The sequence below is a fragment of the Salinactinospora qingdaonensis genome (assembly GCF_039539445.1).
In the GTDB taxonomy this organism is placed as follows: Bacteria; Actinomycetota; Actinomycetes; order Streptosporangiales; family Streptosporangiaceae; genus Salinactinospora; species Salinactinospora qingdaonensis.
On record NZ_BAABDD010000019.1, the window covers coordinates 1 to 54510 of the forward strand.

General features: G+C 68.7%; 60 protein-coding genes (1 of these 60 only partly in view). 39 read left to right on the forward strand and 21 right to left on the reverse strand.

The annotated features are described in order from the left end of the window. Positions 1 to 73 precede the first annotated feature (73 nt). Positions 74 to 1027, forward strand: coding sequence for a threonine ammonia-lyase (locus ABD848_RS17615; protein ID WP_344973364.1), 954 nt, complete (start codon positions 74 to 76; stop codon positions 1025 to 1027). 72 nt (positions 1028 to 1099) lie between these two features. Continuing rightward, positions 1100 to 1981: an oxygenase MpaB family protein gene (locus tag ABD848_RS17620; protein WP_344973367.1), complete on the forward strand. Its 882-nt coding sequence runs from the start codon at positions 1100 to 1102 to the stop codon at positions 1979 to 1981. A 34-nt stretch (positions 1982 to 2015) separates the two neighbouring features. Here ABD848_RS17620 and ABD848_RS17625 read toward each other — a convergent pair whose 3' ends face one another. Beyond that, positions 2016 to 2303, reverse strand: a complete 288-nt coding sequence (locus ABD848_RS17625; protein WP_344973370.1) for a hypothetical protein — start codon at positions 2301 to 2303, stop codon at positions 2016 to 2018. Here ABD848_RS17625 and ABD848_RS25060 point away from each other — a divergent pair. Continuing rightward, a complete protein-coding gene (locus tag ABD848_RS25060; RefSeq protein WP_425567593.1) occupies positions 2253 to 2552 on the forward strand; it encodes a helix-turn-helix domain-containing protein in 300 nt (99 codons plus the stop codon). The two genes, ABD848_RS17625 and ABD848_RS25060, sit on opposite strands and share 51 nt — an antisense overlap. Positions 2553 to 2589: 37 nt before the next feature. Further along, positions 2590 to 3096 (forward strand): GNAT family N-acetyltransferase, encoded by a 507-nt coding sequence (locus ABD848_RS17630; protein ID WP_344973373.1) that lies wholly within the window; start codon positions 2590 to 2592, stop codon positions 3094 to 3096. Here the strand turns inward: ABD848_RS17630 and ABD848_RS17635 are convergent. Beyond that, positions 3048 to 3671 (reverse strand): nitroreductase family protein, encoded by a 624-nt coding sequence (locus ABD848_RS17635; protein WP_344973376.1) that lies wholly within the window; start codon positions 3669 to 3671, stop codon positions 3048 to 3050. The genes ABD848_RS17630 and ABD848_RS17635 overlap by 49 nt on opposite strands. Before the next feature lie 140 nt (positions 3672 to 3811). Here ABD848_RS17635 and ABD848_RS17640 point away from each other — a divergent pair, with 140 nt between their 5' ends. Further along, positions 3812 to 5338, forward strand: coding sequence for an aminopeptidase P family protein (locus ABD848_RS17640; RefSeq protein WP_344973379.1), 1527 nt, complete (start codon positions 3812 to 3814; stop codon positions 5336 to 5338). Between the two features lie 16 nt (positions 5339 to 5354). On the opposite strand, the gene ABD848_RS17645 is transcribed toward ABD848_RS17640, so the two are convergent. After that, the gene (locus ABD848_RS17645) at positions 5355 to 6032 is read right to left on the reverse strand and encodes a lysophospholipid acyltransferase family protein (RefSeq protein ID WP_344973382.1); all 678 of its coding nucleotides are present in this window, start codon (positions 6030 to 6032) and stop codon (positions 5355 to 5357) included. Between the two features lie 111 nt (positions 6033 to 6143). Between ABD848_RS17645 and ABD848_RS17650 the strand changes: the two genes are divergently transcribed. From ABD848_RS17650 to ABD848_RS17660, 4 genes are all read left to right on the forward strand, one after another. After that, a complete protein-coding gene (locus ABD848_RS17650; protein WP_344973385.1) occupies positions 6144 to 6884 on the forward strand; it encodes a potassium channel family protein in 741 nt (246 codons plus the stop codon). A 76-nt stretch (positions 6885 to 6960) separates the two neighbouring features. Then, positions 6961 to 7251, forward strand: coding sequence for a hypothetical protein (locus ABD848_RS17655; protein ID WP_344973387.1), 291 nt, complete (start codon positions 6961 to 6963; stop codon positions 7249 to 7251). Continuing rightward, positions 7248 to 7481 carry a methyltransferase domain-containing protein gene (locus ABD848_RS25065; protein ID WP_425567599.1) on the forward strand — a complete coding sequence of 78 codons (234 nt, stop codon included), beginning with the start codon at positions 7248 to 7250 and terminating at the stop codon, positions 7479 to 7481. The genes ABD848_RS17655 and ABD848_RS25065 overlap by 4 nt, the downstream gene beginning before the upstream one ends. Positions 7482 to 7540: 59 nt before the next feature. Beyond that, positions 7541 to 8047, forward strand: a complete 507-nt coding sequence (locus ABD848_RS17660; RefSeq protein ID WP_344973392.1) for a GNAT family N-acetyltransferase — start codon at positions 7541 to 7543, stop codon at positions 8045 to 8047. A gap of 202 nt (positions 8048 to 8249) precedes the next feature. On the opposite strand, the gene ABD848_RS17665 is transcribed toward ABD848_RS17660, so the two are convergent. Continuing rightward, complete coding sequence (locus ABD848_RS17665; protein ID WP_344973395.1) at positions 8250 to 9191, reverse strand: serine/threonine dehydratase; 942 nt, start codon at positions 9189 to 9191, stop codon at positions 8250 to 8252. A gap of 81 nt (positions 9192 to 9272) precedes the next feature. Here ABD848_RS17665 and ABD848_RS17670 point away from each other — a divergent pair, with 81 nt between their 5' ends. Then, positions 9273 to 10196: a LysR family transcriptional regulator gene (locus ABD848_RS17670; RefSeq protein ID WP_344973400.1), complete on the forward strand. Its 924-nt coding sequence runs from the start codon at positions 9273 to 9275 to the stop codon at positions 10194 to 10196. A 189-nt stretch (positions 10197 to 10385) separates the two neighbouring features. Here the strand turns inward: ABD848_RS17670 and ABD848_RS17675 are convergent, their stop codons facing one another. Continuing rightward, a complete protein-coding gene (locus ABD848_RS17675; protein WP_344973402.1) occupies positions 10386 to 10769 on the reverse strand; it encodes a tail fiber domain-containing protein in 384 nt (127 codons plus the stop codon). A gap of 2 nt (positions 10770 to 10771) precedes the next feature. Next, positions 10772 to 10948 carry a hypothetical protein gene (locus tag ABD848_RS17680; RefSeq protein WP_344973405.1) on the reverse strand — a complete coding sequence of 59 codons (177 nt, stop codon included), beginning with the start codon at positions 10946 to 10948 and terminating at the stop codon, positions 10772 to 10774. 459 nt (positions 10949 to 11407) lie between these two features. Here ABD848_RS17680 and ABD848_RS17685 point away from each other — a divergent pair, with 459 nt between their 5' ends. The 4 genes from ABD848_RS17685 to ABD848_RS17700 all read left to right on the forward strand — a co-directional run bounded on the left by ABD848_RS17685 (position 11408) and on the right by ABD848_RS17700 (position 16690). Further along, on the forward strand, positions 11408 to 12241 hold the full coding sequence (locus ABD848_RS17685; protein WP_344973408.1) for an SAM-dependent methyltransferase: 834 nt from the start codon (positions 11408 to 11410) through the stop codon (positions 12239 to 12241). 145 nt (positions 12242 to 12386) lie between these two features. After that, positions 12387 to 13640, forward strand: coding sequence for a multidrug effflux MFS transporter (locus ABD848_RS17690; RefSeq protein ID WP_344973410.1), 1254 nt, complete (start codon positions 12387 to 12389; stop codon positions 13638 to 13640). A gap of 180 nt (positions 13641 to 13820) precedes the next feature. After that, a complete protein-coding gene (locus ABD848_RS17695; protein WP_344973413.1) occupies positions 13821 to 14606 on the forward strand; it encodes a sporulation protein in 786 nt (261 codons plus the stop codon). 242 nt (positions 14607 to 14848) lie between these two features. Then, entirely contained in the window at positions 14849 to 16690 is a 1842-nt protein-coding gene (locus ABD848_RS17700) for an AMP-dependent synthetase/ligase (protein ID WP_344973416.1), read from the forward strand. Positions 16691 to 17605: 915 nt separating this feature from the next. On the opposite strand, the gene ABD848_RS17705 is transcribed toward ABD848_RS17700, so the two are convergent. Continuing rightward, positions 17606 to 18157 (reverse strand): TetR/AcrR family transcriptional regulator, encoded by a 552-nt coding sequence (locus tag ABD848_RS17705; protein WP_344973419.1) that lies wholly within the window; start codon positions 18155 to 18157, stop codon positions 17606 to 17608. Positions 18158 to 18244: 87 nt separating this feature from the next. On the opposite strand from ABD848_RS17705, the gene ABD848_RS17710 reads away from it, so the two are divergent. Both ABD848_RS17710 and ABD848_RS17715 read left to right on the forward strand, forming a co-directional pair. Then, on the forward strand, positions 18245 to 18706 hold the full coding sequence (locus tag ABD848_RS17710) for a nuclear transport factor 2 family protein (protein ID WP_344973647.1): 462 nt from the start codon (positions 18245 to 18247) through the stop codon (positions 18704 to 18706). 205 nt (positions 18707 to 18911) lie between these two features. Further along, positions 18912 to 19355: an SMI1/KNR4 family protein gene (locus ABD848_RS17715; protein WP_344973650.1), complete on the forward strand. Its 444-nt coding sequence runs from the start codon at positions 18912 to 18914 to the stop codon at positions 19353 to 19355. Positions 19356 to 19381: 26 nt separating this feature from the next. Here ABD848_RS17715 and ABD848_RS17720 read toward each other — a convergent pair whose 3' ends face one another. Further along, on the reverse strand, positions 19382 to 19732 hold the full coding sequence (locus ABD848_RS17720; protein ID WP_344973422.1) for an ArsR/SmtB family transcription factor: 351 nt from the start codon (positions 19730 to 19732) through the stop codon (positions 19382 to 19384). A 318-nt stretch (positions 19733 to 20050) separates the two neighbouring features. On the opposite strand from ABD848_RS17720, the gene def reads away from it, so the two are divergent. After that, positions 20051 to 20758, forward strand: coding sequence for a peptide deformylase (gene def, locus ABD848_RS17725; protein ID WP_344973425.1), 708 nt, complete (start codon positions 20051 to 20053; stop codon positions 20756 to 20758). 548 nt (positions 20759 to 21306) lie between these two features. On the opposite strand, the gene ABD848_RS17730 is transcribed toward def, so the two are convergent. Next, complete coding sequence (locus ABD848_RS17730) at positions 21307 to 22248, reverse strand: saccharopine dehydrogenase family protein (RefSeq protein WP_344973428.1); 942 nt, start codon at positions 22246 to 22248, stop codon at positions 21307 to 21309. 140 nt (positions 22249 to 22388) lie between these two features. On the opposite strand from ABD848_RS17730, the gene ABD848_RS17735 reads away from it, so the two are divergent. Next, on the forward strand, positions 22389 to 23069 hold the full coding sequence (locus ABD848_RS17735) for a TetR/AcrR family transcriptional regulator (RefSeq protein WP_344973431.1): 681 nt from the start codon (positions 22389 to 22391) through the stop codon (positions 23067 to 23069). 40 nt (positions 23070 to 23109) lie between these two features. Here the strand turns inward: ABD848_RS17735 and ABD848_RS17740 are convergent, their stop codons facing one another. The 4 genes from ABD848_RS17740 to ABD848_RS17755 all read right to left on the reverse strand — a co-directional run bounded on the left by ABD848_RS17740 (position 23110) and on the right by ABD848_RS17755 (position 27464). Continuing rightward, entirely contained in the window at positions 23110 to 23787 is a 678-nt protein-coding gene (locus ABD848_RS17740; protein WP_344973434.1) for a DedA family protein, read from the reverse strand. A 280-nt stretch (positions 23788 to 24067) separates the two neighbouring features. Further along, positions 24068 to 24964 carry an SDR family oxidoreductase gene (locus ABD848_RS17745; protein WP_344973437.1) on the reverse strand — a complete coding sequence of 299 codons (897 nt, stop codon included), beginning with the start codon at positions 24962 to 24964 and terminating at the stop codon, positions 24068 to 24070. Next, positions 24961 to 25908, reverse strand: coding sequence for an alpha/beta fold hydrolase (locus tag ABD848_RS17750; protein WP_344973440.1), 948 nt, complete (start codon positions 25906 to 25908; stop codon positions 24961 to 24963). The genes ABD848_RS17745 and ABD848_RS17750 overlap by 4 nt, the downstream gene beginning before the upstream one ends. Further along, the gene (locus ABD848_RS17755; RefSeq protein ID WP_344973443.1) at positions 25905 to 27464 is read right to left on the reverse strand and encodes a flavin-containing monooxygenase; all 1560 of its coding nucleotides are present in this window, start codon (positions 27462 to 27464) and stop codon (positions 25905 to 25907) included. Before ABD848_RS17755 ends, ABD848_RS17750 begins: the two co-directional genes overlap by 4 nt. Positions 27465 to 27573: 109 nt before the next feature. On the opposite strand from ABD848_RS17755, the gene ABD848_RS17760 reads away from it, so the two are divergent. The 3 genes from ABD848_RS17760 (at position 27574) to ABD848_RS17770 (ending at position 29985) form a co-directional block, all read left to right on the forward strand. Then, positions 27574 to 28344 (forward strand): MerR family transcriptional regulator, encoded by a 771-nt coding sequence (locus ABD848_RS17760; RefSeq protein ID WP_344973446.1) that lies wholly within the window; start codon positions 27574 to 27576, stop codon positions 28342 to 28344. Positions 28345 to 28550: 206 nt separating this feature from the next. Beyond that, entirely contained in the window at positions 28551 to 29624 is a 1074-nt protein-coding gene (locus tag ABD848_RS17765) for a hypothetical protein (protein WP_344973449.1), read from the forward strand. A 193-nt stretch (positions 29625 to 29817) separates the two neighbouring features. Then, on the forward strand, positions 29818 to 29985 hold the full coding sequence (locus tag ABD848_RS17770) for a hypothetical protein (protein ID WP_344973452.1): 168 nt from the start codon (positions 29818 to 29820) through the stop codon (positions 29983 to 29985). 244 nt (positions 29986 to 30229) lie between these two features. Here the strand turns inward: ABD848_RS17770 and ABD848_RS17775 are convergent, their stop codons facing one another. Then, on the reverse strand, positions 30230 to 31294 hold the full coding sequence (locus ABD848_RS17775) for an NAD(P)-dependent alcohol dehydrogenase (protein WP_344973455.1): 1065 nt from the start codon (positions 31292 to 31294) through the stop codon (positions 30230 to 30232). Between the two features lie 153 nt (positions 31295 to 31447). On the opposite strand from ABD848_RS17775, the gene ABD848_RS17780 reads away from it, so the two are divergent. Next, positions 31448 to 32113 (forward strand): TetR/AcrR family transcriptional regulator, encoded by a 666-nt coding sequence (locus ABD848_RS17780; RefSeq protein ID WP_344973458.1) that lies wholly within the window; start codon positions 31448 to 31450, stop codon positions 32111 to 32113. Positions 32114 to 32126: 13 nt separating this feature from the next. On the opposite strand, the gene ABD848_RS17785 is transcribed toward ABD848_RS17780, so the two are convergent. Beyond that, positions 32127 to 33140 carry an alpha/beta hydrolase gene (locus tag ABD848_RS17785; protein ID WP_344973461.1) on the reverse strand — a complete coding sequence of 338 codons (1014 nt, stop codon included), beginning with the start codon at positions 33138 to 33140 and terminating at the stop codon, positions 32127 to 32129. Between the two features lie 316 nt (positions 33141 to 33456). Between ABD848_RS17785 and ABD848_RS17790 the strand changes: the two genes are divergently transcribed. The 3 genes from ABD848_RS17790 to ABD848_RS17800 are packed head-to-tail and all read left to right on the forward strand — an operon-like array spanning position 33457 to position 35071. Then, a complete protein-coding gene (locus tag ABD848_RS17790; RefSeq protein WP_344973464.1) occupies positions 33457 to 34056 on the forward strand; it encodes a molybdopterin-dependent oxidoreductase in 600 nt (199 codons plus the stop codon). Between the two features lie 2 nt (positions 34057 to 34058). Beyond that, entirely contained in the window at positions 34059 to 34793 is a 735-nt protein-coding gene (locus ABD848_RS17795; protein ID WP_344973467.1) for a ferredoxin reductase, read from the forward strand. Next, positions 34790 to 35071, forward strand: a complete 282-nt coding sequence (locus tag ABD848_RS17800) for a DUF6510 family protein (RefSeq protein WP_344973470.1) — start codon at positions 34790 to 34792, stop codon at positions 35069 to 35071. Before ABD848_RS17795 ends, ABD848_RS17800 begins: the two co-directional genes overlap by 4 nt. A 114-nt stretch (positions 35072 to 35185) precedes the next feature. On the opposite strand, the gene ABD848_RS17805 is transcribed toward ABD848_RS17800, so the two are convergent. Next, complete coding sequence (locus ABD848_RS17805) at positions 35186 to 35965, reverse strand: TetR/AcrR family transcriptional regulator C-terminal domain-containing protein (protein ID WP_344973473.1); 780 nt, start codon at positions 35963 to 35965, stop codon at positions 35186 to 35188. Between the two features lie 203 nt (positions 35966 to 36168). Between ABD848_RS17805 and ABD848_RS17810 the strand changes: the two genes are divergently transcribed. Genes ABD848_RS17810 through ABD848_RS17820 form a run of 3 tightly spaced genes read left to right on the forward strand, consistent with a single transcriptional unit; the run spans position 36169 to position 36810 of the window. Continuing rightward, entirely contained in the window at positions 36169 to 36363 is a 195-nt protein-coding gene (locus tag ABD848_RS17810) for a hypothetical protein (protein WP_344973476.1), read from the forward strand. A gap of 2 nt (positions 36364 to 36365) precedes the next feature. Further along, positions 36366 to 36497 (forward strand): hypothetical protein, encoded by a 132-nt coding sequence (locus ABD848_RS17815; protein WP_344973479.1) that lies wholly within the window; start codon positions 36366 to 36368, stop codon positions 36495 to 36497. Between the two features lie 13 nt (positions 36498 to 36510). Further along, positions 36511 to 36810 carry a DUF5701 family protein gene (locus ABD848_RS17820; RefSeq protein ID WP_344973653.1) on the forward strand — a complete coding sequence of 100 codons (300 nt, stop codon included), beginning with the start codon at positions 36511 to 36513 and terminating at the stop codon, positions 36808 to 36810. A 78-nt stretch (positions 36811 to 36888) separates the two neighbouring features. Here the strand turns inward: ABD848_RS17820 and ABD848_RS17825 are convergent, their stop codons facing one another. Continuing rightward, a complete protein-coding gene (locus ABD848_RS17825) occupies positions 36889 to 37329 on the reverse strand; it encodes a DoxX family protein (RefSeq protein ID WP_344973482.1) in 441 nt (146 codons plus the stop codon). 74 nt (positions 37330 to 37403) lie between these two features. Next, the gene (locus ABD848_RS17830; protein ID WP_344973485.1) at positions 37404 to 38378 is read right to left on the reverse strand and encodes a hypothetical protein; all 975 of its coding nucleotides are present in this window, start codon (positions 38376 to 38378) and stop codon (positions 37404 to 37406) included. An 841-nt stretch (positions 38379 to 39219) separates the two neighbouring features. Between ABD848_RS17830 and ABD848_RS17835 the strand changes: the two genes are divergently transcribed. Both ABD848_RS17835 and ABD848_RS17840 read left to right on the forward strand, forming a co-directional pair. Beyond that, positions 39220 to 39390, forward strand: coding sequence for a hypothetical protein (locus ABD848_RS17835; protein ID WP_344973488.1), 171 nt, complete (start codon positions 39220 to 39222; stop codon positions 39388 to 39390). Between the two features lie 69 nt (positions 39391 to 39459). After that, positions 39460 to 40899 carry an HAD-IA family hydrolase gene (locus tag ABD848_RS17840; protein WP_344973491.1) on the forward strand — a complete coding sequence of 480 codons (1440 nt, stop codon included), beginning with the start codon at positions 39460 to 39462 and terminating at the stop codon, positions 40897 to 40899. A gap of 30 nt (positions 40900 to 40929) precedes the next feature. On the opposite strand, the gene ABD848_RS17845 is transcribed toward ABD848_RS17840, so the two are convergent. Continuing rightward, positions 40930 to 41388: a MarR family winged helix-turn-helix transcriptional regulator gene (locus ABD848_RS17845; protein ID WP_344973494.1), complete on the reverse strand. Its 459-nt coding sequence runs from the start codon at positions 41386 to 41388 to the stop codon at positions 40930 to 40932. A 205-nt stretch (positions 41389 to 41593) separates the two neighbouring features. Between ABD848_RS17845 and ABD848_RS17850 the strand changes: the two genes are divergently transcribed. The 6 genes from ABD848_RS17850 to pip all read left to right on the forward strand — a co-directional run bounded on the left by ABD848_RS17850 (position 41594) and on the right by pip (position 46207). Further along, a complete protein-coding gene (locus ABD848_RS17850) occupies positions 41594 to 42808 on the forward strand; it encodes an MFS transporter (RefSeq protein WP_344973497.1) in 1215 nt (404 codons plus the stop codon). Continuing rightward, positions 42805 to 43854, forward strand: coding sequence for an LLM class oxidoreductase (locus ABD848_RS17855; RefSeq protein WP_344973500.1), 1050 nt, complete (start codon positions 42805 to 42807; stop codon positions 43852 to 43854). Before ABD848_RS17850 ends, ABD848_RS17855 begins: the two co-directional genes overlap by 4 nt. A gap of 183 nt (positions 43855 to 44037) precedes the next feature. Then, positions 44038 to 44193, forward strand: a complete 156-nt coding sequence (locus ABD848_RS17860; RefSeq protein WP_344973503.1) for a hypothetical protein — start codon at positions 44038 to 44040, stop codon at positions 44191 to 44193. 176 nt (positions 44194 to 44369) lie between these two features. Further along, complete coding sequence (locus ABD848_RS17865; RefSeq protein ID WP_344973656.1) at positions 44370 to 44732, forward strand: aldo/keto reductase; 363 nt, start codon at positions 44370 to 44372, stop codon at positions 44730 to 44732. A gap of 110 nt (positions 44733 to 44842) precedes the next feature. Further along, on the forward strand, positions 44843 to 45034 hold the full coding sequence (locus ABD848_RS17870) for a hypothetical protein (protein ID WP_344973506.1): 192 nt from the start codon (positions 44843 to 44845) through the stop codon (positions 45032 to 45034). A 207-nt stretch (positions 45035 to 45241) separates the two neighbouring features. Then, the gene (pip, locus tag ABD848_RS17875; RefSeq protein ID WP_344973509.1) at positions 45242 to 46207 is read left to right on the forward strand and encodes a prolyl aminopeptidase; all 966 of its coding nucleotides are present in this window, start codon (positions 45242 to 45244) and stop codon (positions 46205 to 46207) included. Positions 46208 to 46726: 519 nt separating this feature from the next. On the opposite strand, the gene ABD848_RS17880 is transcribed toward pip, so the two are convergent. Then, on the reverse strand, positions 46727 to 47716 hold the full coding sequence (locus tag ABD848_RS17880; protein WP_344973659.1) for a helix-turn-helix transcriptional regulator: 990 nt from the start codon (positions 47714 to 47716) through the stop codon (positions 46727 to 46729). Between the two features lie 62 nt (positions 47717 to 47778). Here ABD848_RS17880 and ABD848_RS17885 point away from each other — a divergent pair, with 62 nt between their 5' ends. The 3 genes from ABD848_RS17885 to ABD848_RS17895 are packed head-to-tail and all read left to right on the forward strand — an operon-like array spanning position 47779 to position 49070. After that, positions 47779 to 48366 (forward strand): DinB family protein, encoded by a 588-nt coding sequence (locus ABD848_RS17885; protein WP_344973512.1) that lies wholly within the window; start codon positions 47779 to 47781, stop codon positions 48364 to 48366. Beyond that, positions 48363 to 48824, forward strand: a complete 462-nt coding sequence (locus ABD848_RS17890; RefSeq protein WP_344973515.1) for a VOC family protein — start codon at positions 48363 to 48365, stop codon at positions 48822 to 48824. The genes ABD848_RS17885 and ABD848_RS17890 overlap by 4 nt, the downstream gene beginning before the upstream one ends. Before the next feature lie 42 nt (positions 48825 to 48866). Then, a complete protein-coding gene (locus ABD848_RS17895) occupies positions 48867 to 49070 on the forward strand; it encodes a hypothetical protein (RefSeq protein WP_344973518.1) in 204 nt (67 codons plus the stop codon). Between the two features lie 157 nt (positions 49071 to 49227). On the opposite strand, the gene ABD848_RS17900 is transcribed toward ABD848_RS17895, so the two are convergent. Next, positions 49228 to 54510 carry the 3' portion of an ATP-binding protein gene (locus tag ABD848_RS17900; RefSeq protein ID WP_344973521.1) on the reverse strand. 171 nt of this gene lie beyond the right edge of the window, so only the last 5283 of its 5454 coding nucleotides appear in the window; its start codon lies off the right edge, out of view; it ends in the stop codon at positions 49228 to 49230.

The window sequence follows — 54510 nt, forward strand, 5'->3', positions numbered from 1 at the left end:
GGGGGGGGGGGGGGGGGGGGGGGGGGGGGGGGGGGGGGGGGGGGGGGGGGGGGGGGGGGGGTTGGGGTGGGGTATGGAATTGGTTGGCATTGCTGAGGTGTGGGCTGCGGTGGAGCGGGTGCGGGGGTGGGCGGTGCGGACGCCGTTGGTGCCGTGTCCGTGGGCGCGGGGGCGGTTGTGGGTGAAGCCGGAGGGGTTGCAGCCGGTGGGGGCGTTTAAGGTGCGGGGGGTGGCGAATGCGTTGGCGTGTCGTGAGGTGGCGCGCCGTGGGGTGGGGGTGGTGACGCATTCGTCGGGTAATCATGGGCGGGCGTTGGCGTATGTGGCGCGGGGGCTTGGGGTGGAGTGTGTGGTGGTGGTGCCGCGGGGGGCGCCTGAGGTGAAGGTGGCTGCGGTGCGGGGGTTGGGTGCGCGGGTGGTTGTGGTGGATGCGGGGCGTCGGGAGGAGGTGGCGTGGGAGGTGGCGGCTGCGGAGGGGAAGGTGTTGGTGCCTCCGTTTGATGATCGGGATGTGATTGCTGGTCAGGGGACGGTTGGGGTGGAGGTTGTGGCGGATTTGGCGGAGGTGGAGACGGTGTTGGTGCCGGTGGGTGGTGGGGGGTTGGCTTCGGGGGTGGCGACGGCGGTGAAGGCGTTGCGGCCGGGGGTGCGTGTGGTGGGGGTGGAGCCGGAGTTGGCGGGGGATGCGGCGGAGAGTGTGCGGGAGGGGCGGTTGGTGGTGTGGCCGGTGGAGGAGCGGTCGCGCACGGTTGCTGATGGGGTGCGGGTGGGGTTGTCGGAGTTGACGTTTGCGCATGTGTGGGAGCGGTTGGATGGTGTGGTGACGGTGAGTGAGGAGGAGATTTTGGCGGCGATGGGGGCGTTGGTGTGTGAGGGGCGGATGGTGGCGGAGCCGAGTGGGGCGGTTGCGGTGGCGGCGCAGTTGGCGGGCAAGGCGCCGGGGGGTTCGACGGTGGCGGTGGTGTCGGGGGGTAATGCGGATCGGGGGGTGTTGGCGCGGGTGGTGGGGGAGTATGGGCGGGGGTGAGGGCGCGGGTTAGGCTGAGTGGGCGGGGGTTTGTTGTTGTGTGGGGTTGTGTGAGGGGTGTGGTGAAGAGGTATGGCTCCTACGGTTGTTTCGCCGGAGAGTGTGACGTGGCGGGTGCAGTTGGATCGTGCTATGTGGGTGGCTGGGGTGCGGTCGTTGATGTTGCAGGCGTTGCATCCGGTGGCGATGCAGGGGGTGTGGCAGCGCTCGGATTTCATGTCTGATCCGGTTGGGCGGTTGTTGCGTACGGCTGATTTTGTGGCGACGACGACGTATGGCAGTCCGGGGGAGGCTGCGGAGTTGGGGCGGCGGGTGCGGGCGGTGCATCGGCGGTTGGGGTTTGTTGATCCGGCGACGGGGCGGTGGCATCGGGTGGATGAGCCGGAGTTGTTGGTGTGGGTGCACTGTGCGGAGGTGGTGTCGTATTTGGATGTGGTCAGGCGGGCTGGGGTGGGGTTGAGCGCGGATGAGGCGGATCGGTATGTGGCTGAGCAGCGGCATACGGCGACGTATGTGGGGTTGGCGCGTGAGGATGTGCCGGGTTCGGTGGGGGAGTTGCGGGAGTATTTCGCTGGGATGCGGCCTCGGTTGCGGGCTGGTGTGGAGGCGCGGGCGGCGGTGCGGTTTTTGTTGTGGCCGAAGATGCCGCGGCGGTTGCGGGGGTTGGCGGTGTTTAAGCCGGTGTGGGCGCCGGTGGGGGCGTTGGCCTATTACAGCTTGCCGGGGTGGGCGCGGCGGGAGTATGGGGTGTTGCCGGAGGTGCCGGGTGGGCAGGCGGTGGTGACGGTGGCGTTGCGGGGTGTGCGGGCGGGGTTGGCGGCGATGCCGGCGGTGGTGTATGACCGGCTTTTTGATCCGGCGACGGTGCGGCGGGCGCGTCGTGCGCAGGAGCGGTTGCGGGCGGCGGGGTATGTGTTGGATCGGCGGGGGTGGCCGCGTGGTGGTTGGGGGTGAGTGAGGGGTGGGGTGCCCCACTCTGGCCACCCCGCTAGCCGGGAGTGGCGGTGGATGCCTCGGTGCTGTTCGTTGACAACGGCACGGTGTTGACCTCGGCGGGGGTGGCGGCGGGGCTGGATGTGTGTCTGCACTTGGTGCGGCGGGAGTTGGTGGCGGCTGTGGCGCGGCGGTTGGTGATGGCTCCCCAGCGTGCTGGGGGCAGGCTCAGTTCATTGCCCAGGCTCAGCCGGTGGGGCGGGCGGCGGGGTTGCAGGCGACGCTGGAGTGGATGCAGGCCTGGTTGCATCGGCCGTTGACGTTGGCTGAGATCGCTGCGCATGCCGGTTGTAGTGTGCGTAGCCTCAATCGGCGGTTTCGTTTTGAGGTGGCGACGACGCCGTTGCGGTGGTTGGTGGGGGCGCGGGAGCTGTTGGAGAGCACGGATTGGACGGTGGAGCGGGTGGCGGTGGCGGCGGGTTTTGCTACGGCGGCGACGTTGCGTCACCATTTCACGCGGGTGGTGGGGACTTCGCCGCGGGCCTATCGGGAGATGTTTGGTGGCCGTGGGGGAGTGGGTGGGGGGAAATAGTGGCGTAGGTGTTGGCTGCGAGCGCGAGAGGGTGGATATGGGTTCGGTGTCGCAGGTGCGGGTGCGGCGGGTGGGGTTGGCAGATGCGGTGGTGCGGCCGATGGTGGAGGAGTTGTTGGCGGAGTACACGCGGCGGTATGGGGCTGCGGCGGCGTGGCGGGAGATGGCCGGTGGTGAGGCGGGGGAGTTCGCTGCTCCTGGTGGGGCGGTGTTGGTGGTTGAGGTGGCGGGGGCGGTGGTGGCGGGTGGGGCGTTTCGGCGGGTGGATGGGGTGACGTGTGAGTTCAAGCGGATTTGGACGGCGGCGGGGCAGCGGCGTCGGGGGTGGGGGCGGCGGTTGATGGCGGAGTTGGAGGCGCAGGCGGGGGCGTATGGCTACCGGCGGGTGGTGTTGACGACGGGGCCGAGTCAGCCGGAGGCGGTGGCGATGTATGAGGCGTTGGGCTATGAGTTGGAGGCGGGGGTGGGGGTGGATGCGTCGGGGGTGCGGCGTTATTACCGTTTTGTGAAGTCGTTGCCGGGGGTGGGGTCGTTGGGGTCGTAGGGCAGGGGGTGGCCCCAGTGGCCGTAGTGGATGATTTCGTCGCGGGGGCGGCGGCGGGTGGTGAGGTCGCGGGGGTGGGGTTGAGCGCTGTAGCCGATGGCGATGGCGCCGATGGGGTCGTGGTCGTGGGGGATGTCGAAGGTGGTGTGCAGGAGGGGGCGGTGGTGGGGGGTGAGGGCGAAGAACCAGGCGCCGAGGCCTTCGTCGACGGCGGTTTGCAGGATGAGGAGGGCGGCCATGGCGGTGTCGAGGAGCCAGTAGGGCATGGTCCAGGTGGTTTCGTCGCGGTCGGGGTAGCCCTTGTCGGGGTGGGCGTAGCGGTCGAGGTAGGCGGTTTTGTTGGCGATGGGCACGATGATGAGGGGGGCGTTGCCGGCGGTTTTGCCGGCTTGGTTGAGGAAGCGGCGCAGGTGGGGGCCTTCGAGGACGAGGAAGGCTTGGCCTTGGGAGAAGCCGGCTGAGGGGCCGCGGCGGGCGTGGTCGAGGATGCGGTGGAGGCTGGCGCGCGGGACGGGGCGGTGGGGGTCGAAGCGGCGCACCATGTGGCGGGCGGCGACGAGCTGGCGAAACTCCATTGGGGCATGGTAGCGGGGCTGGTGGGGGGTGGGTGGTGGCCTGTCGTGGGTGGGGTGGGCTCCTACCATGGGTGAGGGAAGGGGCTGGCGGTGCCTGGTGGGGCCGGCCCACGGGGTAGGTCAGGATGGAGCGTTGAGTCGTGAGTGAGCAGCAGCGTCACAGTGAGTCCGGCGACGAGGGTGCGGGGGCGGCTCCGGTGTTCACGCCGCGTAAGAATGGGTTTTATCAGAGTGTTTCTGAGGAGTTGGCGGCGTGGATGCGCACGGGGTGGGCCGATACGGAGCGTCGCGATGTGGAGTTGGTGGAGCAGGCGCCGTATGCGGCTAAGCGGCGGGCGGCGTTGAGTGCGCGGTTTCCCGGTGAGCGGCTGGTGGTGCCGGCGGGGACGTTGAAGACGCGCTCCAACGACACGGAGTATCCGTTTCGGGCTTCGTGTGACTATGCCTATCTCACGGGGGATCAGTCTGAGCAGGGGTGTTTGGTGCTGGAGCCGCGTGCGGGGGGCGGCCATGAGGTGACGGTGTATGTGCGGCCCCGGTCTAACCGGGACAATGGTGAGTTTTGGCTCGATGGTCATGGTGAGTTGTGGGCGGGGCGTCGGGCGAGTCTTGCGGAGGCGTCACGGATGTTGGGGGTGGCCACGCGGGACGTGCGGGAGTTGCCGCAGGTGTTGCGGGAGGCGCCGGCGGTGCCCACGCGGGTGGTGCGGGGCCATGATGCGCAGGTGGAGCAGGTGTTGGCGCAGGTGCGTGGTGGTGAGGAGGGGAGTGGGCAGGAGCGCGGTGAGACGGAGCGGGTGGCTGCCGAGCGTGACGCGCAGTTGGGGATTGCGTTGCATGAGGCGCGGCTGGTCAAGGATGACTGGGAGATCGGGCAGTTGCAGCGCGCGGTTGATGCGACGGTGCGTGGGTTTGTCGATGTGGTGCGGGAGTTGCCGCAGGCGCAGGCCACCTCGGAGCGGTATGTGGAGGGGACGTTCTTTCGGCGGGCGCGGGTCGAGGGCAATGATGTGGGCTATGGCACGATCGCTGCGTGCGGGGCGCATGCGGCCACGTTGCATTGGATGCGCAATGACGGGCCGGTGCGTGCCGGGGATCTGTTGCTGTTGGATGCCGGGGTGGAGATGGACACGCTCTACACCGCTGATGTGACGCGCACGCTGCCGGTGTCGGGGGAGTTCACGCCGGTGCAGCGGCAGGTGTATGAGTTGGTGTATGCCGCGCAGGAGGCGGGGATTGCCGCGGTGGCGCCGGGGCGGGCGTTTCGGGCGTTCCATGAGGCGGCGCAGCGGGTGTTGGCTGAGGGGTTGATCGCGTGGGGGCTGTTGGAGGGTCCGGTGGAGCGGGTGCTGGAGTTGGGGTTGCAGCGCCGGTACACGTTGCATGGCACGGGGCACATGTTGGGGTTGGATGTGCATGACTGTGCCAGTGCGCGTACCGAGTGCCATTTGGAGGCGGATTTGCAGCCGGGCATGGTGTTGACGGTGGAGCCGGGCGTGTATTTTCAGCCTGATGATGTGACGGTGCCGCAGGAGCTGCGGGGTATCGGGGTGCGTATCGAAGACGACGTGGTGGTGACGTCGTCGGGTCGTCGGGTGTTGTCGGCGGCGTTGCCGCGGGAGGCCGATGCGGTGCAGGCGTGGATGGCTGAGGTGATGGCGTCGTAGCGGCGAGGACTGGGGGTTAGGTGGGGTCGTCGGTGGGAGGGTAGGTGTTATAGGCCTCGACTTGTTCTTGGCCGGATAGGGCGGCGATGGCGTCCATGATGTCGTCGGTGACGACGCGGCGGGCTTTGCTGGGTTTGATGTGGTCGTAGCCGGTGGAGAAGTCCATGGCGGGGCCGAAGCGCACCGTGATGGGGCGGATGCGGGGGATGCGGGTGCCGATGGGTTGGAGGTCTTGGGTGCCCAGGAGGGCGACGGGGACGACGGGGGCACCTGAGGTGAGTGCGAGATAGGCCACTCCGGTGCGGCCTCGGTAGAGGCGTCCGTCGCGGGAGCGGGTGCCTTCGGGGTAGACGGCGAAGGCTTCGCCGTGGGCGAGCAGGTCGAGGCCGGTGTGCAGGGAGGTCATGGCGTCGCGGTTGGTGCCGCGTTTGACGGGCACGGCGCCGAGGGCTTCGAAGGTGGCTTTGGAGAGGCGTCCTTTGAGGCCGGGACCGGTGAAGTATTCCGATTTGGCGAGGAAGCGCACGCGGCGTGATACGGCCAGGGGGATCACGATGTGGTCGGAAAACGACAGGTGGTTGCTGGCCAAGATGACGGGTCCGGTGCTGGGGACGTGGTCGCGTCCTTCGATGGTGGGGCGGTAGAGCACTGTTGCAATGACCCCGGCCAGTCGCCGAACCGTGTCGTAGAGCACCCATCCTCCTTGGCTGTCGGGGGCCACCTGCTGTGGCCATGCGCACAAACCGAACATACCGGTCTGAGGTGGGGTTGGTGTTGGGGGCGGTTGCCCCCGACGATGGTGGTCATGATCAACGAGTCAGCTTTGGAGTCGTGGCGTCGCCGGACTGAGTTTCCCCTTGCGGCGGCGGCGCTGATCTTCTTGGGGGCCTGGGCGTGGCCCATCATTGACCCGCACAGTGCCCAGCCGTGGCGGGAGGCGTGTCGGTTTACGACGTGGCTGGTGTGGGCGCTGTTCGCGGTGGACTACACGGTGAGTTTGGTGTTGGCCCAGCAGCGGTGGCGGTTTGTCAAGCAGTACTGGTTCGATCTGCTGATCATCGCGTTGCCGTTGTTGCGGCCGTTGCGGGCGTTGCGGCTGATTCACGTGGTGCAGTTGCTGAACCGGCGGTTCTCGGTGAGCTTGCGTGGCAACGTCAGCATGTATGTGTCGGTGGTGACGGCACTGGTGGTGTTTTGCGCGGCGGTGGCGGTGTTGGACGCTGAGCGGGGCGCGCCGGGGGCCAATATCGACAGTTTGGGGGATGCGTTGTGGTGGGCGGCCACGACGGTGACCACGGTGGGCTATGGCGACTACTATCCGGTGACCGTCTCGGGGCGGCTGGTGGCGATGACGTTGTTCTTGGCCGGGATCGCGCTGTTGGGTGTGGTGACGGGGACGTTGGCCTCGTGGTTCACCGAGCGGGTGCGAGAAACCGAGGAGACGGCCACCGCGACCCAGGACCAGGTGGCCGCGTTGACGGCTGAGGTGCGGGCGCTGCGGCAGCGGCTGGAGGGTGAGCAGCACCGCCGTGATGAGGGGGTGTAGGCCCGCCGGCGGTAGGGTAGCGGGATCGTCTTGTCGTGGATGTGCGTGGTCACAGTGGTACGGCCAGGAGGCGATCATGCGTCGGTTGAGCGACAACGAGATCTCGGTGGCTCTGGCGAGTTTGGTGCATTGGGAGTACGACCACGGGGGACTGGCGCGGGCGGCCCCGCGCGAGTACGGCGATGTGGAGGCCACGGCGGCGCGGGTGGCCGGCGCCGACCGTGACCACGTGTCGACGTCGACCACGTCGGCGGGGCGGGTGCTGCGGGTGGCCTCGCCTCGGGAAGGTGGGGTGACGGTGGTGGATGTGGATTTGGCGGTGCGCATCGAGCAGGAGCTCACCGGTGGGCCGGCGTTAGCGAGATAGCCGGTCGCCAGTCCTTCGTGGACCGCCGGGCAGCCCAGGCGGCACGCCAGTGTCTGGGCGAACAGGTCACGATCGCCACCCCCTCGATGGGGCGGCTTCCATTTCCCGATCGCAGCTTCGACGTGAGCTGGGCCGAGGCGTCGATATACTCGGTTGGCTTCGACACCGTCCAGCGAGCCTGGCGCCGCTTGCTCGCCCCGGCGGTGTCCTTGCCCTCGAGACTGAGATGACCTCCGTCGCCCCCCGTGTCGCGAACGCCATCGTCTCCAGTGGAAACGGGACTACCACGATGACATGGATCACCCGCCCCGAGACCGCCGCTGACATCCCCGCCATCCGCGCCATCCTCCTGGCCGCCTTCCCTACCGCTGAGGAAGCCGACCTCGTCGACGCCCTGCGCGCCGACCCCACGGCGTGGATCGAGGGCCTGTCGATGATCGCCACCACCGGTGACGGTAGTCCGGTCGGGTATGCTCTGCTCACGCGATGCCGGGTCGACGGCGCCCCCGCCCTCGCTCTAGCGCCGTGCGCGGTGCTGCCCTCGCTCCAGCGCACCGGCGCCGGCTCCGCCGCCATCCGCGCCGCCTTGGACGCCGCCCAGGCGAGGGGGGAGAACCTCGTTGTTGTCCTGGGCCATGCTGACTACTATCCGCGGTTTGGCTTCACTGTGGCCTCTCGGTTGGGTATCCACGTTCCCTTCGAGGTGCCCGACGAGGCCATGATGGCCATGGCGCTCGACGACACCCGCCCCATCCCCACCGGCACCATTCGGTATCCTGCCGCGTTCGGCCTGTGACTGCGCCTGTGGCGGCCCGGGGGACAGCCTGGGGAACCGCGGCCCCGTCCTGGCCCTACGGTCGTGGGGTGATATCGGGGGCGGTACTGGCGGGAGGGTGTTGCTTGAGTGATCTGTGTTCTCCGTGGCTTCCGCCGCCAGGAACGCCTCATGGGGCCCGGGCAGCGCCCTGGTGGTCGATTCCCGCGCCAGTAACGAGGCCTTACCCCTCGTGTGGGGTCCAGTCGGCGTTGGCGCCGCAGATCACTAGGCACGGCAGGGCGCCGGGCACGGCGCCGGCGAGCCAGGCCGCCAGCGGTACGGCGGCGGCTGGTTCGACGGCGAGGCGGAACTCCTCCCACAAACGCTGGCGGGCGGCCACGATCTGGTCGTCGTCAACGAGGGTGGGGTGGATGGGGTGGTGGCTGATGACCGTATAAGGCAGGGTTCCCAGGCGGGAGGCGCCCAGCGCCGAAGAGGCCACCGAGTCCACGCTGGTCTCCACGGGAGCGCCGGCGGCCAGGGCGGCGTGCAGGGTGGGGCAGCCGCGGGGTTCGGCGGCGACCACGGTGGTGGCGGGATCTGCCCCCAGCCGCACCCCGGCGGCCAGCCCGCCGCCTCCCACGGCGACGACGATGCTGTCGCAGTCGGGGGCTTGGGCGGCGATCTCGCGGCCGAGGGTGCCTTGGCCGGCGATGACCTGGGCGTCGTCGTAGGCGTGCAGGTAGTGCAGGCCGTCGGTGCGGGCGCGCTGCTGGGCGGTGTCGGCGGCGTGGGCGTAGTGCTGGCCCACGCTGATGAGTTCGGCGCCGGTGCGGGCCAGGCGGCGCGTTTTGGCCTCGGGGGTGGTTTCGGGCAGGTAGACGGTGGCCTGGCGGCCCAACAGGCGGGCGGCGGTGGCCACGCCCAGCCCGTGGTTGCCGCCGGAGGCGGTGATGATGTGGTCGGTGGGTGGGCCGGCCATGAGGGCGTTGAGGGCGCCGCGGAGTTTGAATGCGCCGGTGAGTTGTAGGTGTTCCAGCTTCAGCAGCAGCGGGCGGCCGTTGAGGTGGGCACGCAGGATGGGGGTGTGGCGCGCGTAGCCGGCGATGCGGTCGGCGGCTGCGGCCACGTCGGCGCTGGTGGGGGCGTGGCTGGCGGGTGCTGCTGGGGTGCTGGGTGTCATATTTCCACTGTGCCCACCACAGTCCTTAAGTTAAAGTTGTGGTTGCTTAACGAGGTTAAGCATAGCTTTAGGGGGTGGCGGGTGGGGGTGGATGCTCAGCGGCTGCGGGTGCTGGTTGAGGTTGCCCATGCCGGTTCGCTCACGGCTGCCGCGCAACGCTTGGCGTTTACCGTGCCGGCGGTGTCGCAGCAGTTGAGCAAGCTGGAGCGGGAGGTGGGGTGCGCGCTGGTGGAGCGCGGCCGTGCCGGGGTGACGTTGACGGATACGGGGCAGGTGCTGCTGGCCCACGGCGAGCGGGTGTTGGGGGAGTTGCGCGATGCCGAGGCGGCGGTGCGGGCCCGAGTGGGGGCCCAGCCGCCGTTGGTGCGGCTGGGCGCGTTCCCCAGTGCGGGCAAGATTTTGGTGCCGGCGGCGTTGGCGGCTTTTGGCCAGGCCCATCCGCATGTGCGGTTGGCGTTGTCGGATGTGGAGCCGCCGGGGGGCTATGCCTATGTCACCTCCGGCGATATCGACTTGCTCATTACGCACCGCTATCCCGGGGTGGCGCTACCGGGGCTACAGCGCTCGCGGCTGCGGCGGGAGAAGCTGTTGGTTGATCCGTTGCTGCTGGTGGTGCCGGCCGATCACCCGGCTGCCGCCGGGCCTGAGGTGGGGCTGGCTGAGCTGGCCGACCAGGAGTGGATCTGTGGTGCGCCGGGGGTGCCCAATCGGGTGGCGCTCGACAGTAGCGCCGGCGCTTTGGGGGTCGAGCTCAAGGTGGCCTACGAGACCCGTGACTATGAGGTGGCGCTGGCGTTGATCGGGGCGGGGATCGGTATCGGGCTCATCCCGCGCACCATCGTGGGGGCGGCCCCGGCCGGTGGCTGGGTGGCGCGGTCCTTGGCCGATGTGGCCTTGGCGCGCGATATTTACCTGGTGCACCGGGCGCGGGCTCAGGAGCCGGTGCCGGCGCTGGTGGCGATGCTGCGTCGGTGCGCTCAGCAGGCGCTGGCCGCAGTGCTGTGACGCGGCACGACAGGGGCTCCACTGGTGGTGCTGGGGCCGGCCACCGGATCGCCGGCCTTGCCTGCCCAGAGGCGAGCGCGCTACAGCCGAGGGGCGACAGTGCCGGGCGGCGCCTCCGTCTGCGGCGGCGCCTCACCCGAGGGGGCCGGCGCGGGGCCAGGTGAGGCGCCAACGGAAAGCGGGCACGGATCAGTCGGGCTGGGCGGGGTCGGTCGCTTCGCGGGTGGCGGGGGGTGCGCCGGTGGCGTGGACCTGATCCAGTTGGTGGCGCAGGTGGGCCACCTCCTCGCGGAGGTCGGTGACGAGGCGGTGCAGCGCTTGGACCGCGACCATGACGACGCCGTTGGCGTCCACCATTGGGATCGTCGTGGTGGTCTCGCCCAGTCCGAAGGTGGCGTGGAAGTCCTGGGCCATGGGCCCGAGGTGGCGCACGTGCTCGGGTTCCCAGTCGTAGCGCCATGTGCTCACCGGCAGCGCCGCGAGCTTGGTGAGGACCTCGAAGCCGTTGACCGGGGCGGGGGGTTGGGGGCGGGCCGCCCCGGTGTCGGGGCGGCCCTGGTCGTTGCGACCCACCGCTAGCGGCTCCAGTCGACACCGGTGACGTCGGTTTTGACCCGGCGGTCGCTGAGGATGCCGCTCAGCGGGCCCAGAAGCCCGCCGCTGGCGTGGGCTGAGCTGGCCAGGAAGGCGGCGCCGGCCAGGCTGGCCGAGGTCGTAGCGACGACAGCGGCGATCCGACGGAGGGTAGGCATAACGCTCCTTGTGACGTTGGTTTCATACCAGCGTCGACGACTATACGTGATCACGTGTTTGCTGGCAGCGATATTGCCTAATCAGTGGCCGTAGGGGCGGTGCCGCGTCTGGGAGTCGCCGCCGGCGGGTCCGCCGCAGCCGGCCGCGGGTTCCCGTGGGGCCTGCTCTGGTGGGGGCAGCTCGGGGGAGGTGCTGGAGGTGGGGGCGGCGCCGCTGGGCGAGCATCGGGGAGTCCGTGCTCTTTTCGGTAAAGAGCGGGCGGGAATGGGTCGGGGTGCAGATAGGCGCTGCTTGCCGAAATGGGCGCAGGGCAGCAGGCGCGCCTTGCACCCCAAAACCTTATTCGTGAACCAAAAGAATGGATTTTCACATCACCATCGAATTGGACAAAAAGTGCTTTTGGTGTGGTAGGGGGCGGTGCCTGGAGGTGGCTGTAGGCTTTATGGAAGGATCGCCCCATGAAGAGCATCCCGAGAACATCCGGATCTACGGCGACCTCTCCCCCCGACATCGACATGACCCGCCCTTCGGTCGCACGGTCCTACGACGCCATGATGGGCGGGAAAGACAATTTCCAGGTCGACCGCGACCTGGCCGAACAAGTCCGTGATCTCGTTCCCGAGATGCCGCTGGTGTGCAAAGACAACCGGGAATTCCTGATCCGCGTCACCCGCTATTTCTGCCGGCTGGGAATCGAACAGTTCCTCGACCTGGGCGCGGGCCTTCCCACGATGGAAAACACCCACCAGGCCGCCCAGCGCGTCACCCCCAACGCCCGCGTCGTCTACGTCGACAACGACCCGATCGTGCTGGCCCACGGCCGCGCCATGCTGGAAGAAAACGCCCAGACCGGGGTGGTCGTGGCCGACATCCGCGCCCCCGAGACGGTCTTCGCCGCCGAGCCCACCCAACGCCTGCTGCGCCTAGACGAGCCGGTGGGCCTACTGCTCATCAGCATCATCCACCACCTCGACGACACCGACGAGCCCCACCGGCTGGTCCGCTCCTACCTGGACCGGCTGCCCTCGGGATCGATGATGGCCATCTCCCACTTCTTCAACCCCGGCGGCGCCTTCGCCGAACAGGCCCGCCGTACCGAGCAGGTGTGCCTGCGAGGGCTGGGCAGTGGCCGGTTCCGCAGCCGCGAGGAGATCACCGCCCTGTTCGAGGGCACCGACCTCGTCGAACCCGGCGTGGGGTTCCTGCCGCACTGGTGGCCCGACGGCCCCCCGCCCGAACACCTCCGCAACGACCAACACCTGCTGTTGTGCGGGGTGGCGCGCAAGCCCTAACCCCCGCCGCATCGCCGCAGCTCACGCCTGCGTAACGCACATCACCGCCGGTGGCGGGCATGGTCGACGTCTCAGCGCCGTTGCAGCCACATGGCGCCAATGCGCCGCAGTGACCTCCCCACCTTTTCTTCGCGAGGAGACCTCTGTGAGCACGCAGACCGATGTAGCCGCCCCCACCGCCGCGGACTTACCCCGCACCGGCCGCTCCACGGCGCTGCTGGTGGTGATCCTGGGCATGCTCACCGCGACCGGGCCCCTGGCCACCGACCTCTACCTGCCCGCCCTGCCCCAAATCGCCGCCGACCTCAGCGCCCCCGAATCCCAGATCCAGCTCACCTTGACCGCGATCATGGTCGGCATGGCGCTCGGACAGCTCGTGATCGGCCCTATGAGCGATGCCTGGGGGCGGCGCGTGCCGTTGATCGTCGGGGGGATCGTCTTCACCCTCACCGCCCTGGGCTGCATGTTCGTGCCCTCAGCCGGGGCGTTCGTGGTGCTGCGTTTCATCCAAGGCATCGCCGGCGCCGCCGGAGCGGTCGTCTCGCGCGCCGTCGTGCGCGACCTCTTCGACGGTGACGCCGCCGCCCGCTTCTTCTCCCGGCTCATGCTGGTCATCGGCGTGGCCCCCATGCTGGGGCCCGTGCTGGGCGGCCAACTCCTGCTCGTGGGCCCCTGGCAAGTGTCGTTCGCCGTCATTGGCGCGGTCAGTGCGCTGAGCGTGACGCTGGTGTGGCTGCGCCTGCCCGAGAGCCTGCCGCGGCACCAACGCCGCCCGGTCAGCGCCGCCAGCCTGCTGCGCACGGTGGCAACCCTGCTGAGCCAGGCGCGCTTCATGGGGCCGGCCCTGACCCTGGCGCTGGGCTTTGCCGCCATGTTCACCTACGTCTCGGCGTTTTCCTTCGTCGCCCAAAACGAATTCGGCGCCACCGCCCAACAGTTCAGCCTGATCTTCGCCCTGACCGCGATCGCGCTCGTGGGCAGCACCCAACTCAACGCGGCGTTGATCGGCCGCGTGAGCATCAGAGGGCGCCTGGGCGCGGCGCTGGCCACCCTCCTGGCGGCCATCGCCGCACTGGCCGTGCTCGACCTCACCGGCACCGCCACCCTAGTCACCGTGACGGTGGCGTTCATGGTGATGATGCTGGGGGCCGGCGGCATCATGCCCAACGCCACCTCAGCGGCCATCTCCAGCCAAGAGCCCGCTGTGGCCGGCACCGCCTCAGCACTGGTGGGCACGTTGCAGTTCGCCCTGGGGGGCGGGCTGGCCGCGCTCGCCGGGTTCACCCCCAGCGGCGAGGCGAGCCTGACCAGCATGACCGTGGTGATGGCCGCCACCGCGATCGCCGCCACCGTCGCCTTTTGCACCCTCGGGCGGCGCCCCGCCGGCGTCCCTGCCTAGCGTCACACCGCCGACGCGGCCGGTGAAGCGACGAAACCGCTGCCTACGCTGGGAACCCTGGGCTGACGTGGTACGTCTGTGCATGCATGGGCGGACACGAACAACACCGTAGTCGTGGAACACGACGGCCCGGCTCCTTTTTCCGCCCAGGCGGGGCCGGGCGGAAAAAGGAGCGAGGCTATGGCTTTCAAACGCCTGTTGGCCGGACTGGGATTTGGCGGCGCCTCGGTAGAGACGGTGCTTCGCGACGCCAACGTCGTGCCCGGTTCGGTCGTGGCCGGTGAGGTCCACATCGAAGGCGGCGACGTCGACCAGCAGGTCGACGCGCTCACCGTGGGGCTACAGGCCAAGGTCGAGGTGGAGTCCGGCGACCAGGAGTACCAGCAAGACATCGAATTCCACCGCCAACAGATCGGCGGGGAACTCGACCTGCGTGCCGGTGCGCGCTACACCGTGCCCTTCGAGTTGGGGGTGCCCTGGGAAACACCGGTGACCACCCATCAGGGGGTGCACCTGCACAAGATGAACCTCGGTGTCAACACCCAACTGCGGATAGCCAAGGCGATCGACCCCGGCGACCTGGACCCCGTCGCGGTCCACCCCCTGCCCGCCCAACAGGCGATCCTGGACGCGCTGGGCCGCATCGGATTCCGCTTCAAAAACGCCGACATGGAACGCGGTCACGTACGCGGCACCCGCCAGCGGCTGCCCTTCTACCAAGAAATCGAGTTCTACGCCCCGCCGCACTACCAAGGACTCAACGAGCTGGAGTTGACCTTCATCAGCGACGAGCGCGCCGTCGACGTCGTGTTGGAAATGGACAAAAAGCCCGGCCTGTTGTTCTCCGAGGGCCGCGACACCTTCCACTCCTTCACCGTCGACCACCAGGCGTTCTCCCACACCGACTGGGCCGACTACCTACACCAGTGGATCAGTAGCATCGCCGGGCGCCGTGGCTGGCTCTAAGCCCCGCCCCCTCGGCGCGGCGTGTGCCCCCACTCCCGCCAACGCCTGCGGCCCGGTCCCAGCCAGGACCGGGCCGTGGTCAACCTCGACGCCGGCCCCTCACCGACGGTGTCGAGGCGTCCCCGTATTGCCCTAAGGTGACACACGTGTGCCCTACAGGGGGCACCCTGCTGGCGGAGCAGTGAATGCGCCAGCCTGCATCGTCGCGACGCGGCCATGAAGACACAAGGAGTAACCACGCCATGGGCCAGTCTCGGGCGGAACCGGCGCTGCCGACACCGCGGTTGGAGTCGCTGGGGGAGGTGGCCTACCACAACGCCCAGCACGCCCCCCAAGCTCCACTGCTGCTGCGTCCCACCTCCCAAAGCTGGCAGCCCGTCGAGGCCGCCGCGTTTCAGCGCGAGGTCAGCGCAGTCGCCAAAGGGCTCATCGCCGCCGGGGTCGGCGCCGGCGACCGGGTAGCGCTCGTGTGCGGCCCGCGCTATGAGTGGACGGTGCTCGCCTGCGCCGCCTGGGCCGTGCGCGCGATCGTCGTGCCGCTACACCCGGGCTGGTCGCGGGCGCGCGTATCGAGGTTGCTGCGGCATAGTCGGCCCGCGGCGGTCGTGCTGGAGCCAGGGCGCCACGCCGAGACCGTGGCCGCGCTCCAGCGGGAACTACTCGACCTCGCGCGCGTGTGGCGCCTCGACGACGACCACGGCACCGAACCCATCGCGCGGCTGGGCGCCTACATGGACGCCTCGGCCGTGCGGTTTCGCCGCGAGGAAACCACGCGCGCCGACCCCGCCGCCATCGTCTACCCGATGGGTCATACGCGCCAGGGCGCCGGCGTCGTCCTCAGCCACGCCAACCTGCTCACCAGCGCCCAGCGCAGCATCGGCGTGCTCGCCTCGGGGGGAGCGGGCACGCCGGCCTCTCCCCGCGTGCTGATGCACCTGCCGCCGGCCGACGTGTTCGGACTCACCGCCGTGGTGGCCTGCCTCATGGCGCAGGTCCCAGTGGGGTTTCCCGCCCCTCATGTCCCCCTCGACAGCCAGGCGCGGCTGTTTCGTCCCACGGTGCTGCTGGCCACCCCTGCGCTGCTGGAACGGATCTATGCCGCCCAGCGCTACCAGTCCGGTGGCCGCGACAGCGCCTCGGCCTTTGCCACCGGAGTGGAACTGGCCATCGAAGCCAGTCAACAGCGGCGTTTCGGGCCGTGGCGGCGTGTGACGCGAGCGATGTCGGAATGGCTCTATGCCCGCTTCCGCGACGCCGTGGGTGGCCGGGTCGGCCTCATCGTCTGCGGCGGGGGTGTGGTGCCGCCGTGGCTGGCCCACTTCTACTGCGGCGCGGGCCTGCCCGTGGTGGCCGGTTTCGGGGTGGCCGAGACCGGCGGGGCGTGCACGTTGAGCGACCCCAGCGCCAACCGGGTGGGAACCGTCGGGCGGCCGTTGCCCGGCATGGAGGTGCGCATCGGCCCGCACCGTGAGGTGCTGGTGCGCGGCGAGCCGTCGTTTGTGGGCTACTACCACGGCGGCGGGGACCTCACGGCGCTCACCCCACCGCCGGAATGGGTGGCCACCGGCGCTGTGGGCTCCCTCGACGAGGAGGGACACCTGGTGCTGCACCAGCGTCAGGTGGCGCGCTCTGCTGGGGCGCCGGCGGCCCAGGACACGGGCGGGGGCGAGGCCACTCCGGGGGCGGTCACTGCGGCTGAGGTGGCCCAGTTGGAGCGGGTGCTGGCCGAGCACCCGCTGGTCAGCCAGGTGGTGATCATCAGCGATGGGCGGCCCTGCGTGGGAGCGCTCATCACCGTCTCCCCCGACCAATTGGACTACTGGCGGCTGGTCAACGGGGTGCCGTTGTCGACACCGCCCCAGGAGGTGGCTGGCGACCAGCGGCTGGTGGCCGAAGTCGAGCAGGCGGTGGAGCGGGCCAACGCCGCCGTGGGGCCGGCAGCGGCCATCCAGGTGTTCCAGGTGTTGGGCGAGGAGTTCAGTGTCGCCAACGGGCTGGTGCGGCCCGATGGGCGGTTGCGCCGCGACACGATCCTGCGGGCCTTCGCCGAGGAAATCGACGGGATGTACAACGTGCGCCGCTAACTCCCGCCGGGCGGTGGCCGCCCGGGGTCTTCACCGTCGCCCCTAGGGCGTGCCTGGAGTGGAGGGCTGATAGGAGTGTTCTTCGAGCGCGGGAAAGCCCCCATACTGTCGGTGCTGTCGGCCGAGGGCTGGGCCGGGGCGTATGCGCTTCCGTAGGGGCGGCTGCGCCAGGCCAGGTGATCGGGAAATCCAGGGGGGCGGTGGGTGCGTCAAGCCCACGCATTCGGTCCCCAACGGTGACCGGCCCGCCACCTGCGGGTGGCGGGCCGGTGCGGGTCAAGGGCGGACGGTACGGCGGTCGCCTCACGGCGCGTGGCGCAACGCGGCTCCGAAGGCCGCCCGTGGCCCCACCTCCACGGTGGGGCGGCGGGCGCGGTATTCCGCGAAGGCAGTGGTTGGAGCCCGGGGGACACTTGCTACCGCACCGTCCGCACCCTCCACAACACCACACGGAGGCGGTGAAATTCCAGCCCCACCCCTCCTGTGTCGTGACGTGAGTCACCTCACGAGTCAGAGGTGTATGCGCGGCAGGCGCGAGGCGCGCTCCATCGAGGGGGGAGCGGCTGGGGCGAAGCTGAAGCGGGGGGCGTCGGGGGTGGGCAGCATCCCTCTCCACTCGATCATGCTCCGCAGCGGCTGCGTTGCCACCCCCTGACCGGCGCCATGTGTCGTCTCGACATCGGCCAGGTGGGCCAGGGTCCGCGATCTATCGCCGACAGCGCGTGCAAGGCCCACCATCGCTGCTGTGGCGCTCGTAGGCGCCCTGGGGTGTCCGGGGGTGCCTGGGCGTGGTCGTGGTTCCAGTAGCGCCGGTGGACAACATGCTCCTAGAGCCAGTCACGGTCGAGACGGTCGTCGCATGCGACATCTGTGGGGGTGAGGTCTTTGCCCGGAGGCGGTGGGGCAGCGGCGTAGCTACAGGGGCAGCAGGGTGGCGGCCACGGCGCGGGCTTGCTGGGCGGCGTGGGGGTTGAGGCCGGTGGCTGCCGAGACGATCGCGCCGTCGATGAGCAGCAGGAGGTGGGAGGCGGCGTTGGCCGCGGTGATGCCGTCTTCGCGCAGCCACGTGTCGACTTGGGCGTGCAGGCGCTGTTTGTGGTCGCGGGCGGCGAGGCGCACCTCCTCGGAGGTGCCGCCGAGCTCGCCCAAGGCGTTGATGAAGGCGCAGCCGCGAAAGTCGGGGGAGGCGAACCAGCGGTCGAGGAAGTCGAACACCGCTAAGACACGCGGGGCCGGCGTGGGGTGGGCGGCGACGAAGTCGCTGAGGTCACGGCGCCATCGGGCGTCGCGGCGGTGGAGATAGGCGGCGACGAGCGTGTTTTTGGCGGGGAAACATTGGTAGAGCCGTTTGAGGGAGACCCCTGACTCGGCGCGGATGGCGTCCATGCCTACGGTTTGGATGCCATGGCTGTAGAACAGGGTTTCCGCGGCTTCGAGCACCCGCTCGTGGGCCGTGTCTACGTCCATGACATCCCTACCTTGCATTGAAGAACGATCGTTCTCTACGATAACGCACAACCCGAGAGAACGTGCGTTCTCTTCTTGTTGGGAGGAATCATGACCGCTCGCCCGCCCCTGCCACCTTTCGACGAGGCCGGTGCGCTGCGCAAAGTCCAAGCCGCCGAAGACGCCTGGAACACCCGCGAGCCCGAACGGGTAGCCCTGGCCTACACCGAAGACAGCGTCTGGCGTAACCGTGACGAGTTCATCATCGGACGCAACGAAATCATCGACTTTTTGACCCGCAAGTGGAAACGGGAGTTCGACTACGCGCTACGCAAGGAACTGTGGGGCTTTCGCGGCAACCGCATAGCTGTACGCTTCCAATACGAGTGCCACGACGAGTTCGGCCAAACCTGGCGCAGCTACGGCAACGAACTGTGGGAGTTCGACGACCATGGGCTGATGCGCCGTCGCGAAGCCAGCATCAACGACGTGGCCATCCCCGCCGAGCAGCGCCGCATCGTCGGCCCCCGCCCCGAATCCGAACACGGCAAGGCCCTACCCGTGCAGTAGACCGCCCCACGGGCGTCATTGTCGGAGCCGGCGATGACGCCCGTCACACCGCGTCAGGGCCCGACTCCAGCCGAATGTCTCCCTGCACGATCCTGCCAGGATACGATCGAGCCCAGATCGGCGTCGGTGGCGATCGGGACCAATCTGGTCACTAATCAGCGAATCGCCGATCAAGAGCTTTTACGACCCCTCTACTGATCATGTGATGATTCAAAGTGTGTGGCGCGAACTGATCGGTGACCTCTACCCCGAGGCGGAGTTGCCCGAGCCTGCCGACGAAGCGGTGCTCGTGGGCATCGAAAAAGCGCTCGGGATGGCGTTGCCCCTGGAACTAGCCGGCCTCCTACGCGAGACCGACGGAGTCACCAACGACTACGGTGACGCGATCGTCTGGCCCGCCCAGCGCATCGCCGAAGACAACCTCGCCATGCGCGCCGATCCCGACTCCGTGGAGCTCTACGCTCCCTTCGACGCCTTGATCTTCTTCGGCGACACCGACATGGGCCCCCAGTTCGCCTACGCCTACACCGACTACGGCCCCGCCATCATCGTCTGGGACCACGAGACCGACCAGCGGCGCCTGGCCGCGGTTTCGCTGCGCGACTACCTCGTGCGCTGCCTCACCGAAGGCAACGCCTGGTTTCGCTAGCACCCGCCGCCACCGGGGTGCCGCCCTCAGCTATCGCTGGCCGTTGGTGGGCCGGCACAGGCCCCGCTGCCCCTGCCGTCTACCGCCTCCGCCGGCTGGCGGCGACAGAACCGCTCATAGGGGGCCAACCACTCCACCACCTCCAGCAGCGCCCCCGTGCGCAGCCGGTAGACGCGCTGGCGTCCCCGCCGCTCCTCGCCCACCAACCCCGCGCCCCGCAACACCTTCAAATGCTCCGAGACACTGGGACGACGCATCTCGAAATGCGCAGCCAACGGCTGCACCGGCTGTGGCCCCAACTCCAACAACAGCCGCACCAGCTCACGCCGCGTCGGATTACTCAACGCCGTCAGTGCCTGACTGATCGTGTCGCTCACAACCCCTCACCCACCCCACCGGCATCTGCGGTCCCACGTCGGACCCACGAGTAGACACGCTAGGTCGCGCTGCGCGCACAAAACAAGCAGACGCGCAGGTCAGCGCAGTGCGCTCGCCGCTTCGGGCAGGGGAAACCACCGGTTTTCACAGCGCTGCCCCACCCACGCCAGCCCCGACTACCGTGGTGAGTCACAGCGTCGCCGGCTCCACGCCGCGGCGCCCACCACCGTCATCACACGGTAGTTTCCAAAGGTCACACCCACGGGTGGCCACGGGCCACCCAACCGCAGCACGAATCACTAAAGGACCACACAGCAATGCCCGAGCAGCACGTTTCCGACCGCTTTGCCCCACCCACCCGCGTCCAGGTCCAAGGTGAGCCCGTGGACACCTACCCCGACCTCGCGCCGGAAAGCCAACGCGGCCGGGCACTGCCGATCACCGTTGTCGGTGAGGAGGTCCTCCACCGGCCCAACGCCGACGTGACCGAGTTCGCCACCTCCGACCTAGACACCCTCATCAACGACATGTTCCATACCATGTACGTCGCCGAGGGGGTCGGACTGGCCGCCAACCAGGTCGGCGTCGACCTGCGGCTATTCGTCTACGATTGCCGTGATGACGACGGGGTGCGCCACGTGGGCCACATCCTCAACCCCGTCCTCGAAGAGCGCGACCCTCAAACCCCGCTGCTGGTGGAAAACGAAGGCTGTCTCTCGGTGCCCGGCCCCCACGCCGAGTTGCCCCGCGCCGAACACGCCACCGTGCACGGCCTCGACAAGACCGGCCAACCGCTGCGCCTCACCGGCAGTGGCTACTTCGCGCGCTGCCTCCAACACGAAACCGACCACACGCTGGGGCGCCTCTACATCGACCGGCTGCCCAAACGCGAACGCAAGAAGGTCCTCAAAGAGATGGCCGAGATGCGCGAAGACGTCTTCGCCCGCCGCGCCACCGTCGCCGCCCAACTCGCCGGCGAGACCACCGGGCAGGACCATCCCGACTCCACGGCCCCACCGGCCTGACCACCACTCACAGCTCCGTGACGGTGCGAACACAGCCGGAGGACCGCCACGGAGCTGCCGCTCTTTTGGCCGCAGCCGGGAGATGGTCTCCCCTCCCCGTTCCTCGCGGGGAGGGGAGACCATCGTGACGTCGGGCGAGAGCCGGCCTGCGCCAAAACGCCCGCCACGCCCAGCGCGTCTCCACCGGCCTCCGTTGCGGACCGCCGCGCGGCGCACCCACCACACCCAAGGCGCTACTCTATAAAACCCCTCGATCACCTAAAGCTATCTGTCGCGTTTTCCTCCCAACCAGACCAATGCCACATGATTGGCCAAGGTGGCGCCGTGGCGGCGGGGCCAGTGGGGCCACTTCTGGCACCACGGCGGCTTCTGCCGCGGCATCGACCATGCCAAAGTGGCCACCTCCCTCGGAAGTCCCCCAACCCCGGCGGTGTCGTGGGCGCCACCGCTTCCCCGCCACAGGACGCGGCCACCGGGAAACGACCGCCGCCGCCCCGGGAGGGCCGTGGTTCAGCGGGACCCACCGCGCGCCGCTCGCAACAGCCCCCTCACCGCGCGCCCGCCAGGTGGATTCCCGGCAGGCGCGCGAGATGGTCGGTAGACAGGTGCTGATGCAGGTGGTGCACCCCCGGAGCAAGGCCGGTGACGGTGGTCGCCGCCAGCGAGGCCACGAGCGCGGTGGCCTGGGACTGGTTGCGACCGCTGGCCCATCTGCTCTCGTTGGTCGCCGTGGTGGCCACCACCAGCCAGTCGTCGCGGCCGGGCAGATGCAGCCTTGTGGGCAGCCGCAGGTGCTGCACGCCGGGCAGGCGGGTCAGCAGGGTCAGTGCCGTGGTCAGTGCGCGCGAATCCAAGGCGAGATGGCTGCGTACTGCCACCCCCAGGTCGCGGGTGAGGGTGTGCTGGTCGCAAAAGTCGGCCCGGTAGAGGCGGCGTCGCCCATAACCGGGCAGGTGGAAGGTGCGCCCCTGGGTGAGGTTACCCACCGCCGCGCCGGTGGCGGGGTCGGGGAAGTCGCTGCCAAGCAGGCCATAAGACCAGGCCACCGCGGCCCGCCCATGGGCTTCGCCCGCCCCCAGAATCACCCCTACGTCGATGCTGGAGGTGGGACGGTCACGGTGGAGGGCCGCGGCCAGCAGGGTGGTCACTCCCGGAGCCAGCCCCACGTTGACCAAAACCGGGGCGGTGGGGGTGAGCCGCTCCAAAGCGGCCACGTAACTGGTGGTGGCGGTGATGTCGACGAAGGCCACCCCACGACTGGTGGCAGCGGTGACGAGGTCGGGATCTTCGACGCCAGCGGCGTTGACGACCACGTCGATGCCAGCCAGCGCTGACTGGTAGTCCCGCGCCTCGGGTCGGCTCAGGTCCACGGGCACATCGGCGCGCGCGGGGTCGCGGCCGGCCGTGCGCGCGAGATGGCCGTGGGCGCGCATTTCGGCGGCGACCCGCGCCCCCACCGCCCCGTAGCCGCCCAGGATCAGGACGCGCATGAGGGGCGCGCGGCCGCGCGGGGTTGGGGGGTGTGCGAGGGTAGGTGAAGTAGGGGCAGTGGGGTGGTCGGGCACTCCCTCCACCATGTTTTTGTACTCATCCTCCAATGAGATATTTGTAGTCGCGCTACAGTCAAATCATGAGTCGCGCCTCCCCCAGCCCCGGCCTCGACGACAGCGCCGGAGACGGGCGCACCGCCCGCTCCCGCGCCACCCGCACGCGGATCGCCCGCACGGCCGCCCACCTGTTCGTCGAATCCGGCTATGCCACCACCAGCATCCGAACCATCGCCGCCCAAGCCGGGGTGAGTGTGCAGACGGTCTACTACACGTTCAAGACCAAACCGGCCATCCTGGCCGCCGCGTTGGACCTGACCATCGCCGGAGACGACCAGCCCGTGGACCCCCTGGGGCGTCCCTGGCTGCGCCACGCTCTCGCCATGGCCGAGCCCGCCGAACAGGTCCGCCGCCATGTCGCCGGAGTAGGCCAGATCCTGCGGCGGGCCGCACCGCTCTTGCAGGTCGTGCGGGGCGCGGCTGCCGTCGACCCCGATTTGGCCCACATCTGGCGCACCAACATCGAGCAGCGCCGCACGGTCCAGCGGGTCCTGATCGAAGCCCTGGCCACCAAAACACCGCTGCGCCCGGGGCTCGACGTCGACACCGCCACCGACATCGCCCTGATGCTGCTCAGCCCCGAGACCTACACGCTGCTCACCGTGGAACGGAACTGGACACCTCACCAGTGGCGCTGCTGGGTACGTCAGGCACTGCTGGAGCAGGTAGTGGCTACGGCCCCCACCCCAGGGGAAGCCTGCTGAACTTCACGCCCGTAAGCACCGCCGGGCACGGCGGTACGGCTCACCAGGCACGGCCCTCGCCGGAACCGGGGCTGCTGGCCGCTGAAGACAGCACCTGCTCAGCCGAGGCCGCCCGCCCGCGCCGGCGCTGGCGCAGTCCAAAACGCACCCCCTCGGTTCCCACGCCGATCGCCAGGGAAAACCCCACCCCTACCGTCACCGCCAGCAGATGGTTCCCCGCGAAAACCTCCCCGGCGAAGTAGCCCACCAGCCCCGAGTACAGCGCCCACAGCAGCGCCGCCAATGCAGCGAAGCCGCTGAAACGCCGCAACGGATACTCCAGCGTGCCCGCGGTGAGCGTGGTGGCCACCCGCCCGCCCGGCACGAACCGCAACGCCACGATCATCACCCCGCCGCGTTCCCGCAGCGCCGCCCCGGCCCAGGCCAACGCGGCCTGGCCTCGGCGTCCAGGCAGCAGCCGCGCACTCGCCCGGCTGCCCAACCCCCGACCAATCGCATAGGAAACGTGATCCCCCACGAACGCGCCCAGCGCGGCCAGCGCCATGACCACCACCACGTGGCCCTGCCCCTCCGCGGCCAGGGCACCCCCGGCGATCACCGTGGTCTCGCTGGGCACCACCGGAAAGAACGCATCCAGCAGGCACACCACGAACAGGGCCGGCAACGCCCACGGCGAGCCCATCGCCGCAGCGATCAGCTCGTTGATCGCCTCAACCATGGCGCCGGTCCACCACCGGGCCGGGCCACGGGCCGCAGCGACACCGCCACGACCCACACACGGGGGCAGAAACCGGCAACGACAGCAGCGAAAAGGGGGCAACGCTCACCCCCGAAACGCTAGACGCTCGGCGCACGCGCGCGCGACAGGCGAGCGCGCCCGCGGCGGTGCGCCGTGGCCATAAGCCCCTGCTCGGCTGAGCCACAGCAGCTCCCCACCGCCACCATCCGCCCGGGCGTGTCGTCCCCACCTCCAGGCGCGGTCGCGCGCCTGGACAATGTCACGCCGCCGGGTCGGCGCTGTCGCGTATCGCCGTGTCGGCGGCTCCGCCGCGGCCCACCGCGCCCCGGCCGGCTGCGCGTAGCTGGGGCTCCAGTCGGCGCACCTCGCGGCTGGCCAAGCGCGCCACCAGGCCCGGCAGTAGGCCCCGCACGAGCTGCATGCCCGACAGCCACCGCTGACCGTAGACGTGGGGGCGCCGGCGCGCGATCCCCGCGAGCAGCGCCTCGACCGCCGGCGCCAACGGGTAGGTCCGGTTGGCCGGCCATGGCAGTCGCGCGCGCAGCCGGCGCAGTCCCTCCTCCTGGTCAGCGCCGCGCACCATGTCGGTGTCGGTCCAGCTCAGGTAAGCCACCCCCACGGTGACGCCGTGGTGGGCGACCTCGGGGCGCAGCGCGTGGGCGAACGCCTCCACCCCCGACTTGCTCGCGCAGTAGGCCGCCATCATCGGCGCGGGAGTCAGCGCCGCCAGCGAGGCCACCTGCAACAGATAGCCCTTGTTGCGCACCAGGGCGGGCAGGAAGGCGCGCGCCGTGGCGATGCTGCCCAGCAGGTTGACCTCGATGACACGGTTGAACGCCACCGGGTCGGAGTCGACAAACGGGCCGCCCACGGCGATGCCGGCGTTGGCGACCACGATGTCGACGCGCTCGTGGCGTTGTTCGATGCCTCTAGCCACGCGCTGTAGCGCCGCCCGGTCGGTGATGTCAGCCTGCCACACGCTGGCCTGGGCGCCGCAGTCGGCGGCGACGCGGGTCAGCTCGTCGGGCTCCAGCCCCACCAGCGCCACCGTGGCGCCGTGGTGGGCCAGTCGCCGGGCCAGCAGCGCGCCGAGGCCGCGGGCCGCGCCGGTGACCACAGCCACCTGGCCCTGTAGTCGGTGGGAGCGTCGTCTCATCGCTGCTCCCGGTGGGTCGACTCGACGCTTTCGGTGGGCTCCTGGCGCGGGGGGCGCAGGTGGCGATCCACGAGGTCGGTGATGGTCTGGCTGACCGTGGTGGGTGCCTCCAGGGGGGTCATGTGGCCGATGCCGGCAGGCTCGATGAGTTGTTCGCAGGCGGGCAGGTGCTCGGCGATGCGCCGGGCCAGTGTCGGCGGGGTGAGCCGATCGGCAGTGCCGGCCATGACCACGCTGGGCGCGACCACGTCGGCCAGCATGTCCTCCAAGTCGAGGCTGGCCAGCACGCGCCCCCAGCCCACGCGCGCGGCGGGCGGGCAGGCGTGGACGATGCGGGCGCAGCGGTCCACGGTGGCGCGTGGCGTGTAGGGGCCCATGATCGCGTAGCGCAGGGCGGCCCGGCTCAGGGGCGTGACCGGCCCTAGGGGCAGCGGCGTCGACAATAGCGCGCGGTGGCCGGCCGCGCGCAGGCGCGGCCACCGGGGGCTGATCGGCAGCACCTGCGTGGCCTCCACCAGGCGGGCGGCGCCGGTGCTGGCCAGCAGTAAAGCCGCGGCGCGTTCGCGCAGTTCGGGGCGGCGCGCAGCAGCCATCAGGGTCATGGCTCCCATGCTGTGGCCGGCCACGACGGCGCGGCTGCCCGGGGCGAGGGTGGCGGTGAGCACCGCGCACAGGTCGTCGGCTAGTGCGGTGGTGCTGTAGCCGGTGGTGTGGGGCAGGGCGCTGTGGCCGTGGCCGCGCTGGTCGTAGCACACCACGCGCACGGTGTCGGGCAGCAGCGCCACCACGGGGTCCCAAAAGTCCACCGAGCAGGTCCAGCCGTGGACCAAGACCACGGTGGGCCCCTGCTCGGGGCCGTGGACGCGGGCGTGGATTCGGGTGCCGTCGGCGGAGTGCAGGTGCAGGTGGCGACGCGTGTCCCGGGGGGAGTGGGGGGAGGTCATGCGTGGCTCCCTTCGCTGGCGGTGGCCGGGGTTTCGGGGGATGGGGGGAGGTGTTGGTATTCGGTGGGGTCGAGGCGGCGGGTGGCGCGGCGGAACCGCAGAGTCGAGCCGGGCCACAGGGTGGTGTTGCGGCCGTTGGCGTCGATGTACCAACTGGCGCAGCCGCCTTGGGCCCACACGGTGCGGTCCATCTTGTGTTGCAGGTCGGCGTTCCAGGCTTGCTGGGCGTGGCGGCTGGGGTGCAGGGCGGTCGCGCCGGAGCTGTTGAGGTGGTCGAGGGCGTCGATGATGTAGCGCAGTTGGGATTCGATGATGTGGATCATCGAGGTGTGGCCCAGCCCGGTGTTGGGGCCGATGATCAAAAACAGGTTGGGGAAGCCGGTCACGGTGGTGCCGCGCAGGGCTTGCAGGCTGCCGTGAGCGGCCTGGGCCAGGCTGTGGCCCTCGGCGCCGACGATGCGGTGGGCGATGGGCATGTCGGTGGCGTGGAAGCCGGTGCCGAAGATGATCGCTTCCACTGGGCGGGTGGTGCCGTCGGCGGCCACGGCGGTGTCGCCGCGGATTTCGCTGAGGCCGGCGGCTACGACGTCGACGTTGGGCTGGGTCAGGGCCGGATAGTAGTCGTTGGACAGCAGGATGCGTTTGCAGCCCATGACGTAGTCGGGGGTGAGTTTGGCGCGCAGGTGCGGGTCGCTGACGTGGCGGCGCAGGTGCAGGCGGGCGAGCGTCTCGGCGGCGCGCAGCAGGCGGGGGTGGCGGGTGAAGGCGCCCACGGTGGACTCGCGGCCAAGGTAGACGCCGGCGCGGGCCAGGCGCTGGGTTAGGGGTACGCGGCGAAACAGCCACCGTTCCAGGCTGGTGATGGGCCGGTCGGCGCGCGGCATCACCCAGGCGGGGGTGCGTTGGAACAGGGTGAGGTGGCCTACGTGGGGTTGGATGGCGGGCACGATCTGGATCGCTGAGGCGCCGGTGCCCACTACGGCCACGTGTTTTCCGGTCAGGTCGACGTCGTGGTTCCAGCGTGCGGAGTGGAACAGGGCACCGGGGAAGGTGTCGAGGCCGGGGATGTCGGGCAGGGCGGGGTCCGCTAGGGGACCGGCGGCCGAGATGAGGATGTCGCAGGTCAGGGTGGTGTGTGAGGTGTGGACGTGCCAGCGGGCCTCGTGGGTGTCCCAGCGGGCTTGGCAGACCTCGGTGCCGGTTGCGATGTGGGGGCGCAGCCCGAAGCGGTCGGCGACCTGTTCCAGGTAGGCGCGGATGTGGGGTTGGCGCGAGAAGGTGTGGGGCCAGTCGGGGTTGGGGGCGAAGGAGAAGGAGTACAGGTGGGAGGGGACGTCGCAGGCGCAGCCCGGGTAGGTGTTGTCGCGCCAGGTGCCGCCGATGTCGTTGGCGCGCTCAACGATGAGGAAGTCGGTTTCGCCGGCCTCGCGCAGCTTGACGCCCATGCCCAGGCCGCTGAATCCGGAGCCGATGATGGCGATGCGTACGTGGCGCTGCGGTGGGGGTGTGTTGTCGTGTTCGGGGGGTGGGGCGGGGGAGCGGTGGGGAGGTGCCATGCCACAACCTTTCCACGTTGTTCATTGAGCCAGTTTCAACTGGCAGATTCTTGAGCGTAAACCATGACAATGCTCATTGAAAGGGTTGTGGCCCACTATGCTGGCGCGCGTGAACGACACCCCGGCACCCCCGCGCGAGTACCGGATCGACGACCTCGCCCACGCCGCTGGTCTGCCGGTGCGCACGGTGCGCTACTACCGGGAACGCCGACTGTTGCCCCCACCGCGCCGCGAAGGCCGCGTGGGCTACTACAACGACGCCCACCTGGCCCGGCTACGGCTCATCTCACGTCTACTCGACCGCGGCCACACCCTGGACGGCGTCAGCGAACTCCTCACCGCCTGGGAGAAAGGCCGCGGCGTGGCCGAACTGCTGGGCCTGGAATCAGCGGTCGCCGAACCCTGGGCCGACACCACCCCCGTGCATCTGAGCTGGGAGGAACTCTCCCGCGCCTATGCCGGCCAGGTCGACGAGGCCACCCTGCGCCGCGCCCAAGAATTGGGCTATGTCCGCGTCGACGACGACGGTGGCGGCCTCACCCACCTCAACCGCCGCCTCCTGGCCTCGTCCTCGGCCCTGGTCAACGAGGGCATCCCGTTGACGGCGATCCTGGACGCCAGCCAGACCGTGCAGCGCCGCGTCGACGACCTCGCCACCCTCTTCGTCGACCTGGTGCGCCGCCACATCCTCACCGACACCGCCCAGCCGCGCAGCGCTGAGGAGGTCGCCCACCTCAGCGCCACCGCCCAACGGCTGCGCCCGCTGGCCGAAAGCACCGTGCTCGGCGAGTTCGAACGCGCCATGGACCGGCGCATGAACGAAGAACTCGACACCATCCTCGCCGAGTTGGACACCTCCGAACCGCCCTCCCCCCATTGACCGGCTCAGGGGAGCCCGCCACGCCCGGCTAACCCGCGCGCGTGGCCCCTACCCCGGCCCCACGCCGGGCTTGGGCGGCCCCACCGCGCCGCCGGCCCTCGGCGACCGGGCGCGCCACGTCGCTGTGGACAACGCCCACCTCCAACACCCGATCTGGCCTACGGTGCGCTGACTGCTCGTGCCACCCTCACACCACGGAGGCACCGTTGCACCGCATCCTGATCTACAACGCCGGCTGTGGCCTGTGCGCCACCATCGCCGACAACCTGGCCCACCAGGCCCGCGGCTGGCTGGTCGTCGCCCACCGCAACGCCCCCCACACCCGCGCGCTCTTAGAACGCCTGCCCCGCCCGGCCCGCCGCGAGGAACCCCTGCTGCTGCTCGTCGACGCCAGCCGGGTGCGCGCCGTGCGCGGCCTGGCCCTGCGCCTGCGACTCCTGATCGGGCTTGGCCCCCGACGCGCCTGGACCATCGCCCGCCACATCACCACCGCCGCCGCCGGCCAACGCGACCGCGCCTGTCCACCAGCGCGCCTGAGCCGCCGTGGCCTGCTAGGGCAGGCTACCGCCGCCCTCACCGCCGCCGCGATCGTCACCGGGATCGGCGCCCGCGCCGCCCGCGCTCAACCCAACGCCCCCGCCACGGACGACTGGCTCGCCCAACTCGATCTCACCGGCGCCCGCGCAATCCCCCCAGGCGAGCTGGCCCACGCCTGGCAGCACGCCCGCGCCACCGCCACCACCCAAAAGCTCCTCGACGCCGAACTGCCCCACCCCGTGCCCGAACTCGAGGCCCTGCGCCGCCCCACGAGCGCCGTCGACGGCCACGCCACCGAACTGGGCGGCGTCATCCACCAGATCGCCGACGGCGGGCACCTCACCGCGCTGGCATGGCGCCGCGGGCCACTGCACTGCCTGTCCTACGAGGCCCGCCGCCCCCACGGAGTGCGCCGACGCGCGACACTGCTACGCCTCGACCCCACCACCGGGCGGGCACACCTCCTGGCCAGCGCCGACACCGACACCCTGACCGTGGCCACCGGTGCGGCCACCCGAGGTGCCGACTGCACCCACAGCGGCCACTGCCCCGGCGCCTGCTCCACCTGCGGATGCTCCCGCCTCGACCTCGCCTGCGCCGCCAACTGCTGCGCCCCTTGCGCGTTCGCCTGCGGCGCCGTGTGGTCGTGCCTGAGCTGCATCGCCCTGTGGTGTCCGCTGTGCCAGAGCTTGAACAACTGCTGCACCGCCCGCGCCTGCCAGTGGCGCGAGTCCTGTGCCTGACCGCTTGTGGACCCCACCGATTGGACGAGCCCCGCACCGGGAAATCGAGCCGCGATGACCATCCCCAGCAGCGTCACATCGGCAGCCACACCGATAACCCTCCGCCCCACCTTCGCCCTGGTGATAGCCGTCGTCGCGCCGACAGTGGCCGCCGGGGCCTGGGAGGCCGACGTCCCCAACAGCGGCGCTGCCCGTGCTTTACCTCGGGCTGCTGGCCGGGGCCGCACTGGGCACCACGGCGTGGAGCCACCTGGCAGCGGTCTTCTGGTATCAACTGTGGTGGAGCGTGCCGAGGGCCGCCGGTCTCACGCTGGTCATCCGAGACAACCGGCGCGTGCGCCCCGCCTCGCACCCACCCTGAACAGACGATACGACCGACACAGCCCGTTGAGCAGGTCATGGCCGACGGCCAGACTCCACCCGGGCACTTTCAACCAAGGGGCCGGCCCCCATAGAGGGCCATCCGCACCGCAACCGAGACGACCGGGCCCCACGTGCTCCTTGGTCAGGCCCGCCCACCTGGTCGATGGAAAGAGGCGGGCACCGCCGGGGCCACGGGCAGCCTGCCCACCCGTGGGGGCCTCACGACAGCCGAGGCGCCGGCCTCACACGGTGACGACCACCTTGCCGCGCGCCTGCTCTGACTCCAGGCGGCGCACCGCCTCAGCAGCACGTTCGAGAGGATAGGTGGTGTCGATGGCCGGAGTGACCGTGCCCGCTTGGAGGAACTCGTTGAGGGCTTCCAGGCCCGCGTGGTGCTCGCTGGCGACGAGCATACGCAGCCGTTGGCGCACCAGCGGCGACAGCACCAACGCGCCAAGCTGACGCCCCAGGCCGCCGGTGAGCCGATCCCCGCCTTCGCCACCGACGATGACGAGTGTGCCTTCGCGGTTAAGGGCCCGACGCAGGTGAGACAACCGGCGCTGCCCCGCGATGTCGATGATGAGGTCATAGACCGGCCCTTCAGCGGCGATGTCCTCGCCGGCGTAGTCGATGACGCGCTCCACCCCCAGGCTGCGCACCAGGTCGGCTTTTGCCGCGCTACACACACCGGTGACCCGGGCGCCCATAGCCGTGGCCAGTTGGACCGCGAACGTGCCCACTCCGCCCGAGGCACCAATGACCAGCACTCGCTGGCCCGCCCGCAACCCCCCGCGCTCACGAAGCGCTTGCAGGGCAGTGCAGCCGGCGATGGGAGCCGCAGCCGCCTGAACTGCGGTAAGGCCCGGCGGCAGGTACGCCAGTTTGCTCTCTTTAGCGCGCGCGTACTGGGCGAAGGAGCCCTCGCACACCCCCATGACCGCGTCGCCGGGGCGCAGCCTGGTCACCTTCGCACCGACCGCCGTGACACGCCCGGCGACATCCCGCCCACGCACCCGGTCTTTGGGAGCGCGCAGGCCAAACGCCAGCCGCCCCAAGTAGGGCAGCCCCGTCATCATGTGCCAGACGTCGCGCCCCACGCCAGCGGCCTCCACCTGGACCACGACCTCGTCCTCGCCCGGCCGGGGCACCTCGATCTCGCTGAGATACAACACATCGGCCGAGCCGTAGGTGTCGTGAACGACCGCGCGCATCGTGGTCCGACCATCGGAGCCGCCCGGCGCGGTCTTCTCGGCGACCTCAGCGGTCTCGCCCGCGGGGGCGGCTCTGCTTTCGTGTGGCCTATCCATGCTCGTGCTCTCCTCCTTGGATGGAACCCACCTGGGGCGGGACACCAGTAGCGCACCCTCTCCCATAAAAGGGCTTACACCATAAGGTAACCTTACAGCATAAGAGAATCAATTATGAGTGTGTGTCGAACTGCCATTAGCATGAGGGGCAAGATGGCCACCGATCCCACCCCGAACACCGCACCCCGCAGCCCCCTGACCCGGGAGCTGGTGCTGCATACCGCCCTCGCCCTCGCCGACCAGCACGGAGTGGCAGCACTGAGCATGCGCAAACTCGCCCAACAGTTGGGCGTCGAAGCGATGTCGCTGTACCACCACGTCGCCAGCAAAGACGACGTCCTCGACGGCATCGTCGACCTCGTCTTCAACGAGATCGAACTCCCGCCCACCACCGCCGACTGGAAAGCGGCCATGCGCGACCGAGCGATCTCAACCCGCCACGCCCTACGGCGCCACCCCTGGGCCGCCGGCCTGATGGAGTCGCGCAGCGCCCCCGGCCCCGCCACGCTGCGCCACCACGACGCCGTTTTGGCCATCCTGCGCGCGGGCGGCTTCTCGGTGGCGATGGCCGCCCACGCCTACTCGCTACTCGACAGCTACATCTACGGTTTCGCCCTGCAAGAGGCGAACCTGCCCTTCGAAGCCTCCGACGACCTCTCCGCCGTCGCCGAACCCATGCTGGGCCCCACCCCCGCCGAGGACTACCCCCATCTCGCCGAGATGCTCACCGAACACGTCCTCCAGCCCGGATACGACTACGGCAACGAGTTCCTGTTCGGACTCGACCTGATCCTCGACGGGCTCGAACAGGCCCGATAAGGCACAAGCGGACTCAGCTCGCCGCAGCGGCGCGGCGCTGCCCAGCCTGACGGGGCACCTGAGCGGCGCCGGTGCCCAACACCTGGCGCAAAAACGCCGTCGACAACTCCATCGCCGCCGCAGCGGCCCTAGTCTCCCGCAGCGCATCCAGCATCACGAAGTCGTGGATCATGCCCTGCATCCGCACCGCGGTCACCGACACCCCGGCCTCACGCAGCTTGTTGGCGAAGGCTTCGCCCTCGTCGCGCAACACGTCGGCCTCGCCGGTGACCACCATCGCCGGCGGCAGGCCCTGGAGTTGGTCCACCGAGGCGCGCAGCGGCGAAGCGGTGATCTCGGCGCGCTGGCTCTCGTCGGTGGTGTACTGGTCCCAGAACCAGATCATCGCATCACGGTTGAGATAGTAGCCCTCCCCGAACTGGTGGTAGGAGTCGGTGTCGAAGTTGGCATCAGTCACCGGATAGAACAACACCTGGCCCACCAGATCGACATCGCCGCGCTCCTTGGCCAGCAACGTCAGCGCGATCGCCATGTTGCCGCCCACCGAATCCCCCGCCACCGCCGTGCGGGAGGCGTCCAGCCCCTTGTCGGCCCCGTGGGCCATCACCCACTGCGCCGCCGCGTAGTTCTGCTCGATCGCCGTGGGATAGGGGGCCTCGGGAGAGCGGTCGTAATCGGGGAAGACCACAGCCGCCCCACTGCGCACCGCCAACTCGCGCACCAGCCGATCATGGGTGGCCGCGCTGCCAAAAACCCAACCCGCTCCGTGGATATAGCAGATCACCGGCAGCGTCCCCGACGCTGCGACCGGGCGCACGATCCGCGTCGACACCTGCCCGGTAGGTCCCCCCGGTATGCTCACCCATTCCTCAGCGACCTCGGGCTTGTCGACCCCCTCACCCGACTGCACGTCCTCCAAAATCGCGCGGCTCTGCTCGATGGGGAGCTGGTAGAGAAACGGAGGCGAGGCGTTGGCCGCTGCGAACTCCTGAGCGGCCCGTTCCAGGACAACCCTGTGGTGCGCCATGGCGAGAGCTTCCTTTCTTCTCGTTGCGCTGAGAGAAACGACAGTCGCCGCCCCACGGCAGAGCACCGCAGACGACCCCGATACGGCTGCCCCCACCTCGCGCGAAGAAACCCCGTCCACCAAGCCCACCCCTCGCCCACCTCGGGTTTTACCGCCGATTGGCGCCGCCGGCGTCCACGCCCGGGGCTTCGCCTCCCCCGATCTAAGCCAGGTGAAAGCCACGCTCGCCACCTTTGGCCAAGGCCAGAACCTAGTTTGACCCGCCCCCGGGTAGCCGCCCGTTGGACAACACCACGATCAACCGCGAGGCCCACCCATGAGCGTCTTCTCCCGAGGATTCCGCGGACGCCGCGCCGACAGCGACACCCACCTGCCACCGGGCCAGTACCTCACCGAGGACTTCCCCGTGCTCACCGCCGGTCCCACACCCCGCGTCGACACCGACACCTGGACCTTCACCCTCACCACCGAGACCGGCCGCAGCCAAAGCTGGACCTGGAAGGACTTCCTCGCCTTGCCCCAGGAACACCCCCACACCGACATCCACTGCGTCACCCGCTGGTCCAAACTCGCCACCGACTGGACCGGAGTAGCGCTGGACACCTTCCTCGACAAGGTCGACACCGCCGCCGACTACGCGTTGGCCTACTGCTACGGCGACTACACCACCAACCTGCCTCTGGAAGACCTACGCCACGGGCAGGCATGGATCGTCCACGAATTCGACAGCCACCCGCTGCCACCCGAGCACGGCGGCCCCGCCCGCCTGCTCGTTCCCCACCTGTACCTGTGGAAGTCGGCCAAATGGATTCGCGGCGTCCGCCTGCTCGACCACGACGAGCCAGGGTTTTGGGAACAGGCCGGCTACCACGACTACGGTGACCCCTGGCGTGAGCAGCGCTACTGGGGCGACTGAACATGGCTGGGCACTGGCGGCCAGCCACCCTGCTCGACCACCGACGCGAAGCCGCCACCGCACGCACCCTGGTGCTGCACGTCGCGGGCTGGCCCGGCCACCAACCCGGCCAACACGTCGACCTGCGCCTGACCGCCGAAGACGGCTACACCGCCCAACGCAGCTACTCGCTGGCCGCCCCCACCAGCGGCGACACCATCGAGCTCACCGTGCAGCGCGTGCCCGACGGCGAAGTCTCGCCCTACCTCGTCGACGTCGCCGACATCGGTGACCGCAGCGAAGTCCGCGGCCCCCTGGGCGGCTGGTTCATCTGGAACACCGACCAGACCACTCCGGTGATGCTGCTAGCCGGCGGCGCGGGCATCGTCCCGCTCATGGCGATGGTGCGTGCCCGCCGCGACCAGCACAGCACCACCCTGTTTCGGGTGCTGTACTCGCTGCGCTGCCCCCAGGAGCGCTACTACACCGACGAACTGGGCCACCACCCCCACGACGACGGACTTGAAGTGTTCTTCGCCTACACCCGCCACGCACCGCCATCGCAGCCACGCCCCCCGGGCCGGCTGACACCGGCCGAGATCGCCACCCACGGGCTGCCGCCCGACCTCGCCCCCACCTGTTTCGTGTGCGGACCCACCGGCTTCGTCGAATCCACCGCAGACGCACTCCTAGCGCTGGGGCACCACCCCCGCGCCGTCAAAACCGAGCGCTTCGGCCCCAGCAAAGGATCACCATGACCACCGCTCACCCGCCCCAACCGCGCTACGTCGACGGCAACGCGCTCGCCGGACCACTCGCCGAGATCTTCGCCGCCGACCTCACGCCGGCGCTGCGCCGCTGCGCCCACTGCCACACGGTCAGCGCTGTCGCCGAACTGCACGTCTACACCCACTGTCCGGGCCTGGTCGCGCGCTGTCCTGGCTGCGAGACCCTCGTGCTGCGCCTCGTGCGCACCGACCACACCATCTGGCTCGACCTGGGCGCAACCGGCTGCATACAACTGGACCTGACCTGAGCCCACCCGCGAAGCGCCACCACCGCTCACCAAGACGCATCTCCCGCCCGCACGGGCCGGCCGTCTCACCCCGCGCGACGAGTGCGCGCTCATCCCCAGGCCACAGGCAGCCGGCTAGTCGGGATCGCCTTCGGTGCAGCGCTGGCCCACCAACATAGCCACACCGTCCAAGATCCGGCGCAACCCGAACTCGAAGACGTGCTCGGGCGCGTGGGCGCTGCCAAACGCTGCGCCCACCACGGTGCCGACCCGGCTCGCAGTGGGATAGCGCCCCGCGTCGGCTAGCCGCTCCAAAAACGGCGCACGCGCCTGCCACCACTGCTCGTCACTGACCCCGGTGCGCCGCTGGGTGCTCGCAGCCTCCAACGAACGCCGCGCCGCTCCCTCGACATGGCCCTCAACGAGACTGACCACGGCATCCATCTCGATACCGCTGAGTCCGAGCCCTTCGAGCGCATGCAACTGGTCCTCATACCTGGCCATCGCGTTAGGCCCCAGCACCGGGCGGTCCGTGCCCACCTGCACCATCCATGGGTGGCGGTGGTAGAGATCCCAACTTTGCCGCGCCAACCACTCCAGCCGGCTGCGCCAGTCCTGGCAGGAATGCTCGCCCACGGCCACCTCGCCGTAGGCGGCGTCAAGCATCACGTCGACCAGCTCGGCCTTTCCCGGCACGTGGGTGTACAGCGACATCGTGCCCACTCCCAGCCGTTGGGCGACCCGGCGCATCGAGATCGCCGCCATCCCGTCGGCATCGGCGATCTCGATGGCCGCAGCGACGATGCGGTCCACGCTCAACTCGGGTGCGGCCTTGCGACTGGGGCGTTCTCGCGTGCGCCACAGCAACGCCATACTGCGCGCCGGGTCCCCGCTACCGCTGTACTCGGTGGCCATCGTGGTGCCATCTTAGCCGCTGCCCTGGCCCGGCCCGCGGGGGTCGATCCCGGCTGGTGGCGCCTCCCCCGTCGGGGGCTATGCGTTCTCGCCCGGCATGCACTACGTGTGCTTCTCGCCCCTCTACGCATCTAACTGGTTCGTACAGCGTACGGTACGCTGCATGAAAAGAGCGAGCCGCTTGTCACGAGAGGGCATCAAACGTGACGGAACCCCACTTCGACACCAACGCCGAGTTCGACCGCCAACTCCAGACACTGCTGGAGAAGGGGTATCCGGCTCTGGCCGGGGTGCGCGAAGAGACCTTCATCGAGCAGGTAGCCGGTCTGCGCGCCACCGCCCTCACACGGTCAGCACCCCTGGCTGCCCCACCGAGGCGCGCGTGCCGTTCGTGCTAGTGGTGAGCGAACACCGAGTACCGGCCCGCCGGTCGATGCCGCTCACCCGGCTCAGGGGGAAGCCCGGGTTCGTGGACTCCACCCTCGACGACGTCGAACGGTTCGAGGCCGTCACCCCCGTTCGGCTCCCCTGAAGCTCAGGTCTACCTGCTCTTCGACCTCGATCGGGGCGCGCAGACCCGCAACGTCACCCCCGAGCAGGCCATGGTGACCATCACCGAGCAGGACCGTACACCCCTCACCATCGGCGAAGGCATCGCCTTCATCACCCACTATCCCGATTCGCTGCGCAAGAACAACTGCTTCTCCCTTGTGGGATCGCGGTGCGGCGACCGCAGGGTACCGGCGCTGTGGATCAGCAAGGGTGCCCCCAAACTGGGGTGGTGCTGGGCCGGCAACCCCCACACCTGGTTGGGCTCAGCATCCTGCGCTGGCCGAGCGGGATAGCCGCCGCACGCAACGGCCTGCCGGTGTGGGCGGCCCGCTGGGCCTGGGCCACCGCCGCTGACGGTGGCCCAGGCGTGGTCAGGTGGAGGCATCGGGGCCTGAGCGTGAGACAACAGGGACACGAGAACGCGCGAAAAGGCGATCCAGAGCCCAACCGCCCGGCCCCAGCACGGCGATGAGCAGGAACGCCCAGCAATACATCGCCGCCAGTTCCCCGCCGTTGTTCAGCGGAAGCAGCGCTTCGGGCTGGTGGACCATGAAATAGGCGTAGGCCATGGAGCCCGAGGCCACGGCCGCGTTGGTGCGAGTAAAAAGGCCCACCACGACGAAACCGCCGCACACCAGTTGGATGAGTGCGGCCCACCAGCTCGGCCACGTGCCGATCGCCACCGCGCCGCCGGTGGCGTGGCTACCGCCCAGCACGCCAAAGATCGAGGCCACACCATGGGACAAGAACAGCATCCCCGTCACGATGCGAAACAGGGACAGTACCGGTGCGTGCATCCGGTCCAGGGTCATCGGAGTACCTCTTGGGGGTGGAAGACGAAATGGCGGTCGGGGCGAGGGGATCGCCCCGACCGTGGGGGACCGGATCAGTCCTGGTCGACCCAGCCGACCATGATGCCCATCACGTCGTCATGGGCGTGGTTGGGCAGCTCGTAGCGGCTCGTGGTCTGTAGCACGTCGCCCTCGTCGATGCTGCCCAGCGTGTCACCGCTGCACGGCGGCAGATCCGAGATTTCGGTGTGCCCATGGGGAGTGATGAACTCCGGCGTTCCCCCTTCTTCGGCTTCGGTTCGGCACAGCGTCTGGCCCGTGGTCAGGTTCTCGGTCCGTATCCGGGTGCCGCCGTGGTGCAGGTGGCCACGCATGTGGACGAGCTCACCGGAGATGGTGGACTCCCACTGCGTGCTCTCCTCGCTGACCCCCTGCGGGGCGGTGTAGGTGCTGCCGGCGCAACCGCCGACGTCGAGCCAGATCGGCGTGACCGGCTCCACATCAGAGCCCAAAGCGGACTCGTGGGTGAAGGTGAAGGAGATGTAGACCTCCTTCTCCTGGTGCGCGTGGTTCATCAGGTCGAAGACCAGGTTCCAGGGCTCCTCGAACAGGCCCACCTTGAAGCCGTAGCCGTCGGGGAAGGTGCTGGCCACCCGCTCGTTACCGGTGGCGAAGATGCGCTGCGGGCCTGGGCAGGTGAGGTCTTGGGTCCAACTGCGAAACATCACCGCGTGGTGCATCATAGGCCCGGTGTTGACATTGGCGGTGGAGCCGTCGGCGTAAACCAGATCGGGTTCGAACCCGGTGATGAAGCAGTTCTCACACGGCTTTTCGACGTCGACCTCGACCCGGTTGCCGGTGTGGCCGTTCTCGCCGTGTCCGCCGCCATCGGACTGCGTCGCAGCGGGAATCGTGAACGGCCCGTAAGTCACCGTCGTCGTTTCCGGGCTTGCCCAGCGGCGGGGGAACGCCTGTTGGGCTTCAGCGCCGGCGGCGCCACCCGCAAGCAGGGTCATGGCCGCGGTCAGAACGATCGTTACCACGGTCGAGAGCAGTCTTGGCAAAGACATGCCGCCTCCTTTTCTTGGGGGATGAAGTCAGGGAGGACGCGAGCGATCCAGGCGTAAGGCCACGTCGAGCCGTCGGCGTTCGCGTTGGTTTTCTGTGGCCACCGGCCGCGTTCGCCCCTGCCCTTGAGAATCTCGACACCATCGTGTGATTCGTCGGGCGACGTCCAAACTGAGACTTGTTGCGCAGCGCAGCCGGCAGAATAGGCGGCGGTCGGCCGCCTAAGCAGTCATGCTGCGACCTCAGCCGACGTCTTGTGCTGTTTCTCGCCTTTGACCTTTGGGAGACGAATAGCTTGAGCACGCCAACAAATGACGGACGTACTCACTACAGCCTGACGCTTCCCCTGCATCGGTTCAATCGAAGAACACGAAAAAGAAAGAAGAGGTGTTTGTCAGGTCGGTTACTATCTTTTTGTTCGTTTCTTCTCTAACGTAATCCACTGGAACTGGTGATTTCGCCGATCGACAGAAGTAAAAATCGCTTTTCACCAAAAAAGAGAGTCGTCAGTCGTGGAGAAACGCCTGGAAGCGCCGTGGTCGACTTACGGCGAGTGGCGGTGCGGGTGGTTCGTGGCCGCACCAGGTGCGGCCACGAACCACCCCAGCCTCCTTAAGCGTGACTGACGTACTCACGCAAATGTTTGGCGGTCAACGAGGAACCGGTGTCGACAAGTTCGCCAGGGTGCCAGTGAAGACGCCCCGCCCTCCGTCGTGCCCGACGTCCGGCCCGGGGTCGACAATCCGTCGGCGGGGGCCATCACCGCCTGATGATGCTCGATGACGATGACCTGTTGCCCTTGTCGTGCAATTGCAAAAGCAGACCGTTCATTCGCTCGTTGTCGTGAGGTGCAGCCCAAAGGAGATCAAAGCGGCCGTCCAGCAGGTCGCCGAGCCTTTGGGCATCGACGTCGACGCGCGGCTGCGCACCGCTATCGAGACCTCCATCGAAAACTATGCGCGACCGCTGCGCGCAGCCGACGAAGCGGCTCTTGCCCCCCAAGCCCTGGTCTGAGCAGAAGGCTATGGCGCGATGCGGCACCGTGAGCCGCTGTAAAGCCACCACTCCCTGGGAGGAGACCACATGACCATCGCTGTGACGCCGGTTGCCGCGCAGACCAAGATCGAAGCCCGCGAGAACGAACTGATCGGCGAACTCACCGACGAACTGCATGCCACGATTGAGGAGGAGGTGACCGAAGGCGGCTCTCCCGCCCGGTTGCTGCGGCTATCGATGCCAGACGGCACTCGGCAGGTGCTTAAGCTTCAAGTCGAGATGCCGGGTGCGGTTGACGGGCACGACCTGGAATCTTTCCGCGTGAAGTTGCGCCAGATCGACAAGCTCCGAGCCGACGCTCCGCGGTTAGGGGAGGTCTACACGGAGAAGCTGCGGGAGTTCCACGGTGGGGATTGGTCGGCTTATACGATGCCGTATTACCCCAACGAGGACATCGCGGCCTGTATCCGTGGCCAGGAGCCCCGTGCTGGCGAATTCTTCGATCGTTTCGACGTGATCATGTCCGCGCTGGCCGAGCGTGGCTGGAGACTCTCGAAGAGCCGATCGGAGCCCGGACAGATTTCTGAGATCCACTCTGACCGGCTCAAAAGGCGCTTCTGGCTGCTGGACAGGCACCTGGCCGGTGAGTTCACCGACCGGGATCGGCTCGTCGTCAATGGCGTTCCCTGCCGCCATCCCTTGCAGATCGCCGACATCCTCAAGGAACGCCCTGAACTCACCCACCATATCGACGCCACTCGCCTGTATTTCCCCGCCCATGGAGACCTGAACACCCGCAACCTGCTGATCACCGGGAAAAACGGTGATCAGCCAATGATACGAATCATCGACCCTCGTGGAACCCTGCAGAATTGGGACATCGTCTATGACTGGGGCAAGGTGCTGTTCGACCTCGACGGTGTGCTTGTCGAATCAGGCCCCGTGATCGAGCAGATGTGGCGGGGATGGGCGTTGCGTCGTGGACTGCCCCCCGCTGATGTGCTCGCTCTCACCCCGGGACGTCGGGCACCCGACGTCGTGCGGCTGGCAGCCCCACACCTCGATGCTGATGCTGAGGCCGATGGCCTGGAGACGGAGCAGGTTGCGGATTTGCACCTGCTGGAAGAAGTCGCGGGGGCACAGACACTGACGCGACGACTCGACCCTGGCTCTTGGGCTGTGGTCACCTCCGGAAGCAGGTTCGTCGCCACGACTCGGCTGGAGGCAGTAGGAATTCCGCTCCCCTCAGTGCTGGTGACCGCCGACGACGTTGTGAGAGGAAAACCAGATCCCGAAGGCTACCTCACAGCGGCTAAGGAGCTGGGAGTCGCCCCCACGGAGTGTGTCGTTGTCGAAGACGCAGCCGGTGGAGTGCAAGCCGCCCTTGCCGCGGGCATGCGGGTCGTCGGAGTTGCGGGAAGCGGGCTCGGCGCCGACGACGGCGTGGAGTTCCTCGTGGCCGATCTCAGCCAACTGCAAGTCGAGCGGTTGCCGGATGGCGCCATGGTTCTGGGACTAAGGCGCTGACTTGTCATCCATACTCACCGCGCTCCCTCCTCATCTGCGGAGAAGCGCGGTGAGTTCGGCCACCACCTCGTCGTCGGACTCCTCGTCGAGGGCGCTTTTCAGAGCCGCCAGGTAGCTTTCGCGGGCCTGCTCCACCTTGGCCCGCCCCAGCTCGGTGATCTGCGTGTAGACCCCTCGTCGATCATCGGCGCAGTGGTAGCGCTCGGTGAGGCCATTGCGCTCCAGCCGGTCGACCATCCTACTCAGTGAACTCTGATTGATCGGGATGGAGTCGGCTAGGAACTGCTGGCGCAGGTGGCCGCCGTCGTCGGAGTAATGCAGCGCGGCCAGCGCCACATACTCCGAGCAAGTCAAATCGTGAGGCTCAAGGGCACGTTCCAAACGTTCGCGCACCCGGGCTTCGAACAAGCGCAGCGTCTGCCAGCGGCTTTCGAGCGCGGTCGGCGGTTCGATCCGGGGAGTGAGGTTGGGGGAGGCTGCCGGATTCATGGCGAGGCTCCTTGCTGTCGCGAAATTTGTATCAGCATATCCCCTCTATGCGCCAACGATCCATGCAATGATTTGCTATACATAGAACGCAGACACAATAATTGCATAGGCGCATATTTAAGCTTCACTCCCGCCGCGCCGCCTGTCCGGTACGCACCGCAAGCCAGCCGGGCCAGCACCATGCTGTCCCGGCAAGGAGGACACCATGCCTCTCGCCGTATTCGCACTGATGATCGCCAGCTTTGGCATCGGAACCACCGAGTTCGTGATCATGGGCCTCTTACCGGAGGTGGCCGATGACATGTCGGTAAGCATCACCACCGCTGGACTGCTGATCTCCGGTTACGCCCTGGGCGTCGTCTTCGGGGGGCCGATATTCACCGGGGCCGCCACCCGCATGCCCCGCAAGCACATGCTGCTGATTCTCATGGTGTTGTTCATCATCGGTAACACCCTCTCCGCGGTCGCTCCCGCCTACTGGGTACTGATGCTCGGCCGTATCTTCGCCGCGATCTGCCACGGCGCCTTCCTGGGAATCGGCTCCGTGGTCGCCGCCGACATGGTCGAACAGGACAAGCGCTCTCGCGCGATCTCCCTGGTTTTCACCGGCTTGACCGTGGCCAACGTCTTCGGTGCTCCTATGGGCACCTGGATCGGTCAGTACTTCGACTGGCGCGCCACCTTCTGGATGATCGCCGCCATCGGCATCGTCAGTCTGATCGGTCTGATCGTGCTGCTGCCCACCCAACAGAACCAGGCGCCCACACGGCTACGCACCGAACTGGCCGTCTTCACCCGCCTACAGGTCTGGCTGGCGCTGGCCGTCGCCGGACTCAGCATCGGTTCGCTATTCGCGGCCTTCAGTTACATCTCCCCGCTGATGACCGACGTGACCGGCTTCAACGCGAGTATGCTGACTCCGCTGCTGATGCTGTTCGGCGTCGGCTTGGTGATAGGCAACCTCCTCGGTGGCCGTTACGCCGACCGTGCCCAGGTTGCGACCCTGCTCACCGCGCAGGCGACCCTGTTCGCGGTACTGGTCGCCTTCACCTTCACCTCCCAGTTCCAGATAGCCGCAGCCGCCACGCTCATGCTGCTGGGCGGGGCGGGGTTCGCTACCGTTCCCGGGTTCATGACGCGCGTGCTCGACAAGGCAGAGGGAGCACCGACACTGGCTTCCGCCGTCGCTTCCTCTGCTGCCAACGCAGGCATCGCTGTGGGTTCCTATCTCGCCGGGACCACCATCGACGCCGGCCTCGGCTACACCTCTCCGCTATGGGTGGGTGCCGCAATGGCAGCATCGGCATTCGCGATTACCTTTGCCTCCGGCAGGATGGACCGAAACGGTCGCCACGCGAAACAGGTCGCGCCGGCAGCGGAAAGCCCCGCCCCCCAGTTCAGTGTGGACAAACCGCAATGACCGAAGCTTCGCCGCATTCGACCGTGACCGCGCACGACGCTTTGCACCGGCTCGCCCCTGCCGAAGGTCGGCTCACCGTCGGCCTAGAACTTCCCCTGGACAATGACTGGTCTCCTGGCGGGGAGTCGGCCCGCCACGTCGCGGGCCGACTCCCCGGAGAACCCGACATGTCCCAGCACACGCAACGAGCCGTTCTGGCGGATCAATGGGGGATCGCAGCGCTATGGCTACGCGATGTCCCCTTATACGATCCCGAGTTCGGCGACACCGGGCAGGTCTTCGACCCCTTCCCCTACCTGGGATACTTGGCCTGTGCCACTAGTAACGTCGTGCTCGGCACCGCTGCTGTGGCGCTGCCTCTCCGACACCCTCTCCATGTAGCCAAGATGGCGTCGAGTATCGACCGGCTTTCCAACGGGCGCCTGCTACTGGGGGTGGCCTCCGGTGACCGGCCGATCGAGTTTCCTCTGTTCAACGTCTCCCACGAACGGCGTGCGGAGATCCTGCGGGAGAGCATCGACGTCCTCAAATCAGCCTGGGATAGCGGGCGACAGCACGAGAAGAATCATCCTCGACTCCTGCCCGTCCCCACGGGGGCCCGGATACCTCTGGTTATGGCCGGGCGCGGTGGTCAGTCTCTGGACTGGCTGGCCGGCAACGTCGATGGCTACTTCACCTACCACCGTGCCCCCGAGATGATGAAGCCTGTGGTCACGCAGTGGCGTGAGTCGGTAGCCCAGTGGTACGGGGATGGGACGTTCAAACCGTTGCTTACCACCATGCTCGTTGACCTGTGTGAAGATCCGTATGCCAAGGCGCAGCCCATACGCTTCGGAGCCCGCCTGGGCCGCGAAGCGCTGCTGGACTATCTGGGCGGGTTGCGTGTCGCCGGGGTCAACCATGTGGCAATCAACCTACGTCCCAGCGTGCGCCCCGTGGAGGAGGTGATCGAGGAGCTTGGGCGTTACGTCGTGCCCGAGTTTGCCGTCAGCGGCACCGAGCCGCAGAGCGAAACCGCCGCGGGGAGAACGGATGGCGTGAACTGAGCCGAGCATGTCTTTCTTGGGGTGGGGACACGTCCCCACCCCAAGCATCCCGCCGGCTTCGCGAGGCGTCAGCGATCCGATCGTTCCTGGGTGACGACGACTGTCCCGCTCATGAAGCACCGTCCGACGGTGAGGGAAAGGCACTCTTGAGGCCTAGCGTCTCGCCATGGCGAATTCGCAGGCATGCAGGGCCACGACGAGCCGGTCGCGGATCCGCATCTGGGCGGCGGAACCGCCCTGCTGCGCCCGGAGGAACAGGTCTTCGAGGCGATGCTGGAGGGCTGGCGCAACCAGCAACTCGCCCGCAGCCTCGCTGTCTCCATGATCGAGGGCCGGTGAACGCTGTGCAGGTTTTCACCCTCCACTGCCAATGCCCAGCCTTGGTAGTGGGGGGCCACCGAGGCGGTGCGCCGCGTCCTCTGAGATAGAGCTGTGGGGCGCGCCAGCGTGGCCACGCCGGCCTTAGCGGCGGGCGAATTTTTAGAACCACCCCTGGTCAGATCAGCCACGGTCTGCTGCCCGCCTGCACACGACGTGAGGTCTCCGTGATCGCGGCGTCGATCTTCAACTCCGGAATCCTCGCCACCCCGCGACCGGGCGAGGAAGCCACGTTCGACTACGTCACCGCCGCGCCCGAGACACTAGGGCGTGCCCACCGCATCGCCGATGTGTGTGAAGCTCACGGTGTGACGCTGCCGCAGGTGGCGATGGCGTTTCCGCGGCTCCACCCGGCGGTCGCGGGCATCGTGGTCGGCATGCGTTCGCCAGCGCAGGTGCGCGACAACGTCGAGGCGTTCACCGCCGGCATCCCCGGAGACCTCTGGTCCGACCTGCTCGACGAGGGGCTGCTCGCCGAGCACGCACCCGTGCGGGCCTAAAGCCCAACGCCGGGAAGTCAGGGGAGTGGGTTGCTGTCAAGGAGGCGGGGAAGGCAAGGTGATCTTGCTCGGCAGGTGTCGACCAAGATCACCGTCGAGCAGGAGCTTTGTTGACACAGCCTGTCATGCCTTCGGGCGCGGGTGAGGCAGAGAGGGTTTTTGCTGCCGGCCGTCCGGGAGAGTTGACGCAGGTGGTCACGCCGTCGCTGGTGGATGAGGTGCTGGCGGCGGCGCTGGACGGGCGCTCTTGGGTGCCTGTCCTGGAGTGCACCGTCGACCGACGGCACCGCGTGCAGCCGTGAGGACTCGTTGGTGATCCGCCGACCTTGGTGGCGCTGATGCGGCTGCCATAGCTGTGGCGGCGACCCGCTCGTTGCCGGTGGCGAAACGATCGCGGCCGCCCCTGACGTAGCGGCACGTGGCCCGGGGCGGGGGCGCCGGTGCGCGTCGGCTTCGATGGCTGCTACACCTTGAGGGTCGTTTCCCCCACCGTCGGTCAGGAGAGCGCCGTGGTTCAACTGTTTCCCGCGATCGAGCCCTACGCCCATGGCCTCCTCGACGTCGGTCACGGCCACCGGGTCTACTGGGAGACCAGCGGTAACCCGCGCGGGCAGGCGGCGCTGTGCGTGCACGGCGGCCCGGGCAACGGGGGGCACCGCGAGAGTCGCCGATTGTTCGACCCTCGTCTCTACCGGATCGTGCTGTTCGACCAGCGCGGCTGCGGCCACAGCCAGCCCCACGCCTCCGACCCGGCCACGAGTATGGCCCACAACACCACCGAGTACCTCATCGCCGACATGGAGCGGCTGCGCGAGCACCTGGGCGTCCAACGCTGGCTGCTCTACGGCCGCTCGTGGGGCTCGACCCTGATCCTGGCCTATGCCCAGCGCTACCCCGAACGCGTCAGCGGGATCGTCATCGCCGGCGTCACCATGACCCGCCCCGAGGAGATCGACTGGCTCTACCGCGGTGTCGCCCGCTTCCTCCCAGGCGCGTGGGAGGCATTCCGCGACGCGCTGCCCCGCGCCGAGCGCGACGGCGACCTCGTGGCCGGCTACGACCGGATGCTCAACAGCCCCGATGAGCAGGCCCGGACCAAGGCGGCGCGGCACTGGTGCGCCTGGGAGGACGCCGTCATCGCCCACGAGCCCCGGCGCCACCCGGCCCCCTACAGCGAGCAGCCCAACGCCGCGATGCTGGCGTTCGCCCGGATCTGCGCGCACTACTTCATCCACCACGCCTGGCTCGACGACAGGCAGCTCCTGCGCGACGCCCACCGGCTGACCGGGATCGCCGGGGTGCTGATCCACGGCCGACTGGACCTGGCCAGTCCGCTGGCCACAGCCTGGGAGCTGGCCGCGGCGTGGCCGCAGGCACGGTTGCAGGTGATCGAGGACGCCGGACACATCGGCAGTCCCGCGATGCTGACCGGGATCGTGGAGGCGATCGCGGCCTTCGCCGAACGCGGCGACTAGCCGCCCCCGCCGCCGGTGCCGGCCCGAGGCCGCGGCGGGCGGGGGCGGGCGAAGCGCTGTCGCCGAGGCCAAGGAGTGGCGAGCACGCGAGGACCGTTCCCGGCGAGCGCGTGCTCGTTGTGTGCGCGCCGCTGCCGCTGGTCGAAGGACACACGGTCCAACCCTCGACGTCTGGTGCTTCGGTATGGGCGATCCCCGGCAGGCTGTGTCCCTCCATGTCGCCGCGCCGCCCCATCGACTCGGTGACCAGGCACGGAATTGCGTTGCAACGGTTCTCGGCCCCCTGTGTGGGGGTGGGGCACCCCGCCCACCGCCTGGCCTCCGATAAGTGAACCTTATCGGAGGCCAGGATTACGGTGCTTTTGAGGCCTTTTTCGTGTGGTCATAATGTTTTTTGTTTGAGATTAACGTTACAAACAAAACGAAATTAAAGCGGAGATTCGGGGGAGCGGCCGACCCCCCGCAGCAGCGGGCCTTTCAGGAGAGAACCCGGTAATGTTCGCGGACAACCTCCAACGCTTAGCGTTGGACCTCCTGCCACCTTCGAGGCTGGGCTGACAGCAGCCGCTGCGCCAACACACGACAGCGCTCGACGAGCTCGGGAGGATCGAGTACCTCGAAGTCATGGCCCAGCAGCAGCACGTGCATGAGCACGAAGTCGAGGTTCTCGGCGCCACTGAGCACCTCGCACCTTTCGCTGTCTCGCCGTCGTACGACTGCCGCCGAAGCCGGTAACTGCGCGCGCACCGTCTCGGCCGATGCGTGCACCAAAAAGCGCGCCTGGTGGGAGTAGACCCGGCTGGCCACTCCCTCCTGCACGTAGGTCGCCGCGTCGGGCGCCGCACGCGGGCGGAAGCGCCAGGTCCGTGCCGACACCTCGGTCATGCGGTCGAGGCGGAAGCTGCGCCAGTCGTCGCGGTCGAGGTCGTAGGCGAGGAGGTACCAGCGTCGATCGGAGGCGACCAGGCGGTAGGGTTCGACCCGCCGCCGTCGCACCTGGCCGCCGGAGGGGTAGTCGAAGCCGGCCTCGACCTCGTCGCGGCAGGCTCGGGCCAGCCGCATGAGCACCTCGGGGTCGACCGGCGTGCGGCCTCCGCCGAAGGACTCCACCGCCCCCGCGAGCGCCCCCACCTCGTGGCGCAACCGGGCGGGCAGCACCCGGTCGAGCTTGGTCAGCGCCCGCAGAGCGGCCTCGCCCGCCCCGGCGACACCGCCCCCCGCCCCGGCCAGCAGCGAGACTAAGGTGGCGATCGCCTCCTCGTCGTCGAGCAACAGCGGCGGCAGCTCCCGGCCCGCACCGAGCTGGTAGCCGCCACCGACCCCCTGACCGGCGTGCACCGGATAGCCCAATGTGCGCAGCCGCTCGACATCGCGGCGTACCGTGCGCGGCGTGACCCCGAGCCGCTCGGCGAGCTCGGGACCGGTCCACAGATGGCGCTGCTGCAACAGCCCGAGCAGGGTGAGCACCCGCTCCGTGGTGCCCCGCTCATCACCCCGCGCCCCGCCCATGCCGCTCATCCTGCCCACAATAGCGGACCGCTCCTGTCCGCTAGAGGTGTCAGAGTGACGCCATGGACACAACCACGCTCACCTGGAACCAGACGCTGCGCGAGCAGTGGGAGTTCCACTGGAATCATCAACTCCGCGCCCGACTCGACGGCCTCACCGACGACGAGTACTTCTGGTCGCCGGTACCCAACGCCTGGAGTGTGCGGCCCCGCGGCACCTCGACAGCGCCGATGCAGGTCGGCGCCAGCGACCTCACGATCGATTACGCCTTCCCCGAACCGGTGCCGGCACCCTTCACCACAATCGCCTGGCGCCTCGGGCACCTCATCGTCGGCGTACTCGCCATGCGCAACGCCGCGCACTTCGGCGCGCCGGCGGCCTCCTATGAGACCTGGGACTACGCCGCCAGCGCAGCCACCGCGCTCGACCAGCTCCAAACCCAACTCGACGTCTGGCTGGCCGGGGTGCGCGGCCTGGGCGAGGCCGGGCTGTGGGAGCCGGCCGGCGCGACGGAGCCCTTCCCTGAGGCACCCATGGCAGATCTGGTGCTGCACATCCACCGCGAGCTGATCCACCACCTTTCCGAGGTCTGCCTGCTGCGCGACCTCTACCTGCACACGACATCGGCGACGAACGGAGCACTCCGGTGAGCCGCCACATACAGGTCACCTTCGACGCCCACGATCCGCGGGCGCTGTCGTCCTTTTGGCGCGAGGTATTGGGCTATGTCCACCCTGGCCCGCCCGGCGTCGACCTACCGGAAGGGGCCGACCCGCTGGCCGCCTGGGACGACTTCCTCGCGCGCATCGGCGTAGCGCACGAGCAGCGCAACATGAGATCGGCCGTCGAGGACCCGCACGGGCACGGTCCACGGTTGTTCTTCCAGCAGGCGCCCGAGGACAAAGTCGTCAAGAACCGGGTCCACCTCGACGTCCGTGCGGCTCCCGGGTTGCGGGGCGCGGAACGGATGGCGGCGCTGGAGGTCGAGTGCGACCGGCTCGTCGCGCTGGGAGCCAAGCGGCTGCGTCGCTACGAGCCCGCGCCCCCGCTAAGCGCCGGCTCAATCGTGATGGCCGACCCTGAGGGCAACGAGTTCTGCCTGGATTGACGGCCGTTCATCCGCCGCCGGCGCGCTGGGTGGGAGACGGGCATGGCCTACGTCACCGACCATGTCAGGGGACGCTTGTACGAGGTCAACCTGGCTGACGGCATGCAGCGCGTTGTGGCTACTGGTCTTGGCCACTCCAGCGGCGTCGGGCTGGACACCGACAACGGCCAGATCTACGTCAGCAACCATGAAGGCAAACTGTGGCGGATTCCCCACGTGCTGCCCGGGGCATCGGCACGGTCGTAGCTCAGGGCGTCTTTTCGGGGGTGGAGGCACGAGCACCGGCAGCGTGCACACCCGGCTGGGGTGCACGCTGCCGCTGACGTTGTCTACGTTGAGCCGCGCATGCGAGGCGAGGGGCTGATCGTAGCCGCCTCGCTGCCCGCAAGCGCTCAAGGTGCGATCAGCTCATGCGGGACTCGATGGCTTCGATGATGCGGGGGCGCAGTTCCGCGGCGCCGATGACGGCGTCGACCGAGCCGACCTCGACCGCGCGCTCGATGTTGTGGATGCGGTCGAACTCCGTGGCCACCTCGCTGAGCTTCTCGGCGCGCACCGACAGTCGCAGCTCGTCGAGTTCTGCGGTCAACGCGGCACGGTCGGCACCGGAGGCGGCCGCGCAACGGGCCTCCAGGTCTTGCACCCGCGGGTCGGCTGCGGTGCGGGCGTTGACGTCGCCGGAGAACACCACCGCGGCGGCCGGAGCGCCGCCGAGCACCGAGGCGAACGAGCCTTCCAGTGCGAGCACGGTCATGTTCGGGTTCAGCGCCTTGGAGAACACGACGAACGCGCCGCCGTGGTACCGCGAGATCACGCAGAACACGATGGGCCCGCTAAAGTTCACGATCGCGCGGCCGATTTCGGCACCGTATTCCAGTTGCAGCTTGCGCATCGACTCCGGTGAGCCGTCGAAGCCCGACAGGTTCGCCAGTACCACCAGCGGCCGGTTGCCGCTGGCCGCGTTGATCGCCCGTGCGGCCTTCTTCGACGAGCGCGGGAACAGCGTGCCCGCGGTGTAGGTGTCGGGGCCGTCCGTGGGTGGGAAGCCGCGCCGCGACACCGGTCGTGACTCGATGCCGAGCAGGCACACGGGCATACCGTTGAGATGTACGTCTTGCACCGCTGCGGTTTCCGCGTCAGCCATGCCGGCCCAGCGTTCCAGTACCGGGTGGTCCTGGTCGGCGACCGCCCGCATCACCGTGCGGATGTCGAACGGTTTCTTGCGCTCCGGGTTGGTCGCGTCGGAGAAGATTTCGCCGACGGTGGTGAAGTCGCTGCCCGGCGCGTCGTGGGGGAAGTCGCAGATGTCGCGGTCGACGGGGTCGGTGGTCGTCGCCCGTCGCGGTGTTTCCTCTTGGGGGGCGATGTAGGTGTGGTCGTAGTGCGCCATGAGGATGTCGCGCGCGGTGGTCAGGTTCGGCGCCCAGTACTGGGCCTGCCCGTTGGGGCCCATCACCCGCTCGTAGCCGCCGATGCCGAAGTTGTCCTCGGCCGAGACGCCACCGGAGAAGTCGAGGGACTGTTTACCGGTGAGCACCATCGCCGAGTCCGGTGTCATCACCAGGATGCCCTTGGTGTGCATGAGCATCGTCGCTTCGGCGTTCCAGTAGGGTTGCGCGCCGACGTTGATGCCGGCGACCACGATGTTGATCTCGCCGCCGTCCTGGGTGAACTCGACGATCCGTTTGAGTGCAGCGGCCACCCAGTCCATGTTCTCGGTGCCCGAGTCCATGGAGATTCGGGCACCGGCCGACAGTGCGTACCACTCCAGGGGTACGTGCATCTGCTCGGCCAAGTCCAGCGCCGCGATGACGCGGCGGCACTCCGGCTCCGACAGTGCGCCCAGCGACTTCGTCGGGTCGCCGAGCAGGACCACGCGGGTGACGCCGTGGGGGTGTTGCTGCGTGGGTGTGGTGATCACGCCCGCGACGATCGCCGCGGTGTTGTTGCCTTTAGGCCGGTCGACCGGTGTGAGGGCGTGGTGGTCGTCGAGGTCGTATTCGACGAAGTCGCCGAGCAGGTTGGTCAGCTCGTAGGGGTAGACCGTGTTGCGGCTGCTCGCGCGCAGCACCTTCTGGCGGTAGTCGTCGAGAGGCTCGATCGGCTCGTCGGAGGGTTCGCCGACGGTGAGTTTGGTGCCGCCGGTGGCGTCGAAGGAGATGCGTACGGCGATCTTGGTCAGTTCACCGGTCTCGTGGTTGCGCTGGCGCGCGATGAACAGGATCTCCTCCAGGCCGGCGCCCGCGGTTGTCGGCAGCACGCGCTCGGCGAGCATTTCCAGCTCTGCGCGTGTGAGGTTGCTGGGCGGCCAGACGTAGATCACGATCCGGTTGGTGTTGAAGCGTTTCTTCGCCGGTCGTCGCGCCTGTGCGCGGCGGATCGAGTCGAGGCAGGCGGCGACGGTGTCCTCGGCGGTGGGCAGCGCCACCAGCCTGCCGTCGTGCTCGCGCAACTCGGTCAGGTCGCGTACCTGCGCGAAGGCGGCGAGGCGCTCGTCGGAGGGGTTGTCCCGCGCCACGCATTGGAAGAGGTAGACCTCCTCATCTGCGGAGGGCAGTCGGGTGAGGTCGAACTTGTTCAGCCGCTCCAACTGCATCCGCTGCGCGATGTAGGGGTGCAGGCCGCGGATGAGCCGGTGCTCGGCCATACCGGTGGCTGAGGGGTAGAACGTGAAGTGGTGGTGCATGACCGCGCCGTCGCAGCCCGCGACGGTGGTGGTGAGCCTGCGGACCTGGCTGGGCAGCGGGCGGGCGGTGACGACCTCATGGAGGGCAGCCGCCATCGCGTCGAAGTCCTGGGGCTGATTCTCCCAGGCGAGGTAGATGTCGGCGTCGACGGCGGCTTCGTTGCCGGCCAGCCGCGCGAGTCCCTCTAGCGCGTTGCCCAGGTCGTCGAAGCTCACTGCGGCGGAGGCCACGCACGAGTCGACGCGTTGGGCGACCACGAAGGTGCAGCCGGCGACGTCGCTGGTGCGTACGGCGGTGATTTCCTTGTTGCCGTAGTAGCGCCGGGTCAGTACTTCCAGCATGACCGAGTTGTCGAGGTCGGCGCGCGTAAGCCGCTGGCCCAGCAGTCGCACTAGCGGTTCGGTGCTGCGCACCATCGCGGCGATGCGGTCGGCGCGGTCGGGTGCGTCGGGGTGGGCATCCAGGTAGCGCAGGTGCTTGCGGACTTCGGCGTAGACGCGGGCGCGGTTGCGGCGCAGCAGCGGCTGGCCGAACCAGGCGAAGACCACGCCGCGTGCGAGGTCGGCGATCGCGGGGAAGCGGACCTGCGTGGCGGCTACTAGGCGCTCTAGGGCGAGGCCGGCGGGTTCGCGCAGCGTCTCGTCGGGCGGGGATTCCCGTAGCCAGGTGCGCAGCAATGTCGTGACGACGGTGGCGTCGGCAGCGGCGCGTTGTTGGGCGAGGAAGATCCGAAACACCGCGGATTCGAGTTCGGGGGAGCGTTCCAGGTCGGTGACCCCGTAGTGGCTGAGTGCTTTGGCGAGTTTGGTTTGGAACGCTTCGGGCAGCCCGGCCCGGTCGACGTCGAGGCTTTGCAGGTAGGTGTGGAAGTATTCGCGGGCGCTGTGCACGTGGTCGTCGCTGCCGCTGTCGTCGCCGGAGGGCCGGTTGCGGCTCAGTTCGGCGAGGTCGGCGAAGACGTCGACGAGTTGGAGTTCCTCGGCTAGCGGCCGGTGGCCGTTGTCGGTGGCGGTGTGGCGCGCGGCGATGTAGTCGTCGAGTGCGCGCAGTTCGTCGTGGGGGTCGACGTCGAAGCCCAACAGGAGGCTGTGGAGGTCTTCTTGGCCGCGGGTGAGCCGCTCGTGGGCCGGAGCCTCCTCGGTGGCGGTGGGCAGCTCCAGTTCGACGGTTTCGGTGGCTGAGGTGTCTTCGGCTTCGGCGAGAGGCTCGAGCCGTAGCAGGGGGGCGCCGGTGGCCACCTGGCTGCCCACGGACACGGCGCATTCTTTCAGTCGCGCCTTGAACGGTGCCCGCAGCACCGTCTCCATCTTCATGCTCTCCAGCACCAGGACCGGCGCGCCCGCTTCCACTTCGGCGCCGATCTCCAGGGGCGTGGCCACGACCAGGGCGGGCACGGGGGAGCGCAAGACGCCGCCCTCGTCGCGGCTGACCCGGTGGGTGACGCCTTCGACCTCGACGAGGTGGGTGGGGCCGTGGGTGTCGGTGAGGAGGCGGTATCGGGTGCCGTTGACGATGATCTGGCCGGTGTGTTCGTCGAAGCGGTCGAGTTCGACGTCGGCGGTGCGGATGTCGGTTCCGGCTTCGATGCCCACGCGGAAGCGGTGGGGACCGATCCGTGCGGCGCGCACGCGGTAGCTGATGCCGCGGAGTTTGAGGTCGAGGGGTCGGCCGCTTTCGTGTTGCACCTGGGGGCGTCCGCCGAAGGCTGTGGATAGCAGCCGTTGGCGTTCGACGTGTTCTTCTTCCTCGTAGGCGTCGATGGCGGCTGCCGCTAGCGCGATGGCGGAGTGGCGGTGGGAGACGAGTCGGCCTTGGCCGCGGACCCGGTCGATCCAGCCGGTGTCGGCGCTGGCCTCGATCACCTCGGGTTGGTTGAGGAGGTCGAGGATGAAGCTCTTGTTGGTTGCGCCGCCTTCGATGATGACGGTGGTTTGTGCCATCGCTCGGCGGAGCCTGCCGAGGGCCTCGTCGCGGTCGCGGCCGTAGGCGATGACCTTCGCGATCATCGAGTCGAAGTCGGTGGGGATGGTGTCGCCTTCGCTGACGCCGGTGTCGACGCGTACGCCGGGGCCGGCGGGCAGGTTCAGCCGCGCGATGCGGCCCGGGGAAGGGGCGAAGTCGCGGTCGGGGTCTTCGGCGTTGAGGCGGGCCTCGATGGCGTGTCCGCGTTCGGCGGGCGGTTCGCCGTCGAGCCTGCCGCCGGAGGCCACGTGCAGTTGCGCTTTGACCAGGTCGAAGCCGGTGGTGGCTTCGGTGATCGGGTGTTCGACCTGTAGGCGGGTGTTGACCTCTAGGAACGCGAACAGTTTGTCGTCGGGGTGGTAGAGGAATTCGACGGTGGCCGCTCCGCGGTAACCGACCGCGATGGCGAGCCGTTCGGCTGAGGCTTTGAGTTCGGCTGTCTGGGTGGGGCTGAGCAGGGGCGAGGCGGATTCTTCGATGATCTTTTGGTTGCGTCGCTGTACCGAGCAGTCACGCACGCCCAGCGCCCAGGCGGTGCCTTGGCCGTCGGCGATCACTTGGACTTCGACGTGGCGGGCGCCGGTGACCAGACGTTCGAGGAACACCACGCCGCTGCCGAAGGCTCGTGCGGCTTCTTGGCTGGTGCGTTCGTAGGCCTCGGCTAGTTCGGTCTCGTTGGTGATCACGCGGATGCCGCGTCCCCCACCGCCCGCGGTTGCTTTGAGCATCAGCGGATAGCCGATTCGGGTTGCCGTGGCCAGGGTCTCGTCGAGGGTTTCGACGGCGCCGCGGCTCCACGGTGCGACCGGGACGCCGACTTCTTCGGCGAGCAGTTTTGCTCCGATTTTGTCGCCGAGCCTGCGCATGGCTTCAGCGCTGGGGCCGATGAAGGTGACTCCGAGCTTTTCGCACAGCTCGGCAAACGCCGGGTCTTCTGCGACGAAGCCCCAGCCGACCCACGCGGCGTCGGCCTCGGTCTCCACCAGGGCGCGCTCCAGCGCTTTCAGGTCGAGGTAGGGGCGCGCGGAGGCGGGACC

Coding starts and splice junctions, on each gene's coding strand:
- ABD848_RS17695 (WP_344973413.1), top strand. CDS start 13,821: ATGGCTTTCAAACGCCTGTTGGCCGGACTGGGATTTGGCGGCGCCTCG.
- ABD848_RS17805 (WP_344973473.1), bottom strand. CDS start 35,965: ATGGCCACCGAGTACAGCGGTAGCGGGGACCCGGCGCGCAGTATGGCG.
- ABD848_RS17655 (WP_344973387.1), top strand. CDS start 6,961: ATGCGTCGGTTGAGCGACAACGAGATCTCGGTGGCTCTGGCGAGTTTG.
- ABD848_RS17700 (WP_344973416.1), top strand. CDS start 14,849: ATGGGCCAGTCTCGGGCGGAACCGGCGCTGCCGACACCGCGGTTGGAG.
- ABD848_RS17650 (WP_344973385.1), top strand. CDS start 6,144: ATGATCAACGAGTCAGCTTTGGAGTCGTGGCGTCGCCGGACTGAGTTT.
- ABD848_RS25060 (WP_425567593.1), top strand. CDS start 2,253: ATGCAGGCCTGGTTGCATCGGCCGTTGACGTTGGCTGAGATCGCTGCG.
- ABD848_RS17855 (WP_344973500.1), top strand. CDS start 42,805: ATGACCGAAGCTTCGCCGCATTCGACCGTGACCGCGCACGACGCTTTG.
- ABD848_RS17830 (WP_344973485.1), bottom strand. CDS start 38,378: ATGTCTTTGCCAAGACTGCTCTCGACCGTGGTAACGATCGTTCTGACC.
- ABD848_RS17795 (WP_344973467.1), top strand. CDS start 34,059: ATGGCTGGGCACTGGCGGCCAGCCACCCTGCTCGACCACCGACGCGAA.
- ABD848_RS17790 (WP_344973464.1), top strand. CDS start 33,457: ATGAGCGTCTTCTCCCGAGGATTCCGCGGACGCCGCGCCGACAGCGAC.
- ABD848_RS17755 (WP_344973443.1), bottom strand. CDS start 27,464: ATGGCACCTCCCCACCGCTCCCCCGCCCCACCCCCCGAACACGACAAC.
- ABD848_RS17850 (WP_344973497.1), top strand. CDS start 41,594: ATGCCTCTCGCCGTATTCGCACTGATGATCGCCAGCTTTGGCATCGGA.
- ABD848_RS17680 (WP_344973405.1), bottom strand. CDS start 10,948: ATGCCTACCCTCCGTCGGATCGCCGCTGTCGTCGCTACGACCTCGGCC.
- ABD848_RS17860 (WP_344973503.1), top strand. CDS start 44,038: ATGCAGGGCCACGACGAGCCGGTCGCGGATCCGCATCTGGGCGGCGGA.
- ABD848_RS17625 (WP_344973370.1), bottom strand. CDS start 2,303: ATGCGCAGCGATCTCAGCCAACGTCAACGGCCGATGCAACCAGGCCTG.
- ABD848_RS17775 (WP_344973455.1), bottom strand. CDS start 31,294: ATGGATAGGCCACACGAAAGCAGAGCCGCCCCCGCGGGCGAGACCGCT.
- ABD848_RS17840 (WP_344973491.1), top strand. CDS start 39,460: ATGACCATCGCTGTGACGCCGGTTGCCGCGCAGACCAAGATCGAAGCC.
- ABD848_RS17845 (WP_344973494.1), bottom strand. CDS start 41,388: ATGAATCCGGCAGCCTCCCCCAACCTCACTCCCCGGATCGAACCGCCG.
- ABD848_RS17895 (WP_344973518.1), top strand. CDS start 48,867: ATGGCCTACGTCACCGACCATGTCAGGGGACGCTTGTACGAGGTCAAC.
- ABD848_RS17780 (WP_344973458.1), top strand. CDS start 31,448: ATGGCCACCGATCCCACCCCGAACACCGCACCCCGCAGCCCCCTGACC.
- ABD848_RS17730 (WP_344973428.1), bottom strand. CDS start 22,248: ATGCGCGTCCTGATCCTGGGCGGCTACGGGGCGGTGGGGGCGCGGGTC.
- ABD848_RS17715 (WP_344973650.1), top strand. CDS start 18,912: ATGATTCAAAGTGTGTGGCGCGAACTGATCGGTGACCTCTACCCCGAG.
- ABD848_RS17750 (WP_344973440.1), bottom strand. CDS start 25,908: ATGACCTCCCCCCACTCCCCCCGGGACACGCGTCGCCACCTGCACCTG.
- ABD848_RS17685 (WP_344973408.1), top strand. CDS start 11,408: ATGAAGAGCATCCCGAGAACATCCGGATCTACGGCGACCTCTCCCCCC.
- ABD848_RS17885 (WP_344973512.1), top strand. CDS start 47,779: ATGGACACAACCACGCTCACCTGGAACCAGACGCTGCGCGAGCAGTGG.
- ABD848_RS17735 (WP_344973431.1), top strand. CDS start 22,389: ATGAGTCGCGCCTCCCCCAGCCCCGGCCTCGACGACAGCGCCGGAGAC.
- ABD848_RS17740 (WP_344973434.1), bottom strand. CDS start 23,787: ATGGTTGAGGCGATCAACGAGCTGATCGCTGCGGCGATGGGCTCGCCG.
- def (WP_344973425.1), top strand. CDS start 20,051: ATGCCCGAGCAGCACGTTTCCGACCGCTTTGCCCCACCCACCCGCGTC.
- ABD848_RS17660 (WP_344973392.1), top strand. CDS start 7,541: ATGACATGGATCACCCGCCCCGAGACCGCCGCTGACATCCCCGCCATC.
- ABD848_RS17620 (WP_344973367.1), top strand. CDS start 1,100: ATGGCTCCTACGGTTGTTTCGCCGGAGAGTGTGACGTGGCGGGTGCAG.
- ABD848_RS17635 (WP_344973376.1), bottom strand. CDS start 3,671: ATGGAGTTTCGCCAGCTCGTCGCCGCCCGCCACATGGTGCGCCGCTTC.
- ABD848_RS17880 (WP_344973659.1), bottom strand. CDS start 47,716: ATGGGCGGGGCGCGGGGTGATGAGCGGGGCACCACGGAGCGGGTGCTC.
- ABD848_RS17705 (WP_344973419.1), bottom strand. CDS start 18,157: ATGGACGTAGACACGGCCCACGAGCGGGTGCTCGAAGCCGCGGAAACC.
- ABD848_RS17665 (WP_344973395.1), bottom strand. CDS start 9,191: ATGACACCCAGCACCCCAGCAGCACCCGCCAGCCACGCCCCCACCAGC.
- ABD848_RS17630 (WP_344973373.1), top strand. CDS start 2,590: ATGGGTTCGGTGTCGCAGGTGCGGGTGCGGCGGGTGGGGTTGGCAGAT.
- ABD848_RS17825 (WP_344973482.1), bottom strand. CDS start 37,329: ATGACCCTGGACCGGATGCACGCACCGGTACTGTCCCTGTTTCGCATC.
- ABD848_RS17615 (WP_344973364.1), top strand. CDS start 74: ATGGAATTGGTTGGCATTGCTGAGGTGTGGGCTGCGGTGGAGCGGGTG.
- ABD848_RS17785 (WP_344973461.1), bottom strand. CDS start 33,140: ATGGCGCACCACAGGGTTGTCCTGGAACGGGCCGCTCAGGAGTTCGCA.
- ABD848_RS17800 (WP_344973470.1), top strand. CDS start 34,790: ATGACCACCGCTCACCCGCCCCAACCGCGCTACGTCGACGGCAACGCG.
- ABD848_RS17745 (WP_344973437.1), bottom strand. CDS start 24,964: ATGAGACGACGCTCCCACCGACTACAGGGCCAGGTGGCTGTGGTCACC.